This window comes from Streptomyces sp. NPDC041784, from assembly GCF_055591025.1.
Genome location: NZ_JBVJAB010000010.1, coordinates 1 through 55811, shown reverse-complemented (window position 1 = coordinate 55811; position 55811 = coordinate 1). Strand labels below are relative to the sequence as shown.

Annotated in this window: 54 protein-coding genes (1 of these 54 running past the window's edge); 18 read left to right on the top strand and 36 right to left on the bottom strand. The window is 72.1% G+C overall.

Annotated features, from left to right (window positions below):
• Positions 1-202 carry the 5' portion of a hypothetical protein gene (locus ACZ6D7_RS22315; protein WP_469493230.1) on the bottom strand. Its footprint begins 458 nt before the window's first position, so the window shows 202 of its 660 coding nt (coding positions 1-202); its start codon is at positions 200-202; the stop codon falls past the left edge of the window.
• Between the two features lie 131 nt (positions 203-333).
• Positions 334-720, bottom strand: a complete 387-nt coding sequence (locus ACZ6D7_RS22310) for a cupin domain-containing protein (protein WP_469493228.1) — start codon at positions 718-720, stop codon at positions 334-336.
• Positions 721-945: 225 nt separating this feature from the next.
• Between ACZ6D7_RS22310 and ACZ6D7_RS22305 the strand changes: the two genes are divergently transcribed.
• The gene (locus ACZ6D7_RS22305) at positions 946-1743 is read left to right on the top strand and encodes a carbon-nitrogen family hydrolase (RefSeq protein WP_469493225.1); all 798 of its coding nucleotides are present in this window, start codon (positions 946-948) and stop codon (positions 1741-1743) included.
• Positions 1744-1909: 166 nt separating this feature from the next.
• Here the strand turns inward: ACZ6D7_RS22305 and ACZ6D7_RS22300 are convergent, their stop codons facing one another.
• Positions 1910-2521, bottom strand: coding sequence for a DUF4291 domain-containing protein (locus ACZ6D7_RS22300; RefSeq protein ID WP_469494101.1), 612 nt, complete (start codon positions 2519-2521; stop codon positions 1910-1912).
• A 128-nt stretch (positions 2522-2649) separates the two neighbouring features.
• On the opposite strand from ACZ6D7_RS22300, the gene ACZ6D7_RS22295 reads away from it, so the two are divergent.
• Positions 2650-3147 carry a nuclear transport factor 2 family protein gene (locus ACZ6D7_RS22295; RefSeq protein WP_469493222.1) on the top strand — a complete coding sequence of 166 codons (498 nt, stop codon included), beginning with the start codon at positions 2650-2652 and terminating at the stop codon, positions 3145-3147.
• 74 nt (positions 3148-3221) lie between these two features.
• The gene (gene lnt / locus ACZ6D7_RS22290; protein ID WP_469493219.1) at positions 3222-4799 is read left to right on the top strand and encodes an apolipoprotein N-acyltransferase; all 1578 of its coding nucleotides are present in this window, start codon (positions 3222-3224) and stop codon (positions 4797-4799) included.
• Here the strand turns inward: lnt and ACZ6D7_RS22285 are convergent.
• Positions 4717-5628, bottom strand: coding sequence for a Gfo/Idh/MocA family protein (locus tag ACZ6D7_RS22285; protein ID WP_469493215.1), 912 nt, complete (start codon positions 5626-5628; stop codon positions 4717-4719). The two genes, lnt and ACZ6D7_RS22285, sit on opposite strands and share 83 nt — an antisense overlap.
• Before the next feature lie 157 nt (positions 5629-5785).
• Between ACZ6D7_RS22285 and ACZ6D7_RS22280 the strand changes: the two genes are divergently transcribed.
• Together ACZ6D7_RS22280 and ACZ6D7_RS22275 are read left to right on the top strand one after the other, a co-directional pair.
• Positions 5786-6301, top strand: a complete 516-nt coding sequence (locus tag ACZ6D7_RS22280; RefSeq protein ID WP_469493212.1) for a DinB family protein — start codon at positions 5786-5788, stop codon at positions 6299-6301.
• A 224-nt stretch (positions 6302-6525) separates the two neighbouring features.
• A complete protein-coding gene (locus ACZ6D7_RS22275; protein WP_469493209.1) occupies positions 6526-6978 on the top strand; it encodes a hypothetical protein in 453 nt (150 codons plus the stop codon).
• Between the two features lie 99 nt (positions 6979-7077).
• Here the strand turns inward: ACZ6D7_RS22275 and ACZ6D7_RS22270 are convergent, their stop codons facing one another.
• From ACZ6D7_RS22270 to ACZ6D7_RS22240, 7 genes are all read right to left on the bottom strand, one after another.
• On the bottom strand, positions 7078-7641 hold the full coding sequence (locus ACZ6D7_RS22270; RefSeq protein WP_469493206.1) for a hypothetical protein: 564 nt from the start codon (positions 7639-7641) through the stop codon (positions 7078-7080).
• Between the two features lie 124 nt (positions 7642-7765).
• On the bottom strand, positions 7766-8449 hold the full coding sequence (ung, locus tag ACZ6D7_RS22265; protein ID WP_469493204.1) for a uracil-DNA glycosylase: 684 nt from the start codon (positions 8447-8449) through the stop codon (positions 7766-7768).
• A 78-nt stretch (positions 8450-8527) separates the two neighbouring features.
• A complete protein-coding gene (locus ACZ6D7_RS22260) occupies positions 8528-10081 on the bottom strand; it encodes an ABC transporter substrate-binding protein (RefSeq protein WP_469493201.1) in 1554 nt (517 codons plus the stop codon).
• A gap of 231 nt (positions 10082-10312) precedes the next feature.
• Positions 10313-11074 (bottom strand): SDR family oxidoreductase, encoded by a 762-nt coding sequence (locus ACZ6D7_RS22255; RefSeq protein ID WP_469493198.1) that lies wholly within the window; start codon positions 11072-11074, stop codon positions 10313-10315.
• Between the two features lie 40 nt (positions 11075-11114).
• The gene (gene fabG, locus ACZ6D7_RS22250; protein WP_469493196.1) at positions 11115-11876 is read right to left on the bottom strand and encodes a 3-oxoacyl-ACP reductase FabG; all 762 of its coding nucleotides are present in this window, start codon (positions 11874-11876) and stop codon (positions 11115-11117) included.
• A 183-nt stretch (positions 11877-12059) separates the two neighbouring features.
• Entirely contained in the window at positions 12060-12509 is a 450-nt protein-coding gene (locus ACZ6D7_RS22245) for a DUF3037 domain-containing protein (RefSeq protein WP_469493191.1), read from the bottom strand.
• Complete coding sequence (locus ACZ6D7_RS22240) at positions 12506-13270, bottom strand: HipA family kinase (protein WP_469493188.1); 765 nt, start codon at positions 13268-13270, stop codon at positions 12506-12508. Before ACZ6D7_RS22240 ends, ACZ6D7_RS22245 begins: the two co-directional genes overlap by 4 nt.
• Positions 13271-13485: 215 nt before the next feature.
• Between ACZ6D7_RS22240 and ACZ6D7_RS22235 the strand changes: the two genes are divergently transcribed.
• Complete coding sequence (locus ACZ6D7_RS22235) at positions 13486-14001, top strand: Rieske (2Fe-2S) protein (RefSeq protein ID WP_469493183.1); 516 nt, start codon at positions 13486-13488, stop codon at positions 13999-14001.
• Here ACZ6D7_RS22235 and ACZ6D7_RS22230 read toward each other — a convergent pair.
• Positions 13988-14653 (bottom strand): cysteine hydrolase family protein, encoded by a 666-nt coding sequence (locus ACZ6D7_RS22230; protein WP_469493180.1) that lies wholly within the window; start codon positions 14651-14653, stop codon positions 13988-13990. The genes ACZ6D7_RS22235 and ACZ6D7_RS22230 overlap by 14 nt on opposite strands.
• Positions 14654-14795: 142 nt before the next feature.
• Between ACZ6D7_RS22230 and ACZ6D7_RS22225 the strand changes: the two genes are divergently transcribed.
• Complete coding sequence (locus ACZ6D7_RS22225) at positions 14796-15263, top strand: pyridoxamine 5'-phosphate oxidase family protein (protein ID WP_469493179.1); 468 nt, start codon at positions 14796-14798, stop codon at positions 15261-15263.
• A 28-nt stretch (positions 15264-15291) separates the two neighbouring features.
• On the opposite strand, the gene ACZ6D7_RS22220 is transcribed toward ACZ6D7_RS22225, so the two are convergent.
• Positions 15292-16194: a LysR family transcriptional regulator gene (locus tag ACZ6D7_RS22220; protein WP_469493177.1), complete on the bottom strand. Its 903-nt coding sequence runs from the start codon at positions 16192-16194 to the stop codon at positions 15292-15294.
• 74 nt (positions 16195-16268) lie between these two features.
• Between ACZ6D7_RS22220 and ACZ6D7_RS22215 the strand changes: the two genes are divergently transcribed.
• Positions 16269-17198: a DMT family transporter gene (locus tag ACZ6D7_RS22215; protein WP_469493174.1), complete on the top strand. Its 930-nt coding sequence runs from the start codon at positions 16269-16271 to the stop codon at positions 17196-17198.
• A 46-nt stretch (positions 17199-17244) separates the two neighbouring features.
• Here the strand turns inward: ACZ6D7_RS22215 and ACZ6D7_RS22210 are convergent, their stop codons facing one another.
• On the bottom strand, positions 17245-18576 hold the full coding sequence (locus tag ACZ6D7_RS22210) for an aminotransferase class I/II-fold pyridoxal phosphate-dependent enzyme (RefSeq protein WP_469493171.1): 1332 nt from the start codon (positions 18574-18576) through the stop codon (positions 17245-17247).
• 23 nt (positions 18577-18599) lie between these two features.
• Between ACZ6D7_RS22210 and ACZ6D7_RS22205 the strand changes: the two genes are divergently transcribed.
• Both ACZ6D7_RS22205 and ACZ6D7_RS22200 read left to right on the top strand, forming a co-directional pair.
• Positions 18600-19313: a pyridoxamine 5'-phosphate oxidase family protein gene (locus ACZ6D7_RS22205; RefSeq protein ID WP_469493168.1), complete on the top strand. Its 714-nt coding sequence runs from the start codon at positions 18600-18602 to the stop codon at positions 19311-19313.
• Positions 19313-19948: an FMN-binding negative transcriptional regulator gene (locus ACZ6D7_RS22200; protein WP_469493167.1), complete on the top strand. Its 636-nt coding sequence runs from the start codon at positions 19313-19315 to the stop codon at positions 19946-19948. The genes ACZ6D7_RS22205 and ACZ6D7_RS22200 overlap by 1 nt, the downstream gene beginning before the upstream one ends.
• 1226 nt (positions 19949-21174) lie before the next feature.
• Here ACZ6D7_RS22200 and ACZ6D7_RS22195 read toward each other — a convergent pair.
• Positions 21175-22206 carry an EamA family transporter gene (locus tag ACZ6D7_RS22195; protein WP_469493164.1) on the bottom strand — a complete coding sequence of 344 codons (1032 nt, stop codon included), beginning with the start codon at positions 22204-22206 and terminating at the stop codon, positions 21175-21177.
• A gap of 136 nt (positions 22207-22342) precedes the next feature.
• The gene (locus tag ACZ6D7_RS22190) at positions 22343-22930 is read right to left on the bottom strand and encodes a peptidase (protein ID WP_469493161.1); all 588 of its coding nucleotides are present in this window, start codon (positions 22928-22930) and stop codon (positions 22343-22345) included.
• Between the two features lie 270 nt (positions 22931-23200).
• Between ACZ6D7_RS22190 and ACZ6D7_RS22185 the strand changes: the two genes are divergently transcribed.
• Positions 23201-23629, top strand: a complete 429-nt coding sequence (locus tag ACZ6D7_RS22185) for a type II toxin-antitoxin system Rv0910 family toxin (RefSeq protein ID WP_469493158.1) — start codon at positions 23201-23203, stop codon at positions 23627-23629.
• 122 nt (positions 23630-23751) lie between these two features.
• Here the strand turns inward: ACZ6D7_RS22185 and ACZ6D7_RS22180 are convergent, their stop codons facing one another.
• Both ACZ6D7_RS22180 and ACZ6D7_RS22175 read right to left on the bottom strand, forming a co-directional pair.
• The gene (locus ACZ6D7_RS22180; protein ID WP_469493155.1) at positions 23752-24396 is read right to left on the bottom strand and encodes a PadR family transcriptional regulator; all 645 of its coding nucleotides are present in this window, start codon (positions 24394-24396) and stop codon (positions 23752-23754) included.
• A gap of 158 nt (positions 24397-24554) precedes the next feature.
• Positions 24555-25061, bottom strand: coding sequence for a nitroreductase/quinone reductase family protein (locus tag ACZ6D7_RS22175; protein WP_469493152.1), 507 nt, complete (start codon positions 25059-25061; stop codon positions 24555-24557).
• Between the two features lie 216 nt (positions 25062-25277).
• Here ACZ6D7_RS22175 and ACZ6D7_RS22170 point away from each other — a divergent pair, with 216 nt between their 5' ends.
• Both ACZ6D7_RS22170 and ACZ6D7_RS22165 read left to right on the top strand, forming a co-directional pair.
• Positions 25278-26057: an SDR family NAD(P)-dependent oxidoreductase gene (locus ACZ6D7_RS22170; protein WP_469493149.1), complete on the top strand. Its 780-nt coding sequence runs from the start codon at positions 25278-25280 to the stop codon at positions 26055-26057.
• 47 nt (positions 26058-26104) lie between these two features.
• The gene (locus ACZ6D7_RS22165) at positions 26105-27895 is read left to right on the top strand and encodes a SulP family inorganic anion transporter (protein WP_469493146.1); all 1791 of its coding nucleotides are present in this window, start codon (positions 26105-26107) and stop codon (positions 27893-27895) included.
• On the opposite strand, the gene ACZ6D7_RS22160 is transcribed toward ACZ6D7_RS22165, so the two are convergent.
• The 12 genes from ACZ6D7_RS22160 to ACZ6D7_RS22105 form a co-directional block, all read right to left on the bottom strand.
• Positions 27876-28709, bottom strand: a complete 834-nt coding sequence (locus tag ACZ6D7_RS22160; RefSeq protein ID WP_469493143.1) for a class II glutamine amidotransferase — start codon at positions 28707-28709, stop codon at positions 27876-27878. The two genes, ACZ6D7_RS22165 and ACZ6D7_RS22160, sit on opposite strands and share 20 nt — an antisense overlap.
• A gap of 66 nt (positions 28710-28775) precedes the next feature.
• Entirely contained in the window at positions 28776-30116 is a 1341-nt protein-coding gene (locus ACZ6D7_RS22155) for a diacylglycerol/lipid kinase family protein (RefSeq protein ID WP_469493140.1), read from the bottom strand.
• A 19-nt stretch (positions 30117-30135) separates the two neighbouring features.
• Positions 30136-30555, bottom strand: a complete 420-nt coding sequence (locus ACZ6D7_RS22150; RefSeq protein ID WP_469493138.1) for a DUF7144 family membrane protein — start codon at positions 30553-30555, stop codon at positions 30136-30138.
• 33 nt (positions 30556-30588) lie between these two features.
• Positions 30589-31059, bottom strand: a complete 471-nt coding sequence (locus ACZ6D7_RS22145) for an SHOCT domain-containing protein (protein WP_469493135.1) — start codon at positions 31057-31059, stop codon at positions 30589-30591.
• A 152-nt stretch (positions 31060-31211) separates the two neighbouring features.
• Complete coding sequence (locus ACZ6D7_RS22140; protein ID WP_469493133.1) at positions 31212-32015, bottom strand: HdeD family acid-resistance protein; 804 nt, start codon at positions 32013-32015, stop codon at positions 31212-31214.
• 211 nt (positions 32016-32226) lie between these two features.
• Complete coding sequence (locus ACZ6D7_RS22135) at positions 32227-32424, bottom strand: hypothetical protein (RefSeq protein WP_469493130.1); 198 nt, start codon at positions 32422-32424, stop codon at positions 32227-32229.
• 151 nt (positions 32425-32575) lie between these two features.
• Positions 32576-33094, bottom strand: a complete 519-nt coding sequence (locus tag ACZ6D7_RS22130) for a hypothetical protein (protein WP_469493128.1) — start codon at positions 33092-33094, stop codon at positions 32576-32578.
• A gap of 18 nt (positions 33095-33112) precedes the next feature.
• Entirely contained in the window at positions 33113-34741 is a 1629-nt protein-coding gene (locus ACZ6D7_RS22125) for an MFS transporter (protein WP_469493125.1), read from the bottom strand.
• 430 nt (positions 34742-35171) lie between these two features.
• Positions 35172-37067 carry an FHA domain-containing protein gene (locus ACZ6D7_RS22120; RefSeq protein ID WP_469493121.1) on the bottom strand — a complete coding sequence of 632 codons (1896 nt, stop codon included), beginning with the start codon at positions 37065-37067 and terminating at the stop codon, positions 35172-35174.
• A gap of 230 nt (positions 37068-37297) precedes the next feature.
• Entirely contained in the window at positions 37298-39103 is a 1806-nt protein-coding gene (locus tag ACZ6D7_RS22115; protein WP_469493118.1) for a serine/threonine-protein kinase, read from the bottom strand.
• A gap of 327 nt (positions 39104-39430) precedes the next feature.
• Positions 39431-42094: a winged helix-turn-helix domain-containing protein gene (locus ACZ6D7_RS22110; protein WP_469493115.1), complete on the bottom strand. Its 2664-nt coding sequence runs from the start codon at positions 42092-42094 to the stop codon at positions 39431-39433.
• Between the two features lie 138 nt (positions 42095-42232).
• On the bottom strand, positions 42233-43300 hold the full coding sequence (locus tag ACZ6D7_RS22105; RefSeq protein WP_469493113.1) for an NAD-dependent epimerase/dehydratase family protein: 1068 nt from the start codon (positions 43298-43300) through the stop codon (positions 42233-42235).
• Positions 43301-43466: 166 nt separating this feature from the next.
• On the opposite strand from ACZ6D7_RS22105, the gene ACZ6D7_RS22100 reads away from it, so the two are divergent.
• Positions 43467-44279, top strand: coding sequence for a PhzF family phenazine biosynthesis protein (locus ACZ6D7_RS22100; protein ID WP_469493111.1), 813 nt, complete (start codon positions 43467-43469; stop codon positions 44277-44279).
• A 27-nt stretch (positions 44280-44306) separates the two neighbouring features.
• Here the strand turns inward: ACZ6D7_RS22100 and ACZ6D7_RS22095 are convergent, their stop codons facing one another.
• On the bottom strand, positions 44307-45107 hold the full coding sequence (locus ACZ6D7_RS22095; protein WP_469493108.1) for a CPBP family intramembrane glutamic endopeptidase: 801 nt from the start codon (positions 45105-45107) through the stop codon (positions 44307-44309).
• Between the two features lie 102 nt (positions 45108-45209).
• Positions 45210-46727 carry a glutamate-cysteine ligase family protein gene (locus tag ACZ6D7_RS22090; RefSeq protein ID WP_469493106.1) on the bottom strand — a complete coding sequence of 506 codons (1518 nt, stop codon included), beginning with the start codon at positions 46725-46727 and terminating at the stop codon, positions 45210-45212.
• Positions 46728-47294: 567 nt separating this feature from the next.
• Here ACZ6D7_RS22090 and ACZ6D7_RS22085 point away from each other — a divergent pair.
• The 3 genes from ACZ6D7_RS22085 to ACZ6D7_RS22075 all read left to right on the top strand — a co-directional run bounded on the left by ACZ6D7_RS22085 (position 47295) and on the right by ACZ6D7_RS22075 (position 49695).
• Positions 47295-47888 carry a hypothetical protein gene (locus ACZ6D7_RS22085; protein ID WP_469493103.1) on the top strand — a complete coding sequence of 198 codons (594 nt, stop codon included), beginning with the start codon at positions 47295-47297 and terminating at the stop codon, positions 47886-47888.
• Positions 47889-48232: 344 nt separating this feature from the next.
• The gene (locus ACZ6D7_RS22080; RefSeq protein WP_189714027.1) at positions 48233-48424 is read left to right on the top strand and encodes a DUF5999 family protein; all 192 of its coding nucleotides are present in this window, start codon (positions 48233-48235) and stop codon (positions 48422-48424) included.
• Positions 48425-48657: 233 nt separating this feature from the next.
• Complete coding sequence (locus tag ACZ6D7_RS22075; protein WP_469493101.1) at positions 48658-49695, top strand: LacI family DNA-binding transcriptional regulator; 1038 nt, start codon at positions 48658-48660, stop codon at positions 49693-49695.
• Here the strand turns inward: ACZ6D7_RS22075 and ACZ6D7_RS22070 are convergent.
• From ACZ6D7_RS22070 to ACZ6D7_RS22055, 4 genes are all read right to left on the bottom strand, one after another.
• Entirely contained in the window at positions 49692-50762 is a 1071-nt protein-coding gene (locus ACZ6D7_RS22070) for an endo-1,4-beta-xylanase (RefSeq protein WP_469493098.1), read from the bottom strand. The genes ACZ6D7_RS22075 and ACZ6D7_RS22070 overlap by 4 nt on opposite strands.
• Positions 50763-50818: 56 nt before the next feature.
• Entirely contained in the window at positions 50819-51583 is a 765-nt protein-coding gene (locus ACZ6D7_RS22065; protein WP_469494098.1) for a carbohydrate ABC transporter permease, read from the bottom strand.
• A 62-nt stretch (positions 51584-51645) separates the two neighbouring features.
• The gene (locus ACZ6D7_RS22060) at positions 51646-52641 is read right to left on the bottom strand and encodes a carbohydrate ABC transporter permease (protein WP_469493095.1); all 996 of its coding nucleotides are present in this window, start codon (positions 52639-52641) and stop codon (positions 51646-51648) included.
• A gap of 6 nt (positions 52642-52647) precedes the next feature.
• A complete protein-coding gene (locus ACZ6D7_RS22055; RefSeq protein WP_469493090.1) occupies positions 52648-53940 on the bottom strand; it encodes an extracellular solute-binding protein in 1293 nt (430 codons plus the stop codon).
• Between the two features lie 399 nt (positions 53941-54339).
• On the opposite strand from ACZ6D7_RS22055, the gene ACZ6D7_RS22050 reads away from it, so the two are divergent.
• The coding region (locus ACZ6D7_RS22050; RefSeq protein WP_469493088.1) for an APC family permease at positions 54340-55811 on the top strand (1472 nt) is incomplete at its 3' end.

Sequence of the window (55811 nt, the reverse complement as noted above, 5' to 3'; positions counted from 1 at the left end):
CCCGGTCGTCCTCGGGATGCGATGCGAAGCCGATCCCGAGGAGCCCGCCGACGGGCACGAAGGCGACACGCTGCCAGGGTTCGGGGGCAGGCACCACGGGAGCCGCGAGGAGCCGTGCGCGCAATGTCCTTTGGTACGCGGAGAGTTCTGGCTCAAGATCTGGCAGCTCGACCGGAGCCGCTTTCTTCGTCCACTTCGTCACAACTCCATGATCCCCGCTTCGGCAGGCTCGCCCAACGGAGTTGATGCGGCTCCACGGGCCGGTCCGTACGGCCGCCGGATTTCGACGACTGCCCTCCTCTCTCCTCAGCTCGCCTCAGCTCTCCTCTCTCCTCAGCCCCGTGCCGGCCCGTCGACATTGAACGTGGATTGCCCGGTTCCGGACCGTACGACGACGATGTCGGCAGGCTCCGCCGAGGGGTTGCTCTCCCGGTGCACGGCACCCTTCGGCACGTAGATGAAGTCACCGGGCCCGGCGTGCACCGTGTCGGCGCCGTCCAGGCCGAACTCCATCTTCAGGGCTCCGGTCAGGACGTAGATCACCGACTCGCACTCACCGTGGTGATGCCAGCCGGAGACCATGCCGGCCTCGGTACGGACGAATCCCGACCACATCGCCTCCGTGGCGAAGGCCTCCTGGCGGTCCATCCCCGGAGTGCTGGGCCCGGGCCGCCGGTCACCAGGAGTGACGACGAGGACCTGATCTGAACCAAGGTCCATGACGACTCCTTCCGCCCGCGCCTCCGAGCCCTGTCGTGGACTCGATACGACCTGCACGGGCTGCCATGACCCCTTCATCAGCCTAGTACTGGAGCAGCAGCCGTCGGTCGGACCCCTGGTCGAGACGGCTGTCATGCCACGGGACGCGAGAGGCGCATGGTGTCGCCTGCGTTCGTAGGAACAGGTTCCCCTGGACCGGGCGGAACGGTCGCGGAGGTGACTGCCATGCGTGCCTCACTGTTACAGCTGTCCGTGGACTCCTCGGACTCCGCCGACGAGCGCCGTCACAGGGCAGCTTCGCTGGTCCGCAGCCGGGTGGGCGACGATCTCGTGGTCCTGCCGGAGCTGTGGACGGCCGGCGCCTGGGCGTACGACCGCTGGGGGCGCGACGCCGAAGGGGTCGACGGCCCCACCGCCGAGGTCATGTCCGCCGCTGCCCGTCAGGCCGGGGCGTGGCTCCATGCCGGATCGATCATCGAGCGGGACGGGAACGGGACGCTGTACAACACCGCTCTCCTCTTCGACCGGGAGGGCGAGCTGCACGGTAGTTGTCGCAAGATCCATCGATACGGCTTCGACACCGGTGAGGCGACCCTGATGGGCGGCGGCGAGGACATCGTCACCGTGCCCACCGATTTCGGTGTGATCGGCCTCGCGATCTGCTACGACCTCCGCTTCCCTGAACTCTTCCGGGGCCTGCTCGACGCGGGCGCGGAGCGGATCGTGGTGCCTGCCGCATGGCCCGCGGCCCGCCTCAGTCATTGGCAGCTCCTTACGCGCACGAGGGCCCTGGAGGAGCAGGTCTTCCTCCTGGCCTGTTGCGCGGTAGGTGCCCATGGCGGCATGGAGCAGGCCGGACACAGCATGATCATCGACCCCTGGGGAACCGTCCTGGGCGCGGCCCGCACCGCGGAGGAGACGGTGACGGTGGATCTCGACATGGCCGAAGTCGCCAGGATTCGCACCGAGCTTCCCGTGCTACGCGATCGAGTCCTCGGCATCAAGGCCCCCGAACAGCGGTGAATCCCGCTGCCCGGCAGTGGGCGGCGGTGCCATGGGGAGGCACTGCCGGTGAGTGCCCCCACCTGCCTTCCCCGCCGATCGGGCACGACACCCCCGGTCCCGGCAAGCCGGTTGCTGCCGCCATGTGCCCCATGGGCCGGAGCCGGCTGTCGGGTGGAGCGGCCCGTCATCCGCGCAGGTGGGCAAGAAGCTCGTCTCCCACGGGGTAGGGGCGTTCCTGGGGCAGCAGTCGGGCGGCGGAGTCCAGGTCCCCCCTGCTGACGAGGGCTCGGATCTCGTGGGCGAGTGGGGTCACGTCGCGGATGGCGACCGTCCACTCGTCCGCGTAGCGTCGTGCGGCCTCACCGGAGAGGCCGAGTTGCAGGGACCGGTACGGCATGGGCCGCAGGGACAGGTCCCGCTCCGGGTCCCACTGCACACGGGCGGGCGCGCGCTTCAACTGACGCTGCCAGGTGCGGCGGTCTGGGTGGACCCCGCGAGCGTAGCTCGACAGACAGGCGTGGCCCAGCGCCCACTCGAAGCCGTCTCGGGCGATCTCGACAGCGAGAACGGTCTCCTGCCCTTCCTTGGCGCCCCATCCGCAGCGGTACATCATCCACAGGAAGCTGGGCTTGATCCACGTCATGCGCGTGCGGCTCCACTCCGGCGGAAACCGGCCGTCGCGGGCCGCCGGGAGGCCGATTCCCGGGCGGTAGGCCTGGTAGACGGTGATCGTGGACTCGGTGTGCAGGGCGCGGATACGGAACTTCGGCTCGCTCTCGGCCACCTGTCCGGTCACGCGGTCGGGCCGGCGTTCGTCTGATTGTTCGTTCACCGCACCAGATTCGACTCCGATCACCCCACCGGGCCACCGAATAACCCCGCACGGCCCTTGGCTCGGCAGCCGCCATGCCCAACACTCGGCCCATGACGCAGCGTGTGGAGCTCGCCACCGTGATGGACCGCCTGGCCGTCGACGGGCTGATCACCGACTACGCGGTGGCGGTCGACGACGGCGACTGGACGACGTACCGAAATCTGTTCGCACCGCACGGACGGGCGGACTACCGCTCGGCCGGAGGGATCGAGGGAGACGCGGCGAGCGTCGCCGCATGGCTCGCGGAGAGCATGCGGCTGTTCTCGATGTGCCAGCACCTCATCGTCAACCGCCGGGTCCGCTTCGGGACCCTGGAGCAGGACACCGGCGACACGGCACGGGTGCGGGCCGACTACGTCAATCCGATGCGGCTGGCCGCACACACCGACGGCCGGGCCGACAGCCCCGACGGCTCCGACAGTGCCCCGGCCACCGCGCCGGACCTCGTCTGCGGCGGCCGCTACTCCTTCGGTCTGCTGCGGACGTCCGACGGCTGGCGGCTGAGCGAGGTGATCGTCGAGGAGAAGTGGCGCCGGATGCCCGGCTGAGCCGAAAGGCACCCTGTCGTAGATCGTCCGGGGCGCGCACACTGGAGGCGACGGGTGGGGCAGGGAGGTGCCGTGTGAAGACGTTCGGCCACTGGTTCGCGTCTCCCTGGCGGCGTTCGGCCGTCGCGGCCCTGGCGGGCGCGCTGCCCGTGCTCGCCTTCCCGGCGCCGGCGCTGTGGTGGTGGGCCTACGTCGCGCTCGTCCCGTGGATCCTGCTGGTCCGCTCGGCGCCGACGGCGCGGCGGGCGGCGTACGACGGCTGGAGCGGCGGGTTCGGCTTCATGCTGGCGATGCACCACTGGCTGTTGCCGAACCTGCATGTGTTCACCCTGGTCATCGCCGCGCTGCTGGGTGCCCTGTGGGCACCGTGGGCGTGGCTGGTGCGCCGGTTCCTCGCGACGGAGGCCGACCGTGTGCCCGCGCGCGGGCGGGTCCTCGCCGCGCTGCTCGTCCTGCCCTCGGCCTGGCTGGCCGTGGAGCTGGTCCGTTCCTGGGAGGGGCTCGGCGGGCCGTGGGGCATGCTCGGGGCGAGCCAGTGGCAGGTGGAGCCGGCGTTGCGGCTGGCCTCGGTGGGCGGGGTGTGGCTGCTGAGCTTCCTGGTGGTGGCGGTCAATGTCGCGGTCGCCGTGCTCGTCGTGGTCCCGGCGGCCCGGATACCGGCCGTCGCCGGGCTGGTGGCCACCGCCGCCACCGCCTCGGCGGCCTGGGTATGGGCACCGCGTCCCGATGTCGACGAGCGGGTCAGGATCGCCGTCGTGCAGCCGGGGGTGGTCGAGGGGGCCGACCGGCGGTTCGACCGCGAGGAGCAGCTGACCCGCCGGCTGATCGGGCAGGACGTCGACCTGATCGTCTGGGGCGAGAGCAGTGTGGGCTACGACCTCGCGGACCGGCCCGACCTGGCCGGGCGGCTCGCGGCGCTCTCCCGCGCGACCGGCGCCGACATCCTCGTCAATGTCGACGCCCGCCGCTCCGACCGGCCCGGCATCTACAAGAGTTCGATCCTCGTCGGGCCGGACGGCCCGACGGGCGCCCGGTACGACAAGATGCGGCTGGTGCCCTTCGGGGAGTACATACCGGCCCGGTCGCTGCTCGGCTGGGCGACCTCCGTCGGCAAGGCGGCGGGCGAGGACCGGCGGCGCGGCACCGAGCAGGTCGTGATGAACACGGGGCCGGGACTGCGGATCGGGCCGATGGTGTGTTTCGAGACGGCCTTCCCGGACATGAGCCGGCATCTGACGGACGACGGCGCGGACGTCCTGGTCGCCCAGTCGTCGACGTCCACGTTCCAGCACAGCTGGGCGCCCGAGCAGCATGCCTCGCTGGCCGCGCTGCGTGCCGCGGAGACCGGGCGGCCGTTCGTCCACGCCACCCTCACCGGCGTCTCCGCGGTCTACGACCCGAGCGGCCGCCGGGTCGGCTCCTGGCTGGGCACGGACGCGAGCGCCACGTCCGTGTACGACGTCCCGCTCGCCGACGGCACGACTCCGTACGTCCGGTTCGGCGACTGGCCGGTCCATCTGGCGCTGCTGGTGCTGGCCGCGCTGGGGCTCGCGGAGGGGTCGCGGGCGGTCAGGCTGCGCCGGAACGCTCCCGCACCGCACGTACCACCCGCTCGCACAGCTCATGAGTCGCCAGCGCGTCCCGGGCGCTGAGCACCTTGCCCGCGCGTACGGCGTCCAGGAAGGCCCCCGCCGCCTGTTCGATGCCGCGCTGGCGGGCCACGGGCACCCAGTCGCCGCGCCGCCGCACGGTCGGCTGGCCCTTGTGGTCGATCACCTCGGCGAGGTTGACGACCTGGCGCTTGGTGTCCTGCCCGGACACCTCGAGGATCTCCTCGTTGGAACCGCTGAGCCGGTTCATCACGCCGAGCGCGGTGAAGCCGTCCCCGGAGAGCTGGAGGACCACGTGGTGCAGCAGCCCGTCCTCGACCCGGGCGCGCACGGTGACGTCGTCGACCGGGCCGGGTGCGAGGAAGCGGAGGGTGTCGACGACGTGGATGAAGTCGTCGAGGATCATCGCGCGCGGTTCCTCGGGCAGTCCGACGCGGTTCTTCTGCATCAGGATCAGCTCGCGCGGATGGTCGGCGCACTGCGCGTAGCCGGGTGCGTAGCGCCGGTTGAAGCCGACCGCGAGGGACACCCGCCGGTCCTCCGCGAGCGCCACCAGCCGCTCGGAGTCGGCCAGTTCGTACGCCAGCGGCTTGTCGACGTACGTCGGGACGCCCGCCTCCAGCAGCCGGCCGACGATCTCGGGGTGGGCGCCGGTGGGCGCGTGCACGAAGGCCGCGTCGAGGCCGGCGGCGAGCAGCGCGTCGAGGTCCCGGTGGCGTTGCCCTGCGGGCACCCGGAGGGAGTCGGCGACCCGGTCGAGGGTGGCGGGCGTGCGCGTCTGGAGGTGCAGCTCGATCCCGGGCAGCGCGCCCAGCACCGGCAGGTACGCCTTCTGCGCGATGTCACCGAGTCCGATGCAGCCGACCTTCACGTGCGCTCCCTCACCTGGTACCACGTGCCTCCACGGCAGCATACGGCGGCCGCTCCGTCCCTCGGTCGGCGGTCCCGTCGAGCCGCGCGGGACCGCCGCCCCGCCCGCCGCCGGAAAACCCGTGGATCCGGCCGACGGCTGCGGCGACGATGCGGGCATGACGACGACGCAGCGCAGCGAACCCGCCCAGAACGCCGACGAACGCACCATGCTGGAGGGCTGGCTGGACTACCACCGGCAGACCCTGGCCCTGAAGTGCGAGGGCCTCACCGACGCCCAGCTCCGTAACGCCTCGGTGCCGCCCTCGGAATTGTCCCTGATGGGCCTGGTGCGGCACATGGCGGAGGTGGAACGCGGCTGGTTCCGCAAGGTGCTCGTGGCCGACGACCCGGGCCCCGTCTACTCCACCGAGGAGGACCCCGACGGCGAGTTCCATCTCACCGAACAGGACACCTGGGAGGAGGCGTACGCCACCTGGCAGGCCGAGATCGAGGCCGCCCGGCGCAACGCGGCCGGCTTCGCGCTGGACGAACTCTCGCGCGGCCGGTCCCGGTTCACCGGGGAGCCGTTCAGCCTGCGCTGGATCTACACCCACATGATCGAGGAGTATGCCCGGCACAACGGGCACGCCGACCTGATCCGCGAGCGCGTCGACGGCGCGACCGGGGACTGAGAGCGGGTCCGGAGGCGGACGAGAGGCCGGCGGGAGGCCGCCGGGCGGCCGGCGGGCCGGTGGTGCCGGACGTCAGCCCCGACCGGCGGGGCCCCACCGTAAGGGGCGCGAGATCACCCGTGTGGGGCAACCTCCGCTGGTCCGCTGTTGCTCCGGCGGCCGGAACCACCAGAGTTGCGCGGGTGCAGCGAACGACGACGACTTCCGCAACGCTCCTGGTCACCGTGGCCGTCTCATTCCTCGCCGGGTGCGTGACCGTCCAGCGCCCGCCCGTCCCCGCCCCGGTCGCCGCCGTGCCGGTCCAGCCGTCGGTGCCCCGGCCGGACGGGCGGACGGAGACACAGGTCGTTCAGGCGCCCGCGCGTGAGGCGCTGGAGATGGTCGGGCCGTCCCGGAAACCGGAGCGGCCGGCTCCCGCGCCCCGGCGACGGCAGGCCCCCGCGGCGGCCCCCGCCGAACGGCCACCGCCGTCCCCCTCCCGCCCGCGTCCGTCCCACCCGCACCCCCGGCCCGCGCATCCGGAGCCGCGCCGGCACACCGCGCCGTACGTCGAGATCCCGGACGTGGAGGAGGAGGTCCGCCGCAACTCCGACGTGTGTGCCCTGGGCAGGAAGTACGGCGGCTGGCAGGGCGACAGCCCGGAGGCGACGATCTGCGAACAGGCGTACGGGCGGTAGCGCGACCATCGGCCGACAGGCCGACAGGCCGACAGGACGACAGGCTTACGAGCCGCTCGGCGAGACTCCGGGCGACCGGGGTCAGTAGAAGCCGCGGGGTCAGTGCCAGCCGCGCGTCGGCGGCAACCCGTCGTCCTCGCCGGAATCGAAACCGGAATCGAAGTCTGAGCCGGAATCGAAGCCGGAGCCGGAATCGAAGCCGGAGCCGAAGCCGTCCTCCCCCAGCCGCACCTCCATCCGGCTGATCGCCGCGCGCACCCCGTCCCCGTAGCTGTCGTCCCCCAGCCAGACCGCCGCCCTGCGCGCCCTGCGGACATGGGTGCGGGCGGCCCCCGCGCGGCCGAGCTTCACGTAGTCCGCCGCCAGGTTCAGATGCAGCGAGGGGTACAGCACCCGGGCCGCGCGTGACTCCTCGTGCTCCTCCGCCGCCGTGAGCGCCCGCAGGTCCCACGCCAGTTCGTCGAAGGGGTCGTCCTGGGTGTCGGCGAGGTAGTGGGCGAGGGTGCAGCGGTGCAGCGGGTCGCCGTCCTCACCGACCTCCGCCCACAGGTCCAGGAGACGGCGGCGGGCCTCCTCACGGTCGCCCCCGTGGTGCAGCATCACGACCTGCCCGATCCTCGTCAGCAGGGCGTCCGGCGCCCTCTGCCCCTGTCGCTCCGCCACCGCGTCCTCCTTGCCGTCCGGGACGACGCTGCGTCCTCGGGAAGGACGCTAGCGGCAGCCACCGGCAATCCCGGTCAGGCGGCACCGGGCCGGTGCGCGGAGCGACCGGCCCGGCGGCAGGAGGTCAGGCCAGGTTCGGGACCGTCCAGTCGATCGCGTCGTGGCCCTGCTGCGCCACCGCCTCGTTGATCTGGGTGAAGGGGCGGGAGCCGAAGAACTTCTTCGCCGACAGCGGGGAGGGGTGCGCGCCCTTCACCACGATGTGCCGGGTCTCGTCGATCAGCGGGAGCTTCCTCTGCGCGTAGTTGCCCCACAGGACGAAGACCGCGGGGTCGGGCCGGTCGGCCACGGCGCGGATCACCGCGTCCGTGAACTTCTCCCAGCCCTTGCCCTTGTGCGAGTTCGCCTCGCCCGAGCGGACCGTGAGGACCGCGTTGAGCAGGAGCACGCCCTGCCGCGCCCACGGCATCAGATAGCCGTTGTCGGGAATGGGCGTGCCCAGCTCCTCGTGCATCTCCTTGTAGATGTTCCGCAGGGACGGCGGGATCTTCACCCCCGGGCGCACGGAGAAGCACAGTCCGTGCCCCTGGCCCTCGCCGTGGTACGGGTCCTGGCCGAGGACGAGGACCTTGACCTGGTCGTACGGCGTCGCCTCCAGCGCGGCGAACACCTCTTCGCGCGGAGGGTAGACGGGACCCTTCGCTCGCTCCTCCTCGACGAACTCGGTCAGCTCCTTGAAGTAGGGCTGCTCCAGCTCGTCGCCCAGGACCCCGCGCCAGGTCTCGGGCAGCATGGCGATGTCGGTCACGTCAACGTCCTCCGTCGTGCGGTCACTTACCGACCACAGAACCTACAGGCGACCACTGACAACCGGGGCACCGAGCGGCTACCAGCTGGTCTTGCGGGACAGTTCCCAGACCATCATGATCGTCGACGGGTCGAGCGACCGCTCCGCGCCGGAGAGGTCCTCGTTCGCCGCGAGGTACTGCTTGCCCTGCCACAGCGGCAGCAGCCGGGCGTCGTCGACGAGGATCTGCTGGGCCTCCTCGAAGTCCTTCACCACGTTGGCGCGGTCGCTCTCCTCGCGGGAGCGGGGCAGCAGCACCTGGGTGATCTCCTTCGCCGGGTAGGGCGTGCCGAGCGCGTTCTGCTCGCCCACGAAGGGGGCGATGAAGTTGTCGGCGTCCGGGAAGTCGGGGGCCCAGCCACGGCCGAAGACCGGGTACTCGCCCTTCTGGTAGCCGACCACGTAGGTGTTCCAGGGGCGGCTCTTGAGGGTGACCTCGAACAGTCCGGAAGCCTCGAGCTGGCTCTTCAGCTCCTTGAACTCCAGCGCGGTGTCGGAGCCGTAGCGGTCGGTGGTGTACCAGAGGGTGAGCGGGACGGTCTCGGTGATACCGGCGTCGACGAGGATCGCGCGGGCCTTCTCCGGGTCCGGGTCGCCGAAGTCGTCGAAGAAGCCGGTGGTGTGGCCGGTCAGGCCCGTCGGGACCATGGAGTACAGCGGGTCGACGGTGTCCTTGTAGACCTTGTGCGCGATCGCGTCCCGGTCGACGACCTGGGCGACGGCCCGGCGTACCGCGAGCTTGTCCGACCAGGGGTCCTTGGGGTTGAACACCAGGTAGTTGATGTTGCTGCCGGCGCCCTCGACGAGCTGGAGGCCCTCGTTCTCGCCGCCCTGGGTCTCCAGGGCGACGATGTCGTCGGCCGCGAGCCCCTGGTAGGTGATGTCGATGTCGCCGCCGCGCAGGGCCTTGACCATCTCGCCGGAGTCCTGGAAGTAGCGGATGGTCACCGCGTCGTTCTTGCGGTCGGCGAAGCCCTTGTAGTTGTCGTTGCGGACGAGGACGGCCTGCTTGCCCTCCTCGTACGACTCCAGCCGGTACGGTCCGGAGCCGACGATGCCCGAGTCCTCGCGCAGGGCCTTCGCGGGGTAGTCGTCGGGGTCGACGATGGACATGCCGGGGGTGGCGAGGACGAACGGGAAGGTGGCGTCGGCCTTGTTCAGCTTGAACGTCACTTCACGGTCGCCGGACACCTCGATGCTGTCCAGGCTGCCGAGCAGCCCGGCGGGGCCGGTCTCCGCGTTGATGGCCTTGATCCGGTCGATCGAGTACTTGACGGCCTTGGCATCGATGGCGTCGCCGTTGGAGAACTTCAGGCCCTCGCGCAGTTCGCAGCGGTAGGTCCGGCTGGAAGTGTCGGTGAACTTGCAGCTCTCGGCGGCGTCCGGCTGAGGCGTGGTCGCGCCGTTCGGGTACGACACCAGCGTCTGGTAGATGTTGCGGAACAGCTCCCAGGAGCCGTCCCAGGCCGCGGCGGGGTCCAGAGTGCTGGGGGCACTGGTGGTGCCCACGACGATCGGTCCCGCCTCGTCGGAAGCCTCGCCGCCGAGAAGACCGCATCCGCTCACCAGGGATATGGACACGATCGCCGCCATGTGATGCAAGGATCGGTTCCGGTTGAACACGCGCACGCTCCTCGATAAGCCATGCCAAGGGTTGGCAGACCATACCGCAGTGCCCGGCACCCTGAGCCAGTGCCCGGAGGGCGTTCTTGATCACGATCTGGGTGACGACGTTGTCATCGCACGGTGCGACCGATTTGCACCGACACGGGCGCCGCTTCCGTCAAGGAAGCGGCGCCCGAGGAGTGAGACACGGGGCCGGGCTCAGCCGACGCCGGCGTTGAGGAAGATGCCGCCGTCGACCACGAGCGTCTGGCCAGTGATCCAGTCCGACTGCTCGGAGGTCAGGAACGCGGCGGTGCCGCCGATGTCGGCGGGGACACCGAGCCGGCCCAGCGGGTAGGAGGCGGCCGCCTCCGCCTCGCGGCCCTCGTACAGGGCCTCGGCGAACTTGGTCTTCACCACGGCGGGGGCGATCGCGTTGACCCGCACCTTCGGGGCGAACTCGTGCGCCAACTGCTGGGTCAGGTTGATCATCGCGGCCTTGCTGATGCCGTACGCGCCGATGAACGGCGAGGCCGACAGGCCGGCGACGGAGGCGATGTTGACGATCGCGCCGCCGTTGTCCTTCTGCCAGGCGTGCCAGGTCCGCTGGGCGAAGCCGAGGGCGGAGACCACGTTGGTCTCGAAGACCTTGCGGGCCACGTCCAGGTCGAGGTCGGCGATCGGTCCGAACACCGGGTTCGTACCGGCGTTGTTGACCAGGTAGTCGACGCGGCCGAAGGCCTCCATGGTGCGCTCGACGGCGACCGCCTGGTGCGCGAGGTCGTGCGCCTTGCCGGCGACGCCGATGACCCGGTCGGCGCCGAGCTGCTCGACGGCCTCCTTGAGGGCGTCCTCGTTGCGGCCGGTGATGCAGACCCGGTCGCCGCGGGCGACCAGCGCCTCGGCGACGCCGTAGCCGATGCCCCGGCTGGCGCCGGTGACGAGGGCGACCTTGCCGGAGAGTGCGGGCAGTTCAGTCATGTTCGTGATCCCAGTGTCGTAGGGCCTGTCCCGGCCAGTCCTAGTCGAGCGGTCCGCCGGCGACGTACAGCACCTGGCCGGAGACGAAGCCGGCGGCCTCGTTCGTGAAGAAGGCGATCGCGTTGGCGATGTCCTCGGGCTCGCCGACGCGGGCCACGGGGATCTGGGTGGCGGCCGCGGCCTTGAACTCGTCGAAGCCCATGCCGACGCGGGCGGCGGTGGCGGCCGTCATGTCGGTGGCGATGAAGCCGGGGGCGACGGCGTTGGCGGTGATGCCGAACTTGCCCAGCTCGATGGCGAGGGTCTTGGTGAAGCCCTGGAGACCGGCCTTGGCGGCCGAGTAGTTGGCCTGGCCGCGGTTGCCGAGCGCCGAGGAGGACGACAGGTTGACGATCCGGCCGAAGCCCGCGTCGACCATGTGCTTCTGGACGGCCTTGCTCATCAGGAACGAGCCGCGCAGGTGCACGCCCAGCACGGTGTCCCAGTCGGAGACGCTCATCTTGAACAGCAGGTTGTCGCGGAGCACGCCCGCGTTGTTGACGAGGATGGTCGGCGCGCCCAGCTCCTCGACGACGCGCGCGATCGCCGCCTCGACCTGGGCCTCGTCGGAGACGTCGGCGCCGACCGCGATCGCCCGGCCGCCGGCCGCGGTGATCTTCTCCACGGTGTCCTTGCAGGCGGCCTCGTCGAGGTCGATCACGGCGACCGCGCGACCCTCGGCGGCCAGCCGTACGGCGGTGGCGGCTCCGATGCCCCGCGCCGCGCCGGTGACGACCGCGACCCGCTGTTCAGTGGTGGACATTGATGTGTCTCCTCGCCCTTGAGAGAACCTGTGAGAGAACCTGTGGGAGATCCTGTGAGGGAACCTGTCAGGGAGCCTGTCAGGGAACCCGCGATGCGGTGAGCGACCGCTTAGTACCTTCGCCACGTGACGCTAGAAGCCCTGGCACCCGGTGTCAACGCCACACGGCGCCGGTGTGATCCATTACCTCACCAGCAGGTCCAGCAACCGCTCGGTCTCGGCCGCCGGATCGGTGGTGAGCCCGGTGTGCACCGGCCCCGGTTGGACCACCGTGGAGCGGGGCGCGACCAGCCAGCGGAACCGCCGCCCGGCGTCGTCCCCCGCCGCCTGTCCGGCCGCCGCGCCGCCGCCGCAGACGCCCTCGACGGCCCGCAGCGCGGCCCGCACCCCGGCCACGTCCGCGGCCGGGTCGAGGGCGAGCAGCCGCGCCTCGTCGAGGTGGACGCGGGCGCCGACGTAGCTCTGGGCGCGGCAGTACACCAGGACGCCCGCGTTGATGCACTCGCCGCGTTCGACGCGCGGTACGACGCGCAGCACGGCGTACTCGAAGACGTCCCGGTCGCCGCCCTGGCCCGCCCGGGTGATGTGACGCTCGACCACATGGCCGGCCATGTGGATGCGGTGCTCGCTCACTTGCCCTCCTCGATGCCGTCGATGCGCCCGGCGATGACGGCCGCCCGGGCGAGCAGGGGCCCCGCGTAGGCCCGTCTGAGGTCGTCCGGGGTGTCGAAGCCGGGTTCGTCCGTGAGCCAGGCGTCGGGGATCTCGGCGGTGACCTCGGCGAGCAGTTCGGCGGTGACCCGCGGGGCCAGTTCCGCGGCGGCCGCCGCGATGTCGGGCGCGAAGGACGCGAGGGCGTGGTCGGAGGCGTCGTACGGACGGGCCGCGGAGGTCTGTGCGGAGGGCCAGTTGTGGTGCCAGATCATGGTGGCGCCGTGGTCGATGAGCCAGAGGTCGCCGTGGTGGACGAGCAGGTTGGGGTTGCGCCAGGAGCGGTCGACGTTGTTGACCAGCGCGTCGAACCAGACGATCCGGCCGGCCTCCTCGGGGCTCACCGGGAAGGCGAGCGGGTCGAAGCCGAGGGCGCCGGAGAGGAAGTCCATGCCGAGGTTGGTGCCGCCGCTGGCCCGCAGCAGGTCCTGCACCTGCTGTTCGGGTTCGCCGAGTCCCAGGACCGGGTCGAGGGCGACGGTCACCAGCCGGGGCATCCGGAAGCCCAGCCGGCGGGCGAGTTCCCCGCAGACGACCTCGGCGACGAGGGTCTTGCGGCCCTGTCCGGCGCCGGTGAACTTGACGACGTAGGTCCCGAGATCGTCGGCCTCGACGAGCCCCGGCAGCGAGCCGCCCTCCCGCAGGGGCGTGATGTAGCGGGTGGCGGTGACTTCCTTGAGCATCGCCCCAGGTTACTGGCGCGGGCATCGCCCCAGGCCATTGGCGTCGGGCGGGGCGCCGCCGACAGCTTGGTGACAGCTCCGGCTTACGCGGGCCCGACCTCGAAGCGGTCAATATCTCGACACTGTCCGGACTTGGCGTGGCCGCTGAACGAGCGGCGGCCACGGCCCGTACCTCTCGACAGATCCACCCATCCCCCCTGGAAGGGAACCTCAGCATGACCAGCGCATCGATCAAACCCTCGTCGGGACCCGCCCGTCGTACCGTCGTGACGGCCGCCGGAGTCGCGGGGCTCGCCGTCGCGCTGACCGCGTGCGGAGGCTCCGACGACGCCGACTCCAGTTCGTCGGCGTCGTCCGGCGGCACGTCGGGCGACACGGGTGCGACGGGCAGCTCCGAGGCCGCGAGCAGCGCCGGCACGGGCGGTGGGGACAACGCCGCGGCCGGTTCCGCGCTCACGACGACCGCCGACATCCCCGAGGGCGGCGGCAAGGTCTTCGACTCCGAGAAGGTGGTCGTCGTCCAGCCGACGGCGGGCACGTACAAGGCGTACTCGGCCGTGTGCACGCACGCGGGCTGCGGGGTGAAGAGCATCGCGGACGGGGTCATCAACTGCCCCTGCCACAACAGCAACTTCTCGATCGAGGACGGCAGTGTGAAGAGCGGTCCGGCGACGAAGGCGCTGCCCGAGGTGAAGATCACCGTCAGCGGCGACTCGATCACGCTGGCCTGACGTCGGGCGCGTCCGGCGCGTCGGGCGGCCGAAGGCACGTCAGCACCTCGTCCGTGGTCGCGACCGTGGCGACCAATGCGAGGGTGTGACGGATCATCGCGGGGGTGTAGTCGGCAGGCACCCCCGCGATGGCGTCCGACGGGACGACGGCCGTGTAGCCGCGGTTGACGGCGTCGAAGACGGTGTTGGGGATCGCCACGTTGGCCGAGACCCCGGTGACGACGAGCGTGCGGCAGCCGAGGTTGCGCAGCAGCGCGTCGACGTCGGTGCCCTGGATGGGCGACAACCCGTGCAGCCGCCGTACCACGAGGTCCCGCTCGGCGACCTCGATCGGGGGTGCCACGCGGACCGCGGGGGTGCCGGTGAGCTGCTGAACGGGGAGGCGCCCGGCGGCGCGGAAGAGGCGCGCGTTGTGGTTCGCACCCCGGCCGTCCGAACGGCGTTCGGCGACGGCGTGGATCACCTGGATCCCGGCCGTGTGCGCGGCGGCGACGAGCCGGGCCACATTGGCCAAGGCGCCCGACTCCCTTGCCTGGTGGGCGAGTTGGGGCAGGGCGGCGTCCGGTCCGACGACGCCCTGCTGGCACTCCACCGTGATCAGGACGGTGGAGCCGGGGTCGAGGAGGGCGCTCAGCTCTTCGGACGACGGCACGGTTCCCCCTGGTGTCGGTGCGGACCGAGCGGCGACACTGGCCGCCGTTGCGCGGAGAAGGAAGAAGTCGCATTCTTTTCTGACGGTACGTCAGAAAGCAGTACAGGAAAAAGCGGTACAGGAGAAGAGAAGAGGGGGCCGGATGACCGTCACGCAGCGCCGGGGCCGGAAGATCATGATGACGCCTGGCGAGCTGGACTCGTTCCTCACCACCCAGCGCACCTGCCGGGTGGCCACCGTGTCCGCCGACGGCGCGCCGCACGTGAGCGCCCTGTGGTACCTGTGGGACGGCAGCGCGCTCTGGCTGTACTCCGTCGTCCGCAGCAAGCGCTGGACGCAGCTGCGGCGCGATCCGCGGGTCGCGATCGTGATCGACACGGGCGAGGAGTACGAGTCGCTGCGGGGCGTCGAACTGTCCGGGTCCGTGGAGTTCGTGGGCGAGGCCCCGCGCACCGGAGAGCTGTGCGCCGAACTCGACGCCGTGGAGACGCTGTTCGCCCGCAAGAACTTCGGCCTGGACGCGATGCCGCACGACGGACGGCACGCCTGGGTGCGGCTGCGGCCCGAGAAGGTCGTCTCCTGGGACTTCCGCAAGCTCGGCGACCAGTAGACCGGCCGGCGCCCGTCGGCCGCCGACGTCAACTCACGCCGTCGGCCGCCGACTTCAGGGCCCTGACCGCCGCCCGGATCGACGGACGGCGGTCGGCGTCCGCGCGCCACACGACGTAGACGTGCCGGCGCACCCGCTGTCGCAGCGGGACCATGACGACCCCGGCCGGCACCGGGTGCCGGCCCAGCAGCGGCACGATACAGACCCCCAACCCGGCCGCGACCAGCCCCAGTTGGGTGTGTGTCTCGGCGGCCCGGTGGCCGACGATCGGTTCGATGCCGCGCGAGCGCAACGTGAACATCAGCCACTCGTGGCAGAACTCGCCCTCGCCCCAGGTGATCCACTCGTCCCCGGCGAACTCCCCGAGGTCCACCTCGTCCCGGTCCGCGAGGCGGTGCCCGGCCGGCATCGCGACGTCGGCGGGGTCGTCCAGGATCGGCGCCTTGACCAGGCCGTCGGGCAGCGGCATCGGCTTGTTGTACCAGTCGAGGACGACCGCGAGGTCCAGGTCGCCGCGCACCACCCCGGCGATGCCGCGCTCCGGCTCCAGCTCGCACGAGCGCAGGCGCAGCCCGGGGTGCTCCCCCCGCAGCGCGGCGAGCGCGGCGGGGAACAGCCCGCGCGCCGCCGTCGGGAACGCCGACAGCCTCAGCTCCCCCACGACCTGTCCGCGCTGCGCCTCCAGATCGGACTGGGCCAGCTCGACCTGGGACAGGATCCGGGACGCGTGGTCGGCGAGCAGCCGTCCCGCGTCCGTCAGCCGTACCCCGCGCCCGTGCTTGGCGAGCAGCCGCTGCCCGACCTCCCGCTCCAGCTTGGCCAGCTGCTGCGAGACCGCCGAGGTGGTGATGTGCAGCCCCACGGCGGCCCCGCTGACCGAGCCGTGCCGGGCGAGGGCGTCCAGGGTACGCAGGCGCTCCAGGTTCAACATGTAAGCAATGCTACGAGGTACCGGGTGAGAAATCTCGATTGTGCTACGAGATCCGGTCCAGCATGGTGGGGTCCATGACCATCGCCGCCGCCTCCCGGCACGCCCTCGGGACCGACGCCCGCCCCCGCCGCACCCTCGACTGGCGGCTGCGCTTCGGCGCGCTGTCGCTGATCTGGGGCTTCAGCTTCCTGCTCATCAAGGTGGGCACGGACGGCTACGCCCCCTTCCAGGTCACCCTGGGCCGGCTGGTGTTCGGTACGGCGGTGCTGGCGGCCGCGATGGCGGTGAGGCGGGAACGGCTGCCGCGCGGGGCCCGCACCTGGGCCCATCTGACGGTCGCCGCGTTCCTGCTGAACGCCCTGCCGTTCTCCCTGTTCGCCTATGCCGAGCTGACGATCCCGTCCACGCTGGCCGGCATCTGCAACGCGACCTCACCGCTGTGGGGCATGGCCCTCTCCCTGGTCGCCCTCTCCGAGGACCGGCCCACCCGGCTGCGGGTCGCGGGGCTCGGCCTGGGCTTCCTCGGCGTCCTGACCGTCCTGGGCGCCTGGCAGGGCTTCCACGGCCTGGACGCCCGGGGCACGGCGATGGCCCTGCTGGCCTCGCTGAGCTATCCGATCGGCTGGATCTACGTCCGCCGCACCCTGGCCGGCGGCGGCTTCTCCGCGCTGTCGATGACCGGGGCGCAGCTGTTCCTCGGCACGCTCCAACTGGCCGTGGTCACCCCGCTGTTCACCACCCTCCCGAGCCGCTTCCCGCTCGTCCCGCTGCTCGCGATCGCCGCGCTGGGCACGCTGGGCACGGGGCTGGCGCTGCTGATCCAGTACGGCCTGGTCGCCGAGGTCGGGCCGACCACCGCCCAGATGGTCACGTACTTCATCCCGGTCATCGCCACCGGGGCGGGCGTGACCCTGCTGGGCGAGCCGCTGAGCTGGTCGACGCCGGTGGGGGCGGTGGTGGTACTGGCGGGGGCGGCTCTGACACAGGCGCGGGGGCGGGCCTGACGCGGGCGCGGGGGTGGTCCGGACGGCAGCAGGCGCGGGGCGGCCCCTAGACGTAGCTGCGCGCCGGTGACGGGCCCACTGCCGAGGCCACCGCGCGGGCCAGCGGCCCCACCTCCTCGCTCGTCAGTGTCGACACCGTGATCCGGATCGCCGGCGGGGACCCGAGACGGAAGCGCGCCCCGGGCGCCACGGCCCATCCCGCGTGCAGCAGCCGCGCCACGGCTCCCGTCTCGTCCGGCACCGGAACCCACACGTTCATCCCGCTGCGCCCGAACGCCTCGACACCCCGCTCGGCCAGCGCGCCGATCAGCGCCTCGCGCCGTCCCCGGTACGCCGCGGCCACCGCGGGCCCGTCCACGGCCCCGTCCGCCCACAGCCGGACCACCGCCCGCTGCATCAGCAGACTCACCCACCCAGGACCCAGCCGCTGCCGCCCTCGCACCCGGTCGAGGGTGACGTCGTCCCCGGTCAGTACGGCGAGCCGCAGGTCGGGGCCGTACGCCTTGGCGACCGAGCGAACGAAGGCCCAGTGCCGGGTGACGCCGGCCAGGGGATGCAGCGGGAGGTCGACGATCCCGTGGCCGTGGTCGTCCTCGATCAGCAGGGTCCCGGGGTGGTCGGCGAGGACGGCCCGCAGGGCACGCGCGCGGGGGGCGCTCACGGACGCGCCGGTGGGGTTCTGCGCGCGGTCGGTCACCACGACGGCGCTCGCCCCGCCCGCCAGCGCGGCCCGCAGCGCCTCGGGCAGCGGTCCCTCGTCGTCGACACCGACCGGGACGGTGCGCAGCCCGAGCGCCGGGACGAGGTCGAGGGTCCGGCCCCACCCGGGGTCCTCGACGGCGACCCCGTCCCCCGGCCTGAGATGCGTGGCGAGGACGCGTTCGACCGCGTCCAGGGAGCCGGAGGCCACGGTGAGCGGCCCGGCGGGCACGCCGTCGGCGTCGAGACCGGCCCTCGCCAGCCGGGCCAACTCGGGATCCACGGGGTCGACGCCGTACAGGACCGGCTCCCGGTCGCCCCGCTCGGCGGCCGCCGCGAACGCGCCCGCGAGCGGGGGCAGCAGGGCCGGGTCGGGATTGCCGTCCGCCAGGTCGCGCACCCCCTCCGGTACGTCGACGCGCACCTTCTCGCGGCCGGTGGTGGCCGGCTTGGGCCGCACCCGGCTGCCCCGGCGCCCATGGGTCTCGATGACCCCGCGCTCGCGCAGGGTGCGGTACGCGGCCGCGACGGTGTTCGGGTTCACCCCGAGCGTGACCGCCAACTCCCGCATGGGTGGCAGCGGTTGTCCCGGTTCCAGCACGCCTTCGCCCACCGCGCGCTCGATGCTCGCGGAAATGTCCGCTGCGCGCCGGCCTTGGATCCGATACTCTCCTAGCACAAAGCCAATTATGCACTAGTGCAATGGAGAACGCCATGCAGGGGACCCAGGGGAGCCAGGGGATCCAGGAGACGACGACGCGGCCCGCCGCCTACACCCCGACCGACCGCACGGTCCCCACCCGGTCCGCGCAGAAGGCGTCGTACGACAGGGAGCTGGTGCACGCGATACTCGACGAGGGGTACGTCTGCCACCTCGGCTTCGTCCGTGACGGCGCGCCGGTCGTGCTGCCGACGCTGTACGGCCGGGTCGGCGAGACGCTCTACGTGCACGGTTCGACGGGCTCGCGCCCGCTGCGGATGGCGGGACAGGCCGACCCGGGGCTGGCGGTGTGCCTGACGGTGACGCACGTGGACGGTCTGGTCCTGGCCCGCTCGGCCTTCCACCACTCGATCAACTACCGCTCGGTCGTGGTGCACGGCCTCGCGTACGACGTCACGGACCCGCGGGAGAAGCTCACCGCGCTCGACGCGCTGGTCGACCACGTGGTCCCGGGCCGGGCCGCCGACTCCCGCCCCGCCAACAAGAAGGAGCTGGCCGCCACCGCGGTGATCCGCCTCGACCTGAACGAGGTCTCGGCCAAGACCCGCACCGGCGGGGTGAACGAGGAGCCCGAGGACCTCTCCCTGCCCCACTGGGCCGGCGTGCTCCCGCTGCGCAAGGGTTACGGCACCCCGCTCCCCGAGGCCGACCTCGCGCCGGGCACCGCGCTCCCGGACTACCTCGCGGTGCTGTGATGCTCGTCCACCCCTGGGACGCGCCCCGCGACGACGCCGAGTGGCAGGACTGGCTGTCCGTCCGCGGCTTCGGCCAGCTCGCCGTCAACGGGCCGCCCGGCGAACCCCCGTTCGTCCAGCCGCTCCACTTCGCGTACGACGCCGGTCGCGGCGAGGCCGTCACCCATCTGGCCCGCCCCAACCCGCTGTGGTCCGCGCTGGAGGCGGACCCGGAGGTGGTGCTGAGCGTGGTCGACGACTACGTGTACGTGCCCGGCCCCTGGCAGGCGCCGCCCGACGGGCCCGCCGAGCACGGGGTGCCGACGAGTTTCTACGCGGCGGTCCAGCTCCGCTGCCGGGCGCATGTCGTGGACGACCCGGCCGCCAAGGCCGACCTCCTCAACCGCCAGGTCGGACACTTCCAGCCGGAGGGCGGCTCCGCCCGGGCGGCGGTCGGCGAGGCGCCGTACGGCCGGATGCTCGCCGGGATCCGGGGCATCCGGCTCGAAGTCACCGGCGTACGGGCGAAGTTCAAGTACGCGAACCACAAGCCGCCCGAGGTCCGGGCCCGCATCGCGGCCGCTCTGACGACACGCGACGGCCCCGGCGACACGGCGGCCCGCGACCACCTGCTACGGCGCCGCCCCGAGCGGTGACCTCCGACCAGCGCGGTGCCTCGTGGAGCGAGGGCGCGGGCCCCCACCCGTCGATGACGACGGCACGCGCCACTGGCCCAGGGGGCACGGCGGTACGCAAGCACCTGCTGGGGGAACGCGCCCGGGCGTGACCCCCGGCCACCGTGGGCCGAGGGCTCCCGCCCGCCGGTGACGCGGGGCGCCCACCACCAGCTCCGGGGACACGGCAGCACGCCGGGGTGTGCCCCTCACCGACCGTCGCGGCTCAGGCCGCAGTCCCGTGGGCCGAGGGCTCCCGCCCGCCGGTGACGCGGGGCGCCCACCACCAGCTCCGGGGACACGGCAGCACACGAGCACCTGCTACAGCGACGCGCTGTCCGCTCCGGGCACGGACCTCGCGCGGCCATGCACGCTGGGCGGTCCTGCCCCGAGCGGCAGCAGGCCGACACGGACAAGGCCCACTCCAGGCGGGCAGGCGGGCGGGCGTCAGGCGGCCGTGTGACCCGGGGGGCCTGGTCGAGGCAGGCGGGAGCGACCCGGGACGGCCTGTCCCAGACGGCCGAGCGACCCGGTCAGGCCTGTCTCAAGCGGCCTCGTACACCCCAGGCGGGCCCGCCCCGAGCGACAACCGGCCGCCCTGGACACACCCACCTCAATCGGCCGGGCGACCCAGGCAACCGCGCCCACACGGCCGCACGCGCCGAGCGCGCCTACCCCGAGCCGCAGCAGGCCCCCCGGCAGGACCACCCAGGCATCAGGGCGCCTCAGGCACGCCGGCCTCACCCGGCTTCGTACGGCCAAGGCACGACTGCCCCAAACGGCGGCAGACCGCCCCGCGCCGCCCCACCCCAAGCAACCGCTCCCGCCCGGCAGAACAGCCCCGAGCAACAACCGGCGGCCCCGGACAGACCCACCTCAAACGGCCGAGCGCCCCAGGCAACCGCGTCCCACACGGCCGCACGCGCCAAGCGCGCCTACCCCGAGCCGCGCCAGGCCCACCCGGGCAGACCCACCTCAGACAGCCGGACCCCAGACAGACCCATCCCAGGCAGCCGGGCGACCCGGGCACGCCTGCCGCACGCGGCTTCGTACGGCCCGGGCAGCACCGCCCAAAACGGCGGCTGACCGCCCCGGACCACCCCACCCGACCCCACCTCAGGACGCCGCGCGCCCCGGAACAGGCCACCCCGCCCCAAGCCGCCGCGCGTCCCGGAAGGGCCCGCCCCAAGCAACCGCACACGCCCGCCTCACGCAGCCGTGTGGTCCGGACCCCCTCCGACCGTGGCCCTGGGAGCCGACGACTCACGTCCCAGGTCGGCGCCCGCCACCGGGGCCGGGGAGCCCTTGGCCGGTGTGGAGGACTGGGCGATGAACGCCCCCAGGAGCACCACCGCACCGCCGGCGATCTGCGGCGCCGAGAGGTGCTCGCCGAGCAGGACCCAGGCCAGGACAGTCGCGATGACCGCCTCCAGGCAGGCCACGACCCCGGCGACCTGCGGGGAGAGCCGACGCACGGAGACCACGCCGGTCACATACGCGACGACCGTGGCGATCAGCACGATCCAGGCGAGCAGCAGCCAGGCGGGGACCTCGGTGCCGTTCATGTCGGCGCCGTGCGCGAGCACCGAGAAGTCCATGCCCCACGGGCGGGCGACGACCGTCAGCACGAGGGCGCCGACGAGCAGGCCGTAGGCGATGACCCCGAGCGGGTCGGGGGCGTCGGTGCCGGAGTCGCTGCCCTGGTCGGAGAGGACGAAGTAGCCGACCTGGCAGCAGGCGGCGGCCAGCGCCAGGGCCAGGCCGAACGCGTCGAAACCCAGCCCCGACCAGACCTCGACCACACAGGCGAGCCCGCCCACCGCGAGCACCACGCCGAGCGCGGCCGCACGCGTGACCGGCCGGCGCTGCACGAACCGCACCCAGCCGAGCACCAGCGCGGGCGCGAGGTACTCCACGAGCAGCGCGACACCGACCGGGATCCGGGAGATGGACGCGAAGTAGAAGGCCTGGACGCCGGCCACGCCGAGCAGGCCGAACCCGGCGAGCAGCGCGGGACGGCGGCGCGGCAGCGCGCGGTGGCGCACGGCGAGCGGCAGCATCACCAGGGCCGCGCCGGTCACCCGCAGCCACACCACATGCAGCGGGTCGAGGCCCGCGTCGATCAGCGGCTTGGCCGCGACTCCGGATCCGCCGAAGGCGATGGCCGACCCGATCGCCAGACCGAGCCCGATGCCCTTTCCGCGGTTGCCCTTACTGCTCACAGACGTATGCACCGGCACATGATGACAGGCGATGACATGACCGTCACCCCCGTTGACACCTGTCTCACCGGCTGGACCCGCGCGGGAGCCCCGGTGCGGGTCCGAGCCAGGCGATGCAAGCTCGGGGCACACTCAGAACACACTCAGAACACGATCAGTACAGGGGGTCGCCGTCCTGGGCGTACTCGTCCAGGCCGTCCTCGACGCGGGCGCACAGCTCGTACACGTCGACGCCGGCGCGGGTGAGGACCTCGACGGCCCGCGCCTGCGGATCGGCGACGATCGCCACGAGCAGATCGACTCCGCGCGCCGGCGCCCCGCCCCGCCGGGCGGCCCGCTCGCAGGCGTGCTCCACCGCGAGGGTGGCCACCGGCGAGAGCCCCTCGACGGCCATGGAGGCGGTGGCGGCGGCCGTGGCACCGGCCTCCGTGACCACGGGCAGGGCGCCCGAGTCCTCGACACCGCTCTGCCAGCGCAGGCCGTAGCCGATGCTGCGCTGGACGAGGTAGCCGAGCAGCCGGGCGAGCTGGGGTCCGCCGTCGAAGGCGGCGCGCACCTGGGGGTCGTGTTCGAGGAGCGAGTGCAGGAGGTGGGCGGTGTCGATCTGCCGGTCCCCGTCCCGGAGCGCCCGGCGGCGCGCGGCCGCCACCGCCGCCGCGGGCTCGGCACCGAGCCTGAGGTCGTCGTCCGTGCCGTGGGTCGCCTGTTCCTGGGTCGACTGCCGGGGGATACGGGGTTGCACATCTCCCACCCCATCAGTCCCGGCCGACGAGGGCATCCCCGCCGGGAACCATTTCGGCGTCCCACGCTGAGCGGACCGGGCCGGGCGGAATCTCCTCCCTACGGATGAGATCAGGCCGTTCACCCCTCAGGGGCGCGCGCCGCCTTGCGACACGCCCCTCTCTCAACCATCCTCCCCCGCTGACAGTTCATCAGTATTGAATGTTGGCGGCCTTGGGGCTACTTTCCGCGACGACGCAGCCGGAGTTGCCCGACACGAAGAGGTGGTCGTATGGCCGAAGTCAGCGCGGAGGCACGCATCCAGGCACCGGCCGAGAAGGTGTGGGCCCAGCTCACCGACTGGTCGGCGTACGGCGCGTGGAACGCGACCCACACCAGCTTCCCGCAGGGCGGCCCCGAGGCCCTGGAGGTGGGCGCGACCTTCCAGGAGAACATGAAGCTGATGGGCTTCCCGGCCGAGGTCGAGTGGACGGTGGCCGAGCTGGAACCGGCCCGGGTGCTGGCCATCCGCGGCAAGGGCCCGATGGCGGTGAACGTCGCCACGCGCTACACCCTCACCCCCGACGGCGACACCACGACGGTCCGCATCGACGGCGAGTTCACGGGCGCTGCCGTTTCGCTGATGGCGGGCAAGCTCAAGGACTCGGGGACGGCCGCGCTGAACGAGTCGCTGCGCAAGCTGGGCGGACTGGTGGCCTGACCGCGCGGCTCGCGCCCGGCCCACGCCCGACGTACGCCCAGCGCACGCCCGGCGCACGGAAGGCGCCCCGCGGAGTGGGTCCGCGGGGCGCCTTCACCGTCGTAGAACGGCGGGTGTGTTCGTCAGTCCTCGTCGGCGAGGATCAGGTACAGCCTCTTGCGGGCCTCGTTGATGACCGCGAGGGCCTTGTCGCGCTGCTCCTTGCTGCCGGTCTTCCAGACCTGGCCGAAGGCTTCCATCAGACCGAAACCGGCCTGGCGGATCTCGCCGAGCGCCTCCCAGTCGACCCCGCGGCCGGCCTCCTCCCAGGGGGCCTCCGGGCCCTCCTCGGCGGCCGTGCGGCCCTCGTCGGTGAGCGAGAACAGCTTCTTGCCGCCTTCGCTCTCGCTGCTGATCAGGCCCTCGTCCTCCAGGAGCTGGAGGGTGGGGTACACCGAGCCCGGGCTGGGCTTCCACGCCCCGCCGCTGCGCTCGGCGATCTCCTGGATCATCTCGTAGCCATGCATCGGCCGGTCCTTGAGCAGGGCCAGGATCGAGGCCCGTACGTCACCCCGCCGCGCCCTCCCCCTGGGTCCACCGCGCCCTCGTCCGCCCCAGGGGCCGCCGAAGCCCGGGCCGAAACCGGGACCGCCGGGGCCGAACCCCGGGCCACCGGGCCCACCCGGACCGAAGGGCCCGAAGGCCGCACGCCGTCCGTCGAAGCCACCCCGGCCACTCCGGGAGGGTCCGTCCTGTCCATGTCCACGCTCGAATCCGTGGGTACGCATCGCAACCACTCCATTCATTCAGTCGTTGATCTGTCGCGATGCGTCAACGATATATCGGAACAGTTCGCGTGGCAAGACGTGGCAAGACTCTGTCCGTGGAAGGGTGCACACGGAGGTCACCCCTGGACGACATCCAGGGGCGTCAGCCGATCAGCCGATCAGCCGCCCGGTATGGCGCTCGGCGGGGCGCTCGGCGCGCCGGGGCTCGGCTCCAGGACCACGACCGCGGTCTCGGACGGCCGCAGCGCCGCGTAGGAGTCCAGGTCGGTGTCGATCTCGCGCCAGCGGGCCCAGAGCCGGAGCCGCTCGTCGCCCGTCGCGGCGCGACCCCGTACCCGCCGTCGCCCGTCGACGAGATCGACGGTCGCGTCCGGGTGCGTCCGCAGGTTGAGCCACCACGCGGGCTCCCCCTCGCCCCACCCGTTCATCGCCAGCGCGACCAGGTTCGAACCGTCCTCGACATACGCGAGGACGACGCTGCGCTCCCGGCCGGTGCGGCGCCCGGTCGTGGTCAGCCGCAGCGCTCCCCACTTGTTCGCGCGCGGTCGCCACAACGCGATCCGGCCCCCGAAGACCCGGTACCCGCCCCGGTGCACCGACCAGGCAAGACGGATGAACCAGCGCGGCGGAAGCCACGGTGTCCTCGTCCGACGTCCGACGGACATGGCGACCTCCCCCACACCTGGCCGGCTGCGGTCACGAACAGGACATTAGCGGCGGCCGCCGGTGGCCGGAAGAAGCCGAACGGACCGTCGGCACAGGCCTGATGACCGCCTTCGTCGTCGTCGGCGGCGTCGGCAGGGACGGCTCCGACGACCGTCTGAACTGCCGTCCGCACGGCCGCCTAGGGTGCGGGCACGGACGGCGCCTAGGGTGCGGGCATGGACTCGCAGAGCTATCTCGCCGAACTGTTCTCGCTGGACGGCCGGGTCGCCGTGGTGACGGGCGGCAGTTCCGGTATAGGCCGGGCCGTCGCCGGGGCTCTCGCCCGGGCGGGGGCGAGCGTGGTGATCGTGGCGCGCCGGGAGCCGGAGCTGACCGCCGCCGTCGACGAGCTGACGAAGGACGGCTGCCGGGCGGCCTGGGTGAGCGCCGACCTGGGCAGCCGCGAGGGGGTGCGCGCGGCCGCGGAACGGGCGGTCGAGGCGTTCGGCGAGCCCGACATCCTCGTCAACAGCGCGGGCATCAATCTGCGTCCGCCGCTGGACGAGCTGGGCGAGGACGTCTGGGACGCCACGATGGCGGTGAACCTCGAGGCGCCGCATCTGCTGGGCCGGCGGTTCGGGCCCGGCATGGCCGAGCGGGGCTTCGGGCGGATCATCCACGTCACCTCCCAGCAGGCCCACCGGGCGTTCGTCCAGAGCGGTGCCTACGGTGTCTCCAAGGGGGCGCTGGAATCGCTGGCCCGCTCGCAGGCCGAGGCGTGGTCACCGCACGGCGTCACCTGCAACACGCTGGTGCCCGGCTTCGTGATGACCCCGCTCAACGCACGGCTGTCGTCCGACCCGGAGCGGGTGGCGGCGCTGGCCGCGCGCACGATGGTCGGCCGCAACGGCCTGGCCGGGGACTTCGCCGGGGCGGCGGTGTTCCTGGCGAGCCGCGCGTCCGGCTATGTCACCGGTCAGTCGCTCTTCGTCGACGGCGGTTTCTCCGTCCACTGAACCCACACTGTTCAGGAAGGGCGAGACGGAAGGGACGGGGACGGGCCATGACGAGCCAGATCGGCGGACACGGGGCGGGTTCCTGGTGGCGGGCGGTCCCCGGAGTCCGGGCGCTGTCGTCCTACCGGCGCGAGTGGCTGGTGAAGGACCTGGTCGCCGGGGTCGTCCTGACCACGCTGCTGGTGCCGCAGGGCATGGCCTACGCCGAACTCGCGGGACTTCCGGCGATCACCGGCCTCTACACGACGATCCTCTGCCTGCTGGGCTACGCGGTATGCGGACCGTCCCGGATCCTGGTGCTGGGGCCGGACTCCTCGCTCGGCCCGATGATCGCCGCCACCGTGCTGCCCCTGGTGGCCGCCGGCGGCGACCCCGACCGGGCCGTCGCGCTGGCCTCGATGCTCGCGATCATGGTGGCCGGGATCATGATCCTGGCCTCGGTGGCCAGGCTCGGCTTCGTCGCCGACCTGATCTCGAAACCGACCATGATCGGCTATATGAACGGTCTGGCCCTGACCATCCTGATCGGCCAGCTGCCCAAGCTGCTCGGCTTCAAGGTCGACGCGGACAACCTGGTCGGGGAGCTCGTCGGGGTCGTGGAGAAGATCGCCGACGGCGCGGTGGTACCGGCCGCCGCCGCGGTCGGCTGCGGCGGCATCGTCCTGATCCTGGTGCTGCAACGGCTGCTGCCGAAGGTGCCCGCCGTGCTGGTCATGGTGGTCCTCGCGATCGCCGCGACCGCCGCCTTCGACCTGGGCGGGCGCGGGGTGAACCTGGTCGGCGAACTCCCCGAGGGTTTCCCGCCGTTCACCCTGCCCGACGTCCGGCTCTCCGACGTCGCGCCGCTGGTCGGCGGTGCGCTGGGCATCGCCCTGGTCTCCCTCGCCGACACGATCTCCAACGCCTCCGCCTTCGCCGCCCGCACCGGGCAGGAGGTGCGCGGCAACCAGGAGATGGCCGGCGTCGGCGCCGCGAACCTGGCGGCCGGCCTGTTCCAGGGCTTCCCGGTCAGCGCCAGCGGATCCCGTACGGCGGTGGCGGAGCGCACCGGCGCCAAGAGCCAGCTCACCGGGGTCGTCGGCGCCGTGCTGATCGTCCTGATGCTGCTGGTGGCCCCGGGCCTGTTCCGCAACCTCCCCCAGCCCGCCCTGGCCGCCGTGGTCATCACCGCGTCACTGTCCCTGGCCGACATCCCCGGCTCGGTACGGCTGTGGCGGCAGCGCCGGACCGAGTGCCTGCTGTCGATCGCCGCCTTCGCCGGCGTGGCCCTGCTCGGGGTGCTGGAGGGCATCGCGATCGCCGTGGCCCTGTCGGTGCTGAACGTCTTCCGGCGCGCCTGGTGGCCGTACAACACGGTCCTCGGGCGGGTGAAGGGGCTGGAGGGGTACCACGACGTGCGCTCCTACCCGGCGGCCGAACGGCTGCCGGGGCTGGTGCTCCACCGGTGGGACGCGCCGTTGATCTTCGCAAACGCCAGGACGTTCCGGGACGAGATCCTGCGGCTGGCCCGCACCGAGCCGCGGCCCCGCTGGATCGTGGTCGCGGCCGAGCCCATGACGGACGTCGACACGACCGCCTCGGACGTGCTGGAGGAACTGGACGAGACCCTGAACGCCGAGCACGTCCATCTGGTCTTCGCCGAGCTGAAGGACCCCGTGCGCGAAAAGATCGAACGCTACGGGCTGACCCGCACCATCGACCCGGGCCACTTCTTCCCGACGGTGGAGGCCGCGGTCGCCGCGTTCCGGCTGCGCACCGGGGCGCGGTGGCAGCCGGGTGAGGCGGCAAGGCCCGACGACGGGCCACCGGACGCCGGCGCTAGGCGGCCTGAGGAGTGAAGGTGTGCAGCTCGTCGGCGCCGGGCTCCACCACGCCGTACGTGCTCTCGGGCACCTCGTTCCAGGCACCGGGGAGGTCGCCCAGGGGCTCGGAGACGATCAGGCGGGTCTCGTCGGACACATCCCGCAGGAACGTCAGATCGGGGTGGAGTTCACGCAGGGTGTCCACCCGGGTGCTGTAGAAGAGCGAGCGGGACTGCTTCTGGCTGGAGTAGCGGAACGCCCACAGGCGCTGTCCGTCGCTGACCGCGACGGTCATCTGGAGCGGGTACTCCACGCCGTGCTCGCGACCGGTCCGCTCCACCAGGCCCGCCATCCGCGCGACGGCGCCCGGCGGGTCCTCCTCCAGGCCGAAGGTCAGCGCCAGGAAGAACATCATCTCGGAGTCCGTCGAGCCCTCCATCTCCAGGAAGAGCTTGGGGTCCACGGCCATGGCCAGGTCACGCCGCATCCCGTGGAACTCGTCGATCGCCCCGTTGTGCATCCACATCCAGCGGCCGTGCCGGAAGGGATGGCAGTTGGTCTGCTGCACCGCCGTCCCGGTCGTGGCGCGGATGTGCGCGAAGAACAGCGAGGAGCGGACGTGGTCGGCCAGCTCGCGCAGATTGCGGTTGCTCCAGGCCGGGCCGATGTCCCGGACGATGGCGGGGCTCTCCACGTCGGGGGCGTACCAGCCGACTCCGAAGCCGTCGCCGTTGGTCGTCTCGACGCCCAGCCGGGAGTGCAGGCTCTGGTCGATGAGCGAGTGCTGTGGTCTGTACAGGATGGTGTCCAGCAGGACGGGTGTTCCCGAGTAGGCGAGCCATCGGCACATGGTCCACTGCCTTCCTGTCGTCCGGGGTGTCGGTGTCGGGTCTCAGGTGTCGTGTCAGCTGTCGGGTCAGGTGTCGTCGGTCCGGCGCCGCTTCCCCGGGAACAGGGCGAGCCGTGCGATGCGCGGCCAGTCGGCCGCCGATCCCCCGGCCGGGGTTCCCGGGCGGTCGCGGGGCACGCGGACCCGCAGCGCCCCCGGGTCGATCCGGCACACCACGGGCGTCGGCAGCAGCACGTGCTCCCCGTCGATCCCGGCCGGCACGGTGTCCGTGTCCGCCTCCACGACAGCCTCGGCCGCCGTGAGCCTCAGGAGGCTCGTGGAACCGCCCGGTCGCACCATCCCCGCGGCCTGCGCCGCGCTGTCGACCCGTACGGCCAGCAGGCCGAGGCGTCCGGAGTCCAGCCGTTCCCGGCGTCCGGGACGGGCCGCGTCGACCGCCCGCTGGTAGGGGTTGTTGCTGACCAGCAGCGCCTGGAGTCCCTCGGCGCGCAGATCTCCGGCCCGCATCCGCAGCCGGGGCGCGTCCTCGCCGATGAGGAGTCCGGGCAGGGTCCGCAGGGTGGTGTGCACCTTCTCGTCGCGGTAGGCGGGGTCGGCCACGACGGCCGCGTACGTGCCGAAGGAGGCGTTGTTGACGAACACCCGGTCGGCCGCGAAGCCGAGGTCGACGCGGAGTTCGACGCCGTCGGTCAGGGCGGTGAGGGCCGCCGCCGGGTCGTCGCGGTCGAGGCCGAGGTCGAGGGCGAAGTGGTTGCGGGTGCCAGCGGGCACCACCACGAAGGGCAGGTCGTGCCGGGCCGCCACCTCGGCCACCAGGGCCTGGGTGCCGTCGCCGCCCGCCACCGCCAGCAGGTCGGCCCCCTCGGTGACGGCCTGCCGGGCCAGTGCGGCGACGTCCTGCCGTCCCTCGCCCAGCAGCACGACCTGGGCGCCGACCGCCCGCGCCCGGTGCGCCAGGTCGAACCGGCCGACCTTGCCGCCGCCGGAGCGCGGGTTCATCAGGATCCAGGCGTGCCGAGGCGCCTCGGCCGGCGCCTGCCCGCCCGGTGCCACATGCCGGGCCGGTGCCGTCGCCGCGCGGGCGGCCGCCATGGCCAGCGCCCACAGGGCCACGGACAGCAGCGCCGGGCCGAGCATGCCGTACGCGGCGTACAGCACCAGCACGGCGAGCGGCGCGGCCACGCAGAGGACGGCTCCGGCGACCCGTAGGGCGCCGGAGTGGGCCAGCGCCCACCAGGTGCCGACGGCCGCGAGCGCCAGCGCGGCGATGCCGGCCAGCGCCCACAGCACGCTGCGCAGACCGGCGGCGACGAGCGGCACCAGCACGCTCGCCGCGAGCGCCAGCAGGGCGAGCCGCGCCCAAGCGGCGCTGCCCGCCCCGTGACCCTCTGCTCGCACGTCACTCACCGGTGCCGGTCCCCGTGGGCTAGTACTCGGTGGGCCGGGACGGCCGCGCCACGCACAGGCCCCAGATGACGAACCCGGAGAAGGCGATCATCACGACCGACCAGACCGGGTAGTACGGCAGGGAGAGGAAGTTGGCGATGATGACGAGGGAGGCGATGGCCACACCGCCCCAGCGCGCCCAGGTAGCCCCCTGGAACAGGCCCAGGCTGACGATCACCGCGACCGCGCCGAGGGCGAGGTGGATCCAGCCCCAGCCGGTGAGGTCGAACTCGAAGACGTACTGCTGTGTGGTGACGAAGATGTCGTCCTCGGCGATGCCCATGATGCCCCGGAAGATGTCGAGCACTCCGACGATCATGAGGGTCACGGCGGCGAAGACCATCAGGCCCTCGGCCCACTGTCGCTTGGCGGTCGACGTCTTTTGCGTGGCGTGTGTCATCCCGATGCCTCGATTCGGTGTCGTTCGGTGTGCTCAGCGGCCGGAGCCGGAGGCGACCGGGCCGGGACCCTCCACGGAGCCGTAGTCGCTAAGGACCAGGGCCTTCGCCCGGCGGAACTCCTCCTCCGTGATGTCGCCGCGGCTCTTCAGCTCGGACAGCTTGTGCAGCTCGTCGACGCTGCTGGTGCTGCCGGCGGGTTCCTTGGCGGTCTCACGGATGTACTGGTCGAACTCCTTCTGCTGCGCACGCGCCTGCGCGATCTCGCGCTTGCCCATGTTCCTGCCACGGGCGACGACGTAGACGAAGACGCCCAGGAAGGGCAGCAGGACGCAGAACGCCAGCCAGCCGGCCTTGGCCCAGCCGCTGAGTTCGTCGTCGCGGAAGATGTCGACGATCACCCGGAACAGCAGCACGAACCACATGATCCACAGGAAGAAGATCAGCATGGTCCAGAAGGCGCTGAGCAGCGGATAGTCGTACGCGAGGTAGGTCTCCCCACTCATTTCTCTCCTCCGTTCCGGGCGTTCGCCCGCATTCCGTCCCGGGCCTGCGCCCGAAGCCGTGCCGTCTTCAGCGTGCGCACGGCAAGAACCGGGCGCCTCACCCGGGGAGGGTGAGCGGATGAGGGTGGCAGGGGCAGGGTGCGCGAGGCAGGTCAGCCGGTCGCGCCGGAGTCGTCCCGCCCCGTGATGCCGGCCCTGCGCAGGGCCGCGCGCCAGGCGAACGCCACGGCCACCTCGACCAGGCCGATCAGGACGAGCCAGAGGCCGAGCAGCCGGGTCAGCGCCCGGGCCGACTCGGTCGGCAGGGCCAGTACGACGATGCCGGCGACGATGGCGAGCAGGGCGCCGCCGAGCACCCAGCCGCGGTGGGGCAGGTCCTTGGCGGCGAGGGCCGTGTAGAGGGTGAGCATGCCGGACACCAGCCAGACCACGCCGACGATCAGCGAGAGCGCGGCGATGGTCTGCAAGGGGTTGCGCAGGCACAGCACCCCGGCCAGCACGTACAGCACCGCCAGGAGCAGCCCGGGCAGGCGTTCGCCGTGGTCCTCGCGGCCGAACGCCGAGACGAACCGGAACGCGCCGGTCACCAGCAGGTACAGGCCGATGAGCACCGCCAGGACGTGCAGGGTCTCGTCCGGCCAGACCAGGATCAGGATGCCGGGCACGAGCGTGGCGACGGCCGAACCGAGGAGCCACGTCCAGGAACGGCCGAGCGCGCCGAGAGTGGCGGCCGGGTCACCGGCGGCACCCGGGTATCCGGGGTATCCGGAGCGGCGACCGGACACGGACGTCGAGCCGTAGGGATCCGACCCGTAAGGATCCGAGCCGTAGGGATCCTGTGCGGCGTCACCGCCGTGGGGTTCCTGTGCGGCGTGCCCACCGGTGGGTTCCGCGCCCGCCCCGCCGGGATTCCGCTCCGGTCCGTCCTGCGGTGCCGGACCACGCGATACGGTCATGGCTCCTCCTCGCGCGGTCCGGTGGACCGCTCACGGACCGCCCGGCGGGGCGGTGTGTGGTGACCTCACCCGGCCAGCGTGCCGCCCGTCCACGGCCGCCGGGTCACCCCGTGCGGGTGATCCACGCGCCTCGACGGGCCCCCGTCACTCCGGCTCATCCGGCTCATCCGGCTCCCTGCGACTCATCCGGCTCGCTGGGGCTCACTCCGGCTCACTCCGGCAGCTGACGCATCTCCAGCACCCGCAGCCCGAGGGACTGGCAGCGGGCCAGCAGCCCGAACAGATGCGCCTCGTCGATGACCTGCCCGAACAGCACGGTCTGACCGGACATCACCACATGGTCCAGCTCCGGGAAGGCACCCTTGAGCGCCTCCGACAGATGTCCGTCGACGCGGATCTCGTAGCGCATGAGCTGCTCTCCCGGGGTGGCCTGGGACAGGCGGGCTGCGCCCTTACCCTGCGATCCTCCGCCCGGGCCTGCCGTCCGGCCTCACCCCGTGCAGGTGATAAGCCGCGCGGCACGGGCCCGACCTGCGCCGATGCGTGCCGCTCCACCCGCGTCAGTGCTTCAGGAAGAGCTTGAACGACAGGATCAGCAGCCCGAGCACCAGATTCACCACGACGGTGACGGTCACCAGACGCCACGAGGCACCGGCCCGCCGCGCCGCGGCGGCCGACCAGCCCATCTGACCCGCCACGGCCACCGAGAGCGCGAGCCACACGGCACCCTGCACATCGAGGCCGAGCAGGGGACTGACGGCCACGGCGGCGGCCGGCGGCAGGGCCGCCTGGACGATCGGCCACTCGTCGCGGCACACGTGCAGCAGCACCCGGCGGTCGGGGGTCCGATGCGTCAGACGCGCCCCGAACACCTGGGCGTGCACGTGCGCGAGCCAGAACACCACGCCGGTGAGCACCAGCAGGAGGACCAGTTCCAGGCGGGGCAACGAGCCCAGGGTCCCGGCGCCGACGATCACCGACGTGGCGAGCATGGACCCGTAGACGCCCCCGGTGTAGTCGGTACGGGCCCGGCGTGCCTCGGCGCGGGCGCCGGGTGCGACCGGCTCGATCCGGGACATGGCGGCCTCCCCCGAGGGTCAGCGGGTCGGACCGGGCGCGCCGGGCGGGGCGACCGCGTCGGAGGGCTTCGGCCGGGCGACGGCCCGGCCCGGCAGCCCCGGCGTGACCAGGAGACTGGCGAGGCTGACGCCTCCGGCGGCGAGGACGGCCGCCTTCAGGCCGTCCAGCTGCGCCGACGCGTAGGAGTCCACGAGGGCGTCGACCTCGGCCGGCGGCAGCCCGGCCTCTTCGGCCGCCGTGCGCACCTGGTCGGTGGAGACGAAGCTGATACCGGCCTCGAGGGCCACACCGGTCTCCTGCCGGGCCTGCTCGGACAGGCGCGGATCGTCCTCGACATTGGTGGTGAAGGCCTGGGCCAGAGCTCCGACGAGCAGCGACCCGATGAGCGCGGTGCCGAGCGCGGATCCGAGGTTCTGGGCCGTGAACTGGAGTCCGCCGGCCTCGCTGCGCCCCTCCTCGCCGACGCTGGACTGGACGACGTTGCCCAACTGCGAGGCGAGCAGGCCCATGCCCACGCCGAGCAGGGCCATGGCTCCGGCGAACTGGGCGTCGTCGATGACGGGGTCGAGGGTGGCCAGCAGCCACAGGACGGCCGCGGCCAGCAGGAGCAGCCCCAGCCGGACCACCCGGCGGGGCCCCATGGCCCGCCCCAGCCGGGCCGCGCCGAGGGAGGTCACGAGCATGGTGACGGACACCGGGAGCAGCCGCAGCCCCGTCTCGAAGGCGTCGAACCCCTGGACCACCTGGAGGTACAGCGGGATGGCGAAGAACAGCCCGAGCAGAATGAGGTTCTGGGCGAGCAGGGTCAGCAGGCCGGAGCGCAGGGCCGGGACGCCCAGCAGGTCCAGATGGACCAGGGGGTCGGCCCGGTGCGCCTCCCTGCGCCGCTCCCAGTGCGGGAAGGCGGCCAGGACGGCCGTCCCGGCACCGATGACGAACAGGGTCGGCGCGAAGCCCAGCACGGTGAAGGGCGGGTTGCGGGGTTCCACCCACCCCCAGGTGCCGCTCTGGAGCACCCCGAGCACGCACAGCCCCAGCCCGCTGGCCGACAGCGCGGCGCCGACGCCGTCCATCCGGGGGCGGGGACCGGTTTGGGGTGGTTCGGTGATCACCCGGTGGCAGAGGAGCATGGCCAGGACGACCACGACCTCCCCGGCGAACACCAGGCGCCAGGTGAGGTACGTCGTCACCCAGCCGCCGAGCAGCGGTCCGACGGCGATGCCGGCGCCGGCGAGGCCGCCGATGACGGCGTAGGCGACGGCCCGGTCGGCTCCCCGGTAGGTCTCGGCGACGAGGGCCGCCATGGCCGGCAGCACCAGTGCGGCGCCGAGCCCCTCGATCACCGACCAGCCCAGCGCGAGGACCCAGACGGTGGGGGCGACGGCGGTCAGGGCCGATCCGGTGCCGTAGACGACGAGGCCGACGAAGAACAGGCGGCGCCGTCCGAGGATGTCCCCGAGCCGGCCGCCGACGAGCATGAAGGCCGCCATGACCAGCGCGTACAGCGTGATGACGGCCTGGATGGCGGTCACCTCGGTGTCGAAGTCCTCGACCAGCTGACTGATCGAGACGTTCATGACGGAGGTGTCCAGGACCATCAGGAACTGCGCGGTCCCCAGGACCATCAGAGCCCGCCAGCGTTTCACGTCGTCACCTCGCCGAGTCGGCCCGGGACGCCAGAAAGGTGGCGTCCGGCAGCGACCGCCACCGACCGGCTGCCACCTCCATCGCAGCTCAGAGGCCCGTCGGGTGCCTCACCCGCCACGGGCGAGCCTGCCGGCGCGGAATGCCCACGTCACGCCGGGTCGAGAGCCCCCGGCTGCCGCGGGCCCGCCCAGGACCTGTCCGGCCGATCACGTCGCAGGAAAGCGACGGTGCCTCGGTAGTGCCGGTGAGCGGGGTGTGGTGCGTGCAGTTGCAAGGCGGAGGAGGGCGTCGACGCGATGGGGGTCCCCCCCGCGCGAGCGCAGCCGAGCGCGGGGGAGTCGGCAACCGACGACAACGCCGCTGGGGGTACCCCATCTGGGAGAGGGCGTGCCACACCCCGCGTCTGCGGCATGATCGGCCGGACAGGTCCTAGCCGACGACGCGCGGATCGACGGGGCGTCCGACGAAGACCGGGGCCTCCGACTGGTAGAAGATGTCGATGTCGGCCTCCTCGCCGCCGACGATCAGCGTGTCCCAGGCGCCGCTCTCCTGCAGGGCCCGCAGGGTCGACGGAGCGAGGGTGGACAGGTGGCTGCGCAGTTCCTCGTCGCTGGGCATTCCGGGGAGGCGGGGGGCGAGGCGCTCGCGGATCGCGCGCATCCGGTCCAGCAGGAGATCCAGATCGGACCGCTCGGCGTCGGGTTCGGCGACGACCCGGTCCCTTTCCATGCTGTCGGCGATGATGTCCTTGATGGCGCGGGTCACGCCTCGTTCGTCGGTGGTGACCATGGCGTTCCAGGCCCGGCTCTTGTGCCGGTACTGGAGCATGGACATCGCGGCCTCGTGCCGGATGAAGTCGGCGTCGCGCAGCGGACGGCCCTGCCAGACCCGGCTGAGGGAGCGGGAGAGGGAAACAGCCGAGGCGAGGCCACTGTTGAGGCCGCGCCCGGGCCAGAAGTGGATGGCGTTGGCCGCGTCGCCCAGCAGGAAGCCGTAGGTTCCGGGGCTCGTGGCGGTGGGGCGGCTGAGCTGGGCCGTGAACCGGGGGCGCTGCACCATGTCCAGCCGGAACGAGGTGATGGCGCTGAGATCGTCCTCGGGGACGCCGAACATCCTCAGGCCCTCCTGGATCTGCTTCCACAGCGGCGAGCCGCGCAGCAGGGCGGGCAGGAACAGGGTCCCATGGGTCGGGCAGACGAACTCGTTGTCCTCCTGGCGGCTCATCAGGCAGGGCCGAGCCGCCACGCACTCCTCGAAGACCTGCCGGACCGGGTCGATGCCGATCACGTTGCCGGCCTCCTCGCGGGTCAGCCTCATGTTGAGGAACCCCTCGCCACGCAGCGAGTTGAGCAGGAACCGGTTCTGCGCCACGGTCAGCAGAACGCTCATGGGGTCCGAGAGCCGGGACTTGACCCGCAGTCCCAGCACCAGGTCCTGAAGGTGTTCCCCGTCGAGGGAGTAGATCGTGGAGTCGGCCGCGCCGAAGCGGTCCCCGAAGTGCTCCCGGGTGCGCGACCGGCCGCCCTCGCTGATCACCAGGACGTGTTCCTGGGAGAGCCGGTGCTGCTGCTCCGACGGATCGAACCGCTTGGCCACCAGACGGATCGCGGACTTGGTGTTGGCCAGTTCCAGCAGCTTGTCCTCGATGTAGGCGATCCGGATGTTGCGGGGCGGGCGGCCGTCCACGGAGTCCGGTCCCAGGGGCCACATCTCGGAGAATCCGCCCCCGTCGAACAGCGCCGACTGCATCTCCTCGGTGAGCGCGAGGTACTGACGGCTCTGGACGGTGACGACCTGCTGGCGGCGGACGTTGCCCTGGGTCTCGTCCTTCCAGACCACGGTGGAGCCGTTCCTGATCCACCGGTTGTCGTAGACGGTGATGGACGCCTTCCCCGGCAGGGCGCTCTCCAGCAGCAGTGCGAAGGCGAGGCCGACCGGGCCTCCTCCGGTCACGGTGACCCGCAGCTCGCCCGGGTTCGCCGAGGCATTGGCGCGGGGCAGGTCGAGCTGGGAGAGGTCCATGACCGTCTCCAGGGCCTCCTGCGTCTCGAACACGAAGGTCTCGTCGCCGATGCGTATGGAGTCGCCGGGCACGAGCACGTGACGGGTGACGCGCTGGTCGTTGACGAAGGTTCCGTTCTTGCTGCGGTCGTAGAGGACGAACGCGCCGTCCTCCGCCACGATCTCGGTGTGCAGGCGGGAGGCGCTGACGCTGACGATGATCACGTCGTTGTCGCTCTTGCGTCCGAATCGCAGCGGCGCGTTGCCCAGAACCACGCTTTGACCGGCGAAGGGACCCGTGCGTCCCACGATGACCGACGACACAGAAACTCCTTGCGAAAGTCTCGGGTGCGGGCAGAGGAACCACACCCTGCGGTTGATCCGCTACGAGGGTGAGAGCCGCACGTCTCACCCACAGAACTCCGGTCCAGCGGAGCTCACTTGACCGATGATGTCCGAGTCGGCCCGACAACGGTCCAACTCGTACTGGTTGAAGTATGGCCGATGCGCGGGGACGACTCGGCTGCGCGGCACCGGCCTTGACGCCCGGTTGACTAGCCGCCCGTCGTCGAGGCACATGTCACCGAGAACGGCACGGAGTTGGACACCGTCTCGAACGGTGAGCGGATCTCCACGGCCATCCGGCTGCTGAGCGTTCCAGTCCGCGCATACGTCGACAGCCGCACCGTCTCCTGATGGGTGCGGGGGCCGCCGTCCGGGAAGGCCAGCGTCCGCCACTCCCGGTCGATCACGGACCCGTTCGTCGAGACCCACCGGTACGAGAACTGGAAGGGCAACTCGGACACCGTGAAGGTCGCGGTGAACCAGGGAGCCTGCGAGTCCGCCGGGGGACAGTCTCCGACGTACGTGGTCGCGCCCCCGGTCACGGTGACCGTGACGGGCTGCTCGGCAGTGTCCTCCGACCCGCCGCTCGCCGTGCCGGAGGCGGCGGCCTGCGCCTGCCCCGTGGGCGAGCTGGTGGCCTTGCGGCCCTCACCGTCGCCGCCGCCGAGCACATAGCCCAGGCCGCCGACGAGCAGCGCGAACACGACCGCTCCCGCCGCGGCCGCGTACCCGATGCGCCGCCTCCGCCTCGCGGCGCCGTGACCGGACGCTTCGGCGTCCTCCGGCGCGGGATGTGGCGGGGCCGGAGAAGCGGGGACGGCGGGGACGGCGGGGACGGTGGGGCTGTCCACAGTGGGCGGGGAGGCGGCGTCGACGGACGAGGGGGACGCCGGGGCAGCCGTCTCGACGGTGACCGCGGGTACGGCACCGGGAAGCGGGGGCTGTGCCTGGGCAGTGGGGGCGCCGACGGGGCCTGCCGCGGCCGTGGGAAGGTCGGCCGTGGCGGTGGGTACGTCGACCACGGCCGTGGGGGCGTCGACCACGGCCGTAGGTACGTCGACCGTGGCCGTAGGTGCGGTCTCCCCGAGCGGGGACTCGGCGGTGGGCAGCTCTTCGGTGGACGCTGCGGGCAGCGGGGCGGACGGCGTGACCGTGTCGGCGCCTGAGGTGCCGTCAGCGCCGGCCAGGCGCAGCTCCTGCTCGGCCTGCTCGGCCGTCATCCGGTCGTCGGGGTCCTTGCGCATCAGGCCTTCGATGACGGACGCGAGGGGTCCGGCCCGATGCGGCGGGGGCAACTCGTCGTCGACGATGGCGCGCAGAGTGCTCAGCGCGGAGGTCCGACGGAAGGGCGAACGGCCCTGAACGGCCGTGTACAGCAACGCTCCGAGAGACCACAGGTCCGACGCGGGGCCGGGGTTCCGGCCCAGTGCCCGCTCCGGCGCCAGATACTCGGGAGAGCCGACGAGCTCACCGGTCATCGTCAGCGCGGAATCCCCCTCCACGGTGGCGATGCCGAAGTCGGTGAGCACCACCCTGCCGTCGTCCGCGAGCAGGACGTTGGCGGGCTTCACGTCGCGGTGCAGCACCCCGACGCCATGCGCAGCGCGCAGCGCGTCCAGCACCTCGGTACCTATGCGCGCGGCCTCCCGCGGCGTGAGGGCGCCCTGGGAGCCGATCGCGTCGGCCAGCGACCGGCCGCGGACGAACTCCATGACGATCCAGGGTCGGCCGTCGTCGGTGGCGACGTCGTGGACGGTCACCACACCGCGCGCGCTGATGCGCGCCGCCGCCCAGGCCTCCCGCTCCAAGCGGGTGTACATCCGCTCGACCTGCTTCACGGCCAGTCCGACGGGAGCGCGTACCTCCTTGACGGCGACCTCGCGGTGCAGCACCTCGTCGCGGGCGCGCCACACGGTGCCCATACCGCCCTCGCCGAGAACGGACAGCAAGCGGTAGCGACCGGCGACCAGCCGTTCGGCACCCGCGTCCGGCGACGCCGTGTTCTGTTGTGGCATGAGGGCCGTACTCCTTGTCCTTATGCGAACGGCCGAGGAGTGGCGACGCCCCCGTCCGATCCATGGCCTGCCGGGGCGGGGTCCCTGCGGTTCGAGCACGACCGGACGCCCCGCCGGGCTTCGCCTCCAACCCCGGTGTACGGCGCGGGGGAACCGGCGACGCAGCGCGCCGCTGACGAGAAGGACACAGCCCCTGGACAGTATGATCAAACGCCTGATGTTCGTGAAGTGCGGACCCGGCGGAGCGCTCGTCTTGGCGCTCGCTGTAGGGAAGTTGTGACGTCGCGGTGGTCTCACCGTCGACTTCACCGAAGGACGAGCCGCCGGTCAGAGCAGCCCCAGCTCCCGCGCTCGGCGGACCGCGTCGTTGCGGCGGTTCACGGACAGCTTCCGGTAGGCGCTCTTGAGGTGCGTCTTGACCGTGTTCACGGAGACGTACAGGTCCGCGGCGATCTCCTCGGTCGACATCATCTGGGCGAGTCGCAGCAGCACATCGCGTTCGCGGCCGCTCAGCGCCTCCACCACCGGCGGCGGCCGGTCCTCGGGTGGTGTCGCGCCGTGGGTGAGCCAGCCCTCGGCCAGGCCACGCAAGGGCGCGGTGCCCAGGAGGGGCCGGATCCAGGGCCCGGCCTCCAGGAAGGGCCGACGCACGAGATCGCGCCGCGCCTCGTGCAGGGCCTGGGCGACGAGCCGGCGCGCGGCGGCCGTGGCGCCCGTCTCGTCGGCGGCCTGCGCGCGCACCAGCGTGGCGCGGACCGCCACGGCGGGCCCGGAGCGGGCCTCGGGGCGCAGCCGGTCGAGCAGTTCCAGGGCGGCCTCGGGCCGGCCCGCCGCGAGCCGGGCCCGGGCGGCCGCCACGGCACAGGCCGCCTGTTCGTCGGGCACCTCCGCCAGCAGCTCCACGGCGCTCTCCGGCCGCCCCGCGGTCAGCTGCGCGGCGGCCGCCACGAGCGCCGCCTGTCCCTGGGCCCAGGGCGAGTCCACGTCGGCGACCACGGCCGGTCGCACCGCTTCGAGGGCGGCCCGGGTGTCGCCGCGGGCCAGCTGGAGGCGGGCGGTGGCGAGGGCGCGGCCGGCCTCCAGCACCGGGTCGCGCAGCGCCGGGTGCGGTGCGACGGCGGCGCCGAGGAGCGCCTGGGCCTGCCGCAGTTCGTTGCGCTCGACGGCGACGGCGGCGAGGACCAGCCGCCCCATGCCGGAGCCGGAGGGCTGGGGCAGGCCGAACCGCTCCGTCTCGGTCATCGCCGCCCGGGCCTTGCGCTCCGCCCTGCCGAGCCAGCCGTTCAGGTAGTCGATCAGCGCCAGGCGGCCCAGGGAGTCCTCGCGCAGGAGGGCCGTCGAGGCGCCGCCGACGCAGTCGGCCACCTCGGTCAGGGCGGCGCGTGCCTCCTCGAAGCGGCCGGCCCACAGCCGGGCCGAGCCCAGGTGGGCCAGGAGCAGGGCGGTGATCTCGGGGTGGTCGTCCAGGAGTTGGGCGGGGACCCGCTCGCGCAGTCGCCCGGCCGCCTCGGCGGCCTCCTCCGCCCGTGCGGCGGCGCCGGTCAGCCGGGCCGCCTGGGCCTCCAGCAGGGCGCAGCTCAGCTCGGCCGCGGCCGAATCCGGCGGGTCCTCGGACCGGAGCTTCTCGGCCAGTCCCTGTTCGGCGCGGTGCAGATGGGCCAGACCGTGCTCCAGATCGCGGTGGGCGAGGTCGCGGGCAGCCCGCACGAGGTCCGTGGCGGGGCCGGTGGCCTCGGGCGTCATCCGGGAGAACAGCTCGGCGAGGTCGTCGGCGTGCAGCCCGGTGAAGAGCTGGCCGAGGGCCAAGTCGTCGACCAGGGCACCGGCGGTGAATTCCCAGTCGCCCGCGGCGGCGCCGTGCCCGAGCGTCTCCGTCAGGGACCCGGAGCGCCGCAGCCAGCGCGCGGCCCGCCCGTGCAGCTCCGGCTCCAGGCCGGGGTCCCGGACCCGCAGATGGGCCCGGAGGATCTCCCCGAACAGCGGATGGAGCCGGTACCGGTCGTGTCCGAGGTGTTCGACGAACGCGTTGTCGCGGTGCAGCCCGGCCAGCAGGGGTCCGGCGTCGGTCCGGCCGGTCAGGGCGTTCGCCAGCTCGGGGCAGAACCGCTCCAGGACGCTGACCCGCAGCAGCAGGTCCTGGATCTCGGGGCTCTGCCGCTTGAGCACCTCCGCCAGCAGGAAGTCGGCGACGGTGGAACGGTCGGCCTCGAACTCCTTGAGATACCTCTCCGGATCCGGGCTCTCCTGCGCGGCCAGGGCGCACAGCCGCAGTCCGGCGGCCCACCCCCGGGTGCGGTCCACGAGCGCCCGCGCCGTGCTCACCGGGAGCCGCAGCCCGTGCAGGGCGAGCAGGGCGGCCGCCTCCTCCGGGGTGAACGCCAGCTCCGCGCCCCTGATCTCGGTCAGGTCGCCGGCGGCCCGGTAGCGGTGCAGCGGCAGCAGGGGTTCGGTGCGGGTGACGAGGATCAGGCGCAGGCCCGCTCCCGCGTGGTGCAGGACGAACTCCAGCTGCTCGGCGATCTCCGGATCGGTGACCCGGTCGTACTCGTCGAGGACGAGGGTCACGGGCCGCTCCCGGGTGCTCAGCTCGGCGGCGAGCCGGGCCAGCAGGGTCTGGGGCACCTGGCTCGCGTCGGCCGGGCTGCCGCCGCCGGGGGGCAGGGTCACACCGGCGGTCCGCAGCGCCTCGAGCAGATACGCCCAGAACATCCCGGGCCCCTGGTCCACCGCGTCGGTGGTGAACCAGGCGAGGGGCGCTTCGCGGTCGGCCGCCCAGTCGGCGAGCAGCAGGGTCTTGCCCGCCCCCGCGGCGCCGTTGACCATGGTCAGCGGTGTCGTGAGGGCCTGGTCCAGATGGCTGACCAGCCGCTCGCGCCGCAGGAACGTCGCGGGACGCGCGGGTACCGCGAACCGCGTCCGCAGGTACGGATCCCCTCGGGGATCGGCCTCCGGCGCCGTCGGTTCCGTACCGGACTCCTCGAGCCCAGCCATCAGCTCACCGCCCTGGTAGACCGGCAGGTCTTGAGGTGGCGCTCGCCTCCCTCCAGCATCCCAGCGATTCGCGCCGGGCGCGCTACGAGAGCCCGGACGCGCGCTCCTGACCAGGCACGCAAGCCCGAGCCGGCCGGCTCACCCGGCCCCGCCCAGCCATCCCCGGTACCACTCGGCCGCTCCCGCGAGCCGGCTGAGCGGTCCGGGCCCCGGCGAGATGCCCGCCAGCTTCCACAGGTCGTCGGCGCGATACGAGTGATCCTGCGCGGCCAGCGCGAACTGCCGCTCCGAGACCCGCCCCGGCGTCGCCCTCAGCCGTTCCAGGCAGACGGCGAACGGCCAGTCGGCGTCCGGGCGGGGCGGCAGCACGCCCACCGCGGCCAGTTCGGCCAGCAGATCGCCGATGCGCACCGGTTCCGGGTGCCCGGCGTGATAGATGCCGGGCGGCACCACGGACGGCCCCACCGCGACCGCGGCGATCAGCCGGCCCAGGTCACCGGCGTCCACCACGGTCTGCGCGGCCCGCCCGCCGTCCCATTCGGCCGGCACCCGCTCCACGAGCTCCCGCAGCCCGGGTACGACCCACCGGTCCCCGGCGCCGAGCACCATCCCCGGCCGCAGCACCACGGCGCCCGCCCGGCGCGCGTACGCCTCCCCCGCGAGCCGGGTCCTGCTCACGGCGGACACCGGCTCGGCGGCGATCTCGTCGACCGCGATGCCCCGGTGCGGCCCGGCCCCGTAGACGGCGGCCGTCGACAGATGCACGACCCGCCCGGCCCCGGCCCGCCGCGCCTCCGCCATCAGCGCTCGCGTGCCGTCCACGTTGACCGCCTCGCACCGCCGCTCGTCCGGGCCGATGTACGACGCGAGATGGACGACCGCCCGCGCACCCTCGCAGAGCCCGCGCACCGAGGCCGGATCGGTGAGATCACCCCGTACCCACTCGACGTCACCCCGTGCCCACTGGACATCACGCCGTACCCACTCGACGTCACCCCGTGCCCACTGGACATCACGCCGTGCCCACGCGGCGGAGCGCGCCTGCTCGTCGTCGGGCACATTCCGTACGAACGCCCGCACGCGCGGCGCCGGACGGTCGTCGTCGGCTCCCCGAAGGTCCGCCAGCGCGCGCAGGGCGTGCGACCCGATGAACCCGGTCGCCCCCGTCAACACCACCGGGCCGTCGCCCTCGCCGTTCCCCGCCACCCTGTCCTCCCGCTCACCGCGCCCCCCGGCCCCCTGAACCACCGGGAAACATACGGCAGTTCACCCGGGGCGAGCGCGCCGCGCCCCGCGGGGCGCGCGGAAACCGGTCCAGGATTCACGAATTGGCCTTGGCCGACGGCTTCCGCCCCGTCCTACCGTCACCGGCATGCGGATTCGTATCGTCGACGCCTTCACCGACCGTCCCTTCGCCGGCAACCCGGCCGGGGTCCTCCTCCTCGACGCCTTCCCCGGCGACGACCGGCTCCAGAACGTCGCCCTGGAGGTGAACCACGCCGAGACGGCGTTCGCCCACCCGCTCCCCGCCGGCGGTGAGGCGGACTGGGCGCTGCGCTGGTTCACCCCGGTCGCCGAGGTCGACCTGTGCGGCCACGCGACACTCGCCACGGCCCACGTCCTGCACTCCACGGGCGCGCACGAGGGCCCGGTACGGTTCGCCACGCGCAGCGGTGTCCTCGTCGCCACGCCCGCCGAGGACGGCTCGATCACGCTGGACTTCCCGACCGCGCCGCTCACCCCGGCCGCCCTGCCGGACGGGGTCGCGGAAGCCCTCGGCGCCGAGCCGCTGACCGCCTTCGACACCGGCCCGCACGTCGGTGACCTGCTGGTGGAACTCCCCGATGAGAAGACCGTCCACGCCCTGCGCCCGGACCACCGGGCCCTCGGCACCTACTCCCGCCGCGGCATCATCGCCACGGCCCGCGCCGAGAACCCCGCGCTGGGCTACGACTTCGTCTCCCGCTGCTTCTTCCCGAACGTCGGCATCGACGAGGACCCGGTCACCGGCAGCGCCCACACGGCGCTGGCCCCGTTCTGGGCCGAGCGCCTCGGCCGCACGACGCTCACCGGCCTCCAGGCCTCGCCGCGCTCCGGCCGTGTCCGCACGGAGCTGCGCGGCGGGCGCACCCTGCTCGGCGGCCGCGCGATCACCGTCATCGAGGGCGAACTGCTGGCCTGGTGAGCCCGGGCGCGGCTGCTCATGCCGGGTTCACGGCGTGGGCAGCCACGACACCTTCCCGGCGAGCAGGGCGTAGCCGACGAAGGCCCCGATGTCGAGCAGCGAGTGCGCCACCACCAGGGGTCCCACCCGGCCCCAGCGCCGGTACAGGAACACGAAGACGACGCCCATCACCATGTTGCCGATGAACCCGCCGATGCCCTGGTAGAGGTGGTACGAGCCGCGCAGGACGGAGCTGGCCATCAGCGCGTTCCCCGGGCTCCAGCCGAGCTGCCCCAGCCTGCGCAGCAGATACCCCACGACGATGACCTCTTCGAGGATCGCGTTCTGGAGCGCGGACATGATCAGCACCGGGTACTTCCACCACACCTCGGGCAGCGCCTCGGGCACCACGGTGAGGTTGAAGCCGAGGCCCCGGGCGAGCAGGTAGAAGGCGATTCCGGTGCTGCCGATCACGGCCGCGATCGCGGCGCCCCGGCCGAGGTCGGACCAGGGCCGGGTGCGGTCGAAGCCCAGCGTGCGCAGCCCCTGGCCCTCGCGCAACAGGAAGTGCGCGACGAGGGCCACCGGGACGAGCGCCGAGGCGATCCCGAAGAGCTGCCAGGCGAGATCCAGCCAGGGTCGGCCGGGCGCGGCAGACGCGTTGAGGGTCGCCGCCTGGTCCTTCAGGCCTCCCGGTTTCGTGACCGATCCCACAAAGCTGATCAGGGCGGACACACCGCTCGCCCCGAGCGAGAGCGCCAGAACGAGCAATGTCTCGTCCCGCAGTATCCGCCGCGGGGGCCGCTCGCGGGGAAAGGAATCGGCCACCGACCCGGCTTCCACCTGCACACCTGCCTCCAGTCACCGTCATGTGACTGTCACAGCTTGCCCGATCAGTACCGGGCATGCGGCAGCGCCCCCCGGAGCGACTCCCCGCACCCGCGTCCGGTCTCACGCCGTGGGCACAGGCTCCGGCAACCCCACAGGCCACGTGTGCACCGGCTCCCCGAGATGCATCAGCTCCGCGTACCTCCGCGTCGTCGCCGCCAGCGCCGCGTCCCGCGACAGCCCCGCTTCCACCGCCCGGTGGAACGTCGCCACCTGCCACGACGCCCCGTTCACCCGCCGCCGGCAGCGCTCCTCGATAACCCCCAGGTAGAAGTCCCGGTCGGCCGCCTCCACCCCCCACGCGTCCAGCCCGGCCTCCGCCAGCGGCAGCAGCTCGTCCCGTACGAGACTCACCGCGTCGACCTCGGCCACACCCCCGAGCCGCCCGCGCCGCGGCCACTGGAGCCGTGCGTCGATGCCGTACCGGCAGGCCGCGTCGAAGTTGGCCTCGGCCGTCTCGAACGGCAGCCGGGTCCACACCGGCCGGGACTCCTCGGCGAGCGCGCGGACGACGCCGTAGTAGAACGCTGCGTTGGCGATCACGTCGGTGACGGTGGGCCCGGCGGGCAGCACCCGGTTCTCCACCCGCAGGTGCGGAACGCCGTCGGCGATGCCGTAGACGGGCCGGTTCCAGCGGTAGACGGTGCCGTTGTGCAGGACGAGTTCGGCGAGCGTGGGGATGCCGCCCGCGTCCAGCACCTCCAGCGGGTCCTCCTCGTCGCAGATCGGCAGCAGCGCGGGGTAGTAGCGCAGGTTCTCCTCGAACAGCTCGTACGCCGAACCGATCCAGCGCTCCCCGAACCAGGTGCGCGGCCGGACGCCCTGCGCCTGGAGCTCCGGCGGGCGGGTGTCGGTGGCCTGCGTGAACAGCGGCGGCCGGGACTCGCGCCACAGCTCGCGGCCGAAGAGGAAGGGCGAGTTGGCGCCGACGGCGATCTGCGCGGCGGTGACGGCCTGTGCGGCGTTCCAGACGTCGGCGAAGCGGGCCGGCGTGACCTGGAGGTGCAGTTGCACGGAGGTGCAGGCCGCCTCGGGGACGATCGACTTCGAGGTGCAGGACAGGCTCTCCACGCCTTCGATCTCCAGAGCGAAGTCCTCGCCCCGGGCGGCCACGATCTGGTCGTTGAGCAGGGTGTAGCGGTCCACCTCGGAAAGATTGGACGAGACCAGGTCGTCACGGTCGAGGGTCGGCAGAATACCGATCATCACGATTCCTGCGTCGACCTCGCCGGCCTTTCGATGGGCATATGCCAGTGACGTACGGAGTTCCTCGGCGAGCTGATCGAATACCCGCGCGCCCAATCGGTGCGGAGCGATGTTGACTTCCAGGTTGAACATGGCGAGTTCTGTTTGGAAATCGCGACTCGCGATCCGCTCCAGTACTTGTCCATTCAGCATTTTCGGCAGGCCGTCGGCACCCGCGAGATTCAGTTCGATCTCGAGCCCCATCAGGTTCTTGGGCCGGTCGAAGCGCTTCTGGGCCAGAAGCCGCTCCAGCCCCGTCAGGCACCGTCGGAGCTTGTCGCGGTACTGCTGCCGATCGGACAGGTCGAACGCGCCCGCCACGACCTTCTCCCCCATCGAAGCGTCCCTCCTCGCATGGGCGGGCCGACACCGCGGCCGCCGGTCTCCCGGGTCAGGTGGGATGATGCCCAGCCGGACCGATCGATAACGTCCCCCGTCGAGCGGCACACCCGCTAGGCTGACCGGAAACGTGCCCGAGGTGACCGGTGGCACATTCACCGGGCAAGCGGCAGGGTGCCCTTTCCACGAATCGGAACTCGTGAAAAACGCCGACGAGAATGGGCCGACCGCTGCGCGCGTATATCCCGAGGTCATCGCGGCGCGGGCCGCTCTGAATCGGGATGTTTCACACGTATCGCCGACCGAATGAACCCTTGCCGAGTCTCCCGGATTCGAGTAGACGAAACACAGTCTGAACACGTCTCGTATAAACTCCGCGAACAAGGCAGAGAAGGTTGGGCATCCACAGTCGAAGGAGCCTGTCGTCCCGGTGGCGGCAGGCCGCTCGCGCACCCCGAGAACCCCAGACCCCGGCCCCCGCCTCTCTGACCACCCGAGAGCTAGCTGACAGCGTCGTCCGCCCCCGCCCTCGCGCCACCGCCTGTGAATGAGAGGCGACCCACCATGCCGCTGCATGTCCCCCCGGCTCCCGCGCCCGCCCTTCGCTCCGTCCTCACGGCACTCGGTTCCCCCACCGCGGTCCGTGAGGCCCGGACACCGTCCTTGCGCACCGCCCAGGGCGAGGCCACCCCCGAACAGCCGCTGCCCCTGCACGTCCTCGACCGGATCACCCCGGAGGGCGTCTCCGCGACCCGGCTGGCCGGCTGGCGGTTCCTGATCCGCTGCGGGGACCGGGTGGTCGCCGCGGCCGAGACCCGGCTCACCCCGGACGGCTGGGCGTTCTCGCACTTCTTCGAAGGCCCCTACATCGCCTCCACCGAACGCGCGCTGCGCCAGGCGGAGTCGTCCACCCAGCCGTACCAGGCGCGACTGCTGTCGGTGCCCGGGCTCTACATGCTCACGCTCTGGCTGCACGGCGACACCGAAGGCGACGGCTCCACCGGCCACCCTGCCGCGACCGACCTGCTCGTCCCGCTGGCCCCGGCGCCACCCGGGATCGCCGCCCACCGTCCGCACCGGGTCGCGGAGTTGCTCCCGGTACTGACGCTCCGGGTGCCTCCGGCGGCGCCGCCCCCGCTGCTCGGCTCACCGGCCTGACCCGCCCGACTCCGTACCCCGCCACCGCGGCCCCGGTGGCGGGGTACGGTGCCGTACGCGGCGTTCTTCTCCGCCTCCCCGACCGGACTAGCCCCATCCGGCCACCAGAAACCACCCGAAGTGACAGTGCAGTTGAGATGAACCGCTCGCGCGGGTGATGCGTCATCAACCTGTGAGAAGCGGTGCCACGAAATCCCTGCGGATCGACGCCCGTAGGGCAACACTGGGTTCCGACCGACTTATCACAACGGGGGGCGGCCATGAAGGACGTGACCGACGCTTCACGCCGCGGGACAGACACGACAGCCATCTCACACGACACGCCAGAGCGGAAGAACCCAGCCATGTGCCAGCACCAGCCACCGTGCCCGACCGCAAGCTCAGCCGACCGGGAGTCCGCCCGGCTCGTGGCGCACCACCCGGAACAGGGCTGGAGCCTGCTGTGCAACGGCGTCCTGCTCTTCGAGGACACCGGTGAGCTCCTGCCGGACGGCCGGGTCATCGCCCCGCACCGCCCGGTCGTCACGGCCGCCTAGGACCTGACAGACAGGCCCTGGGGGCCGTTCAGCACCGCTCGGACGGCGCGGGACCGCCGTCCGGGGACCTTCGGGGGCCGGACCGCAGACAGCGACTGCGAACCGGCCCCGACGCATGTCCGGGCCCGCTCACTCCGCGTGGCCGCCTCCTTCCCTTCCGTACGCACGTCTTTTCCGGAAGACTCCTGGGAGTTTCGGCGCGGTGTCCGGGACGACGTGTCGGAGGTGGGCGAGTGGCAGTGGACGAGACGGCACCCGCGTCCCAGGGCCGGGTCACCATCACGGAGATAGCCCGCCAGGCCGGTGTCTCGGTGCCGACGGTGTCCCGGGTGGTCAACGGCCGCTCCGACGTGTCGCCGAGCACCCGCGCCCGCGTCGAGGAACTGCTGCACCGGCACGGCTACCGCAAGCGCCCCGCCGCCCCCTCCCCCGCCCGCGCCGCCCTGCTCGACCTGGTCTTCAACGACCTCGACAGCCCCTGGGCGGTGGAGATCATCCGGGGTGTCGAGGAGGTCGCCCACGCGGCCGGTGTGGGCACGGTGGTGTCGGCGATCCACGGCCGCTCCGGCGACGCCCGGGAGTGGATGCGCAACCTGCGGGCCCGCGCCTCCGACGGCGTCATCCTGGTCACCTCGGCCCTGGAACCCACCCTGCACGAGCAGTTGCGCATCCTCGGTGTCCCGCTGGTCGTCGTGGACCCGATGGGCTCCCCGGCCGTCGACACCCCGACCATCGGCGCCGCCAACTGGGCGGGCGGCCTCGCCGCCACCGAGCACCTGCTCTCCCTCGGCCACCACCGGATCGGCCTGATCGCGGGCCCGCCCCGGCTGCTGTGCTCCCGCGCCCGCCACGACGGCTACCGCGCGGCCCTGGAGGCGGCCGGTCTCGCCGTCGACGAACGCCTCGTCGTCCCCGGCGACTTCCACCCCGAGTCGGGCTTCACCGGGTGTACCGCCCTCCTGGACCTGCCCGAACCGCCCACCGCGCTCTTCGCGGCCAGCGACCAGATGGCGCTCGGCGCGATCGAGGCGCTGCGCCGGCGCGGGCTGCGCGTGCCGGAGGACATGAGCGTGGTCGGCTTCGACGACCTTCCGGAAGTCCGCTGGTCGGCCCCGCCCCTGACCACCGTCCGCCAGCCCCTCGCCGACATGGGCAAACTCGCCGTCCGCACGGTCCTGCGGCTGGCCCGCGGCGAGCACCCCGACTCGCCGCGGGTGGAACTGGGCACGGAACTGGTGATCCGGTCCAGCACAGCACCGCCGCGCGTCTAGCGCAGCGCCTTCCGGATCGCGTAGTAGGCCGGTTTGCGCGCGAGTTCCTCGTCCCACGGCAGCGCCGCCCCCTGGCCGGGGAAGAACGCCGGGATCCACGAGTACTTGTCCGTGTAGTCCCAGACCGTGATCCCGACGCACCGCCGCACCGCGAGGCACGCCTCGGTCAGATCCCGGTACCAGTCGGCCTGTTGGGCCAGTTTCTCCTCGGTCGCGGGCAGCAGCATCCGTACGTCGACCTCGGTCAGCGCGGTGTCCAGGCCGAGGCGGGCGAAGCGGCGGAGGTTGTCCTCCAGGGTGGTCGGATAGCCGTACTGGAGCGCGAGATGGGCCTGGAGGCCGATGCCGTCGAGCGGAACGCCCTGTGCCTTCAGCTCCTTGGCGAGGGCGTGGTAGGCGTCGCTCTTCGGGCCGACGGCCTCGATGTTGTAGTCGTTGAGGTAGAGCTTCGCCTTCGGGTCGGCCTGGTGGGCCCAGCGCAGGGCGTCGGCGATGTAGCCGGGGCCGAGGGTCTTGTAGAAGACCGTCTCGCGGTAGGTGCCGTCCTCGTTGAACGCCTCGTTGACGACGTCCCAGGCATAGACCTTGCCCCGGTAGTGGCGTACCTCGGTCTGGATGTGGTTCTTCAGCACGGCCCGCAGCTCGTCGGCCGTCCACTCCCGGCTCGTCAGCCAGCCCGGCAGCTGGCTGTGCCAGACCAGCGTGTGGGCGCGGACCTTCTGGTGGTGGTCGCGCGCGAGACCGACGATCTCGTCACCGGCCGTCCAGTCGAAGACGCCCTGCTCCGGCTCGGTGGCGTACCACTTCATGCCGTTGCCGGGGGTGATCATGTCGAACTCGTGGCCGAGGATCCTCGTGTAGGCGGTGTCGGTGAGTTCGGGGTTGTCGGTGGCGCTGCCGAAGTAGCGGCCGTGGCGCTGGGCGAGGTCGGCGAGGGTGGTCCGGGGCTTCGCGTGCGCCGAGTCCTCGTGCGCCTGGGCGGCGGGACCGGCGGCTATCCCGGCGGCGACCAGGACGGCGGCGAGGGCTCCGGCGAGTCTGAGCCGGGTGCGGGACGAGCTGGGCATGGTGCGACTCCTCACGGTCGGAAGGTGGGTGAGCCGTACGGATCCGCGGGCGCGCGTCATCCCTTCGTGGCGCCGGCGGCGAGCCCGCCGACGAGCTGGCGCTCGGCGACGGAGTAGAAGGCCAGGGCGGGAACCATGGCGAGGACGAGATAGGCGAAGATCCGGGCGTACTCGGAGGAGTACTGGCCCTGGAACTGCTGCACGCCGATCGGCAGCGTCCACCAGGTGGGCTCGCTGAAGACCAGCAGTGGCAGGAAGAAGTTGTTCCAGCTGGCCACCACGGCGAGCACGGAGACGGTACCGAGCGCGGGCCGGGCCATGGGCAGCAGGATCCGCCAGAAGAAGCCGAGCGGCCCGCAGCCGTCGAGGGTGGCCGCCTCCTCCAGCTCGGCCGGGATCTCCCGGAAGAACCCGCGCAGGATGACGATGGTCATCGGCAGCCCGAAGGCGGCCTGCGGCAGGATCACGCCGAGCGGGTTGTCCAGCAGGTCCATCGAGCGCAGCAGCAGGAACAGCGGCAGCGCCGCCACCGCGAACGGGAACATCAGTCCCATCGTGAACAGCGTGAACAGCACCTCCCGGCCGCGGAAGGCGAACCGGGCGAAGGAGAACGCGGCGAGCGCCGAGACGGCGACCACCACCACGGTCGTACCGACCGCGATCAGTGTGCTGCTGCCGAGCAGCTGCCAGAAGGAGCCCGAGCCGAGGATGTCGGTGTAGTTGTCGGTGACCCAGGGATCGGGCAGCCCGATGGGGTTGCGGGAGAGCTGGTCGGTGGACTTGAAGCCGGACAGGACGGCGTAGCCGAGGGGGACGGCCATCACCACGCCGATCACGGCGAGGACGAGGTGCAGCGGAAGGGTCCGGCCGGTCCTGCGGGCGCTCACGAGCCGCCTCCTCGCATGGTCGTGGTGGCGCCCTGAAGATCGCGGCGCAGCACGAACCGCTGGTAGGCGAGGGCGAAGACGAGACTGATGCCGAACATGACCACGCTGATCGCGCTGGCGTAGCCGACCTGGTAGCGCTTGAAGCCGTACTGGAACATGGTCACGGCCATCGTCTCGGAGTGGTGGTCGGGGCCGCCCGCGGTGACGATCCAGACCAGGTCGAAGAGCTGGATGGCCCCGATGACCGACAGGAAGACACTGATCCGCAGGGTCGGTGCGAGCAGCGGCAGGGTGACATGGCGGAACCGCTGCCAGGGCCCGGCCCCGTCGATCAGCGCGGCCTCGGTCAACTCGGCCGGGATGGACTGGAGTCCGGCCAGGTAGAGCATCATGTGGAAGCCGAAGAACTTCCACGTCATGACCAGGAAGAGAGTGGCCATGACGGTGTCGGGATCGGCGAACCACTGCCCGCCGAGCCCGTCCAGGCCGATCGCGCCGAGCAGTTGGTCGGCGAGCCCGTCGTCGGGCGCGAAGATCATGCTGAACAGCACGCCGGTGATCGCCTCGGAGAGGATGTACGGCGCGAAGAACAGCATCCGGTACACGGCCCGGCCCCGGATCCGCTGGTTCAGCGCCACCGCCAGGGCCAGCGCGAACGGCAGCTGGAGCACGAGCGAGAGCAGCACCAGGACCAGACAGCGCCACAGGTCGCCGAGGAACACCGGGTCCTGGAGGAGCCGGGTGAAGTTGTCGCCGCCGATGAAGTCCTCGGGCATGCCGAAGCCGCCCCAGCGGAAGAACGCGGCGTACACGGCGAACAGCATCGGCAGCAGGACGAGCGTGCCGAACAGCACCAGGGCGGGCACCTGGAAGCCGACGGCGGTGAGCCAGTGCAGCACCCGCCGCCGCGCCCGCCCGGCGGCCGCCGCGGTCGGCGGCCGGGGGGCGGTGTCCGGTGCGCTGCGCTTGTCCGGGAGGAAGGTCGAGGTCATCGCCGGCTACTGCTCTTCCTTCGCGACCTTGGTGATCGACTCGGCGACCTGCTGCGCCGACTGGGACCCGGCGATCAGCCCGGCCACACTGTCGTTGACCTCCTGCCCGACGGCCGGCGCGTACGCCTGGTCCAGATACAGCTGGAACCCGGTGGCGGCCTTCAACTGCGCCTGTACGGCGGACAGGTTGGGGTCGGTGAGCGCGCTCTCGGCGGCCGGTACGACGGGGAGCACACCGGTCTTCTTGACAAGTTCGGTGTCCGTGGTCGCCGAGGCGAAGAACTCGAGGAAGTCGACGGCCGCCTGCGGGGCGCCCTTGCGCAGGGCGTGTCCGCCGCCCCCGCCGAACACCTCGGTGAGCGCGCCCTGGCCGCCCTCGACCGCGGGGAACGGGAAGAAGCCCAGGTCGTCGCCGATCCCCTTGCCCGCGTCGGCCTCCACCACCGGCGCCCACTGGCCCATCAGCTCCATGGCCGCCTTGCCGTTGCCCATCGCGGCGGCCTGCCCGGTGGGGGTGCTGTAGGCGGCGCCGAGGAAGCCCTTCTGGAACGGCTGGAGGTCCACCAACTCCTGGAGGTGCTGCCCGGCCTGGACGAACCCGTCCCCGGTGAAGTCCTTGTCCTCGTCGGCCTTGCGCAGGGCGTCGATCCCGGCGGTGCGCATGGCGAGGTAGGCCCAGTAGTACATGCCCGGCCACTTCTCCTTGCCGGCCAGGGCGAGCGGGGTGATGCCTGCGGACTTCAGCTTGCGCACGGCGTCGAGGAAGCCGCTCCAGGTGGTCGGGGGCGCGCCGACCCCCGCCTTCTCGAAGAGTGCCTTGTTGTACCAGAAGCCGATCATGCCGATGTCGAACGGGACGCCGTAGACCTTCTCGTCGATCAGATACGGCTCCCGGGCGACCGGCAGCAGCGCGTCCCCCCACCCCTTGGTCCGGTCCGTCAGATCCTCGACCAGCCCGGCGTCGACCTGCTGTTTCAGGACCCCGCCGCCCCAGGTGTGGAAGATGTCGGGCAGCTTCCCGGAGGCGGTCAGCGCGGTCATCTTCGACTTGTAGGGGTCGTTCTCCAGCTGGACGATCTTGACCTTCACCGTGGGGTTCTGCGCTTCGAACCGCTTGGCGAGACCGGCCCAGACGTCCTTGGTCGGCTGGGTCGTGGAGATGTTCCACCACTCGATCGTGGTCGTCCCCGACGACCCTCCGTCCGAGTCGCCGCCGCAGCCGCTCAGAGCCGTCATGCCCACGCCGGCCGCGGCGGAGGCCGCCAGGAAGCCGCGGCGGGAGAGTGCCGGGTCGCCCATCATGCGCTCCTTGGTAGATCGAAAGTTTCGGTACAGATCCAGAAAGCTTCGCTGCTGCCGCACCCTAGAGACACCCTCCAATGAGTGGCAACCCCCTGAACACAGGGAATCCAGGGGCCTGTTCGGGAGAGGGCGAGAGAAGAGCCCCCAAGCGGGCCCCCGGAGCCCCGAAGGTTCGAAACATTCGAATAGGCCAACGAACCTTACGGAGCAGCAGATGAAGGCGGGTGGAGGGCGGGTGGGGCCCCCGACGGCACGGACCGCACAGTCTTAACGGAAGCTTGACGCCCGCGAGGGCGCCCATCCGTGGGCCCACGCGTCACTCTCCGCTTACGCTGAGGCTGCCGTCCGCGTGATGGCCAAAACCGCACCCCTGTGCCGCACCTCAGGAGCCCGCCGATGGCCACCACCGACCACCCTCCGCCCAGTCGCCTGCGCGCCTGGATGCTGGAGGGCCTGTCCGACATGGGCAAAGGGGCCCGTCACGGGACGCAGACCGCACCGGAGCCCGCCGCGCACCAGGGCCAGCGCTGGTGGCGCGTGATGTGTCTGACCGGTGTGGACTACTTCTCCACCCTCGGCTACCAGCCGGGCATCGCGGCCCTGGCAGCCGGTCTGCTGTCACCCATTGCGACCATCGTCCTGGTGATCGTCACCCTGGCCGGCGCGCTGCCCGTGTACCGACGGGTGGCCGAGGAGAGCCCGCGCGGCGAGGGCTCGATCGCGATGCTGGAGCGGCTGCTGTCGTTCTGGAAGGGCAAGCTGTTCGTGCTGACCCTGCTGGGCTTCGCGGCCACCGACTTCCTGATCACCATCACGCTCTCGGCGGCGGACGCCTCGACCCACCTGGTCGAGAACCCGCATCTGGAAAGCGCCCTGCACGACAAGCAGCTGCTCATCACCCTGGTCCTGGTGGCCCTGCTCGGGGCGGTCTTCCTCAAGGGCTTCCTGGAGGCCATCGGCGTCGCGGTGGTCCTCGTGGGCGTCTACCTCGCGCTGAACGTCGTGGTCGTGGTCGTCGGGCTGTGGCACGTCGCCACAGCGGGCCACGTGGTCACCGACTGGACCAGCGCGCTGACCGCCGAGCACGGCAACGTCCTCGCGATGATCGGCGTGGCCCTGATCGTCTTCCCGAAGCTCGCCCTCGGCCTGTCCGGCTTCGAGACCGGCGTCGCGGTCATGCCGCACGTGAAGGGCGACGACAGCGACACCGAGGAGCGGCCGACCGGCCGGATCCGGGACACCAAGAAGCTGCTCACCACCGCCGCCCTGATCATGAGCTGCTTCCTGATCGCCACCAGCTTCATCACCACGCTGCTGATCCCGGAGAAGGAGTTCGAGCCCGGCGGCGAGGCCAACGGACGCGCTCTGGCGTATCTGGCCCACGAGTACCTGGGCAACGCCTTCGGCACGTTCTACGACGTCTCCACGATCGCGATCCTGTGGTTCGCGGGCGCCTCGGCCATGGCCGGGCTGCTCAACCTGATGCCGCGCTACCTGCCCCGCTACGGCATGGCCCCGCACTGGGCGCGCGCGGTCCGCCCGATGGTCATCGTCTTCACCCTGGTCGCCTTCCTGGTCACCTGGATCTTCGACGCGGACGTCGACGCGCAGGGCGGCGCCTACGCCACCGGCGTCCTGGTCCTGATCTCCTCGGCCGCGATCGCCGTGACGATCGCGGCCCACAAGGCCGGGCAGCGCAACTGGACCATCGCGTTCGGGGTCATCTCGGCGGTCTTCCTCTACACGACCGTCGTCAACGTCATCGAGCGCCCGGACGGCGTGAAGATCGGCGCCTGTTTCATCGCCGGCATCATCCTGGTCTCCCTGCTCTCCCGGCTGGCCCGCGCCTTCGAGCTGCGCGTGACCAG

Coding starts and splice junctions, on each gene's coding strand:
- ACZ6D7_RS22140 (WP_469493133.1), bottom strand. CDS start 32,015: ATGACCGTATCGCGTGGTCCGGCACCGCAGGACGGACCGGAGCGGAAT.
- ACZ6D7_RS22145 (WP_469493135.1), bottom strand. CDS start 31,059: ATGAGTGGGGAGACCTACCTCGCGTACGACTATCCGCTGCTCAGCGCC.
- ACZ6D7_RS22110 (WP_469493115.1), bottom strand. CDS start 42,094: ATGGCTGGGCTCGAGGAGTCCGGTACGGAACCGACGGCGCCGGAGGCC.
- ACZ6D7_RS22180 (WP_469493155.1), bottom strand. CDS start 24,396: ATGCGTACCCACGGATTCGAGCGTGGACATGGACAGGACGGACCCTCC.
- ACZ6D7_RS22185 (WP_469493158.1), top strand. CDS start 23,201: ATGGCCGAAGTCAGCGCGGAGGCACGCATCCAGGCACCGGCCGAGAAG.
- ACZ6D7_RS22295 (WP_469493222.1), top strand. CDS start 2,650: ATGACGCAGCGTGTGGAGCTCGCCACCGTGATGGACCGCCTGGCCGTC.
- ACZ6D7_RS22135 (WP_469493130.1), bottom strand. CDS start 32,424: ATGCGCTACGAGATCCGCGTCGACGGACATCTGTCGGAGGCGCTCAAG.
- ACZ6D7_RS22070 (WP_469493098.1), bottom strand. CDS start 50,762: ATGCCCAGCTCGTCCCGCACCCGGCTCAGACTCGCCGGAGCCCTCGCC.
- ACZ6D7_RS22170 (WP_469493149.1), top strand. CDS start 25,278: ATGGACTCGCAGAGCTATCTCGCCGAACTGTTCTCGCTGGACGGCCGG.
- ACZ6D7_RS22085 (WP_469493103.1), top strand. CDS start 47,295: ATGCCGCTGCATGTCCCCCCGGCTCCCGCGCCCGCCCTTCGCTCCGTC.
- ACZ6D7_RS22235 (WP_469493183.1), top strand. CDS start 13,486: ATGACCAGCGCATCGATCAAACCCTCGTCGGGACCCGCCCGTCGTACC.
- ACZ6D7_RS22055 (WP_469493090.1), bottom strand. CDS start 53,940: ATGGGCGACCCGGCACTCTCCCGCCGCGGCTTCCTGGCGGCCTCCGCC.
- ACZ6D7_RS22225 (WP_469493179.1), top strand. CDS start 14,796: ATGACCGTCACGCAGCGCCGGGGCCGGAAGATCATGATGACGCCTGGC.
- ACZ6D7_RS22060 (WP_469493095.1), bottom strand. CDS start 52,641: ATGACCTCGACCTTCCTCCCGGACAAGCGCAGCGCACCGGACACCGCC.
- ACZ6D7_RS22305 (WP_469493225.1), top strand. CDS start 946: ATGCGTGCCTCACTGTTACAGCTGTCCGTGGACTCCTCGGACTCCGCC.
- ACZ6D7_RS22165 (WP_469493146.1), top strand. CDS start 26,105: ATGACGAGCCAGATCGGCGGACACGGGGCGGGTTCCTGGTGGCGGGCG.
- ACZ6D7_RS22280 (WP_469493212.1), top strand. CDS start 5,786: ATGACGACGACGCAGCGCAGCGAACCCGCCCAGAACGCCGACGAACGC.
- ACZ6D7_RS22240 (WP_469493188.1), bottom strand. CDS start 13,270: ATGCTCAAGGAAGTCACCGCCACCCGCTACATCACGCCCCTGCGGGAG.
- ACZ6D7_RS22255 (WP_469493198.1), bottom strand. CDS start 11,074: ATGACTGAACTGCCCGCACTCTCCGGCAAGGTCGCCCTCGTCACCGGC.
- ACZ6D7_RS22160 (WP_469493143.1), bottom strand. CDS start 28,709: ATGTGCCGATGGCTCGCCTACTCGGGAACACCCGTCCTGCTGGACACC.
- ACZ6D7_RS22100 (WP_469493111.1), top strand. CDS start 43,467: ATGCGGATTCGTATCGTCGACGCCTTCACCGACCGTCCCTTCGCCGGC.
- fabG (WP_469493196.1), bottom strand. CDS start 11,876: ATGTCCACCACTGAACAGCGGGTCGCGGTCGTCACCGGCGCGGCGCGG.
- ACZ6D7_RS22220 (WP_469493177.1), bottom strand. CDS start 16,194: ATGTTGAACCTGGAGCGCCTGCGTACCCTGGACGCCCTCGCCCGGCAC.
- ACZ6D7_RS22090 (WP_469493106.1), bottom strand. CDS start 46,727: ATGGGGGAGAAGGTCGTGGCGGGCGCGTTCGACCTGTCCGATCGGCAG.
- ACZ6D7_RS22150 (WP_469493138.1), bottom strand. CDS start 30,555: ATGACACACGCCACGCAAAAGACGTCGACCGCCAAGCGACAGTGGGCC.
- ACZ6D7_RS22310 (WP_469493228.1), bottom strand. CDS start 720: ATGGACCTTGGTTCAGATCAGGTCCTCGTCGTCACTCCTGGTGACCGG.
- ACZ6D7_RS22080 (WP_189714027.1), top strand. CDS start 48,233: ATGTGCCAGCACCAGCCACCGTGCCCGACCGCAAGCTCAGCCGACCGG.
- ACZ6D7_RS22115 (WP_469493118.1), bottom strand. CDS start 39,103: ATGCCACAACAGAACACGGCGTCGCCGGACGCGGGTGCCGAACGGCTG.
- ACZ6D7_RS22130 (WP_469493128.1), bottom strand. CDS start 33,094: ATGTCCCGGATCGAGCCGGTCGCACCCGGCGCCCGCGCCGAGGCACGC.
- ACZ6D7_RS22215 (WP_469493174.1), top strand. CDS start 16,269: ATGACCATCGCCGCCGCCTCCCGGCACGCCCTCGGGACCGACGCCCGC.
- ACZ6D7_RS22200 (WP_469493167.1), top strand. CDS start 19,313: ATGCTCGTCCACCCCTGGGACGCGCCCCGCGACGACGCCGAGTGGCAG.
- ACZ6D7_RS22175 (WP_469493152.1), bottom strand. CDS start 25,061: ATGTCCGTCGGACGTCGGACGAGGACACCGTGGCTTCCGCCGCGCTGG.
- ACZ6D7_RS22260 (WP_469493201.1), bottom strand. CDS start 10,081: ATGGCGGCGATCGTGTCCATATCCCTGGTGAGCGGATGCGGTCTTCTC.
- ACZ6D7_RS22205 (WP_469493168.1), top strand. CDS start 18,600: ATGGAGAACGCCATGCAGGGGACCCAGGGGAGCCAGGGGATCCAGGAG.
- ACZ6D7_RS22065 (WP_469494098.1), bottom strand. CDS start 51,583: ATGGCCGTCCCCCTCGGCTACGCCGTCCTGTCCGGCTTCAAGTCCACC.